Source organism: Rhabdaerophilum sp. (assembly GCF_046092605.1).
Classification (GTDB): Bacteria; Pseudomonadota; Alphaproteobacteria; order Rhizobiales; family Beijerinckiaceae; genus Rhabdaerophilum.
Genome location: NZ_JBJTDY010000010.1, coordinates 1 through 54,898, shown reverse-complemented (window position 1 = coordinate 54,898; position 54,898 = coordinate 1). Strand labels below are relative to the sequence as shown.

General features: G+C 63.6%; 54 protein-coding genes and 1 tRNA gene (1 of these 55 cut by a window edge). 27 read left to right on the top strand and 28 right to left on the bottom strand.

All coding sequences use genetic code 11. The features are described 5' to 3' along the window. Positions 1 to 471 carry the 5' portion of an SDR family NAD(P)-dependent oxidoreductase gene (locus ACKODO_RS01085; protein ID WP_408981612.1) on the bottom strand. 267 nt of this gene lie to the left of the window's left edge, so only the first 471 of its 738 coding nucleotides appear in the window; its start codon is at positions 469 to 471; its stop codon lies beyond the left edge, outside the window. Continuing rightward, positions 468 to 2,753, bottom strand: coding sequence for a bifunctional salicylyl-CoA 5-hydroxylase/oxidoreductase (locus ACKODO_RS01080; RefSeq protein ID WP_408981611.1), 2,286 nt, complete (start codon positions 2,751 to 2,753; stop codon positions 468 to 470). The genes ACKODO_RS01085 and ACKODO_RS01080 overlap by 4 nt, the downstream gene beginning before the upstream one ends. A 143-nt stretch (positions 2,754 to 2,896) precedes the next feature. Between ACKODO_RS01080 and ACKODO_RS01075 the strand changes: the two genes are divergently transcribed. Then, on the top strand, positions 2,897 to 3,718 hold the full coding sequence (locus ACKODO_RS01075; protein ID WP_408981610.1) for an alpha/beta hydrolase: 822 nt from the start codon (positions 2,897 to 2,899) through the stop codon (positions 3,716 to 3,718). Between the two features lie 74 nt (positions 3,719 to 3,792). On the opposite strand, the gene ACKODO_RS01070 is transcribed toward ACKODO_RS01075, so the two are convergent. Genes ACKODO_RS01070 through ACKODO_RS01060 form a run of 3 tightly spaced genes read right to left on the bottom strand, consistent with a single transcriptional unit; the run spans position 3,793 to position 6,518 of the window. Beyond that, entirely contained in the window at positions 3,793 to 4,656 is an 864-nt protein-coding gene (locus ACKODO_RS01070) for an urea carboxylase-associated family protein (protein ID WP_408981609.1), read from the bottom strand. Continuing rightward, positions 4,656 to 6,200, bottom strand: coding sequence for a malonate--CoA ligase (locus ACKODO_RS01065; RefSeq protein ID WP_408981608.1), 1,545 nt, complete (start codon positions 6,198 to 6,200; stop codon positions 4,656 to 4,658). The genes ACKODO_RS01070 and ACKODO_RS01065 overlap by 1 nt, the downstream gene beginning before the upstream one ends. A gap of 18 nt (positions 6,201 to 6,218) precedes the next feature. Beyond that, complete coding sequence (locus ACKODO_RS01060) at positions 6,219 to 6,518, bottom strand: hypothetical protein (protein ID WP_408981607.1); 300 nt, start codon at positions 6,516 to 6,518, stop codon at positions 6,219 to 6,221. Between the two features lie 136 nt (positions 6,519 to 6,654). On the opposite strand from ACKODO_RS01060, the gene ACKODO_RS01055 reads away from it, so the two are divergent. After that, positions 6,655 to 7,662, top strand: a complete 1,008-nt coding sequence (locus tag ACKODO_RS01055) for a Bug family tripartite tricarboxylate transporter substrate binding protein (protein ID WP_408981606.1) — start codon at positions 6,655 to 6,657, stop codon at positions 7,660 to 7,662. A 44-nt stretch (positions 7,663 to 7,706) separates the two neighbouring features. Here ACKODO_RS01055 and ACKODO_RS01050 read toward each other — a convergent pair whose 3' ends face one another. Next, positions 7,707 to 8,396, bottom strand: coding sequence for a GntR family transcriptional regulator (locus ACKODO_RS01050; RefSeq protein WP_408981605.1), 690 nt, complete (start codon positions 8,394 to 8,396; stop codon positions 7,707 to 7,709). Beyond that, positions 8,393 to 11,377, bottom strand: coding sequence for an FAD-binding and (Fe-S)-binding domain-containing protein (locus ACKODO_RS01045; protein ID WP_408981604.1), 2,985 nt, complete (start codon positions 11,375 to 11,377; stop codon positions 8,393 to 8,395). The genes ACKODO_RS01050 and ACKODO_RS01045 overlap by 4 nt, the downstream gene beginning before the upstream one ends. Before the next feature lie 199 nt (positions 11,378 to 11,576). Here ACKODO_RS01045 and ACKODO_RS01040 point away from each other — a divergent pair, with 199 nt between their 5' ends. Continuing rightward, positions 11,577 to 12,743, top strand: a complete 1,167-nt coding sequence (locus tag ACKODO_RS01040; protein ID WP_408981603.1) for a pyridoxal-phosphate-dependent aminotransferase family protein — start codon at positions 11,577 to 11,579, stop codon at positions 12,741 to 12,743. Positions 12,744 to 12,894: 151 nt separating this feature from the next. Here the strand turns inward: ACKODO_RS01040 and ACKODO_RS01035 are convergent, their stop codons facing one another. From ACKODO_RS01035 to ACKODO_RS01025, 3 genes are all read right to left on the bottom strand, one after another. Continuing rightward, positions 12,895 to 13,107: a cold-shock protein gene (locus tag ACKODO_RS01035; protein WP_408981602.1), complete on the bottom strand. Its 213-nt coding sequence runs from the start codon at positions 13,105 to 13,107 to the stop codon at positions 12,895 to 12,897. A 201-nt stretch (positions 13,108 to 13,308) separates the two neighbouring features. Beyond that, on the bottom strand, positions 13,309 to 14,043 hold the full coding sequence (locus ACKODO_RS01030; protein WP_408981601.1) for a hypothetical protein: 735 nt from the start codon (positions 14,041 to 14,043) through the stop codon (positions 13,309 to 13,311). Between the two features lie 50 nt (positions 14,044 to 14,093). Further along, a complete protein-coding gene (locus ACKODO_RS01025; RefSeq protein WP_408981600.1) occupies positions 14,094 to 14,741 on the bottom strand; it encodes a DUF1134 domain-containing protein in 648 nt (215 codons plus the stop codon). Positions 14,742 to 14,859: 118 nt separating this feature from the next. Here ACKODO_RS01025 and ACKODO_RS01020 point away from each other — a divergent pair, with 118 nt between their 5' ends. Continuing rightward, positions 14,860 to 15,315, top strand: coding sequence for a YHS domain-containing (seleno)protein (locus tag ACKODO_RS01020; protein ID WP_408981599.1), 456 nt, complete (start codon positions 14,860 to 14,862; stop codon positions 15,313 to 15,315). Here the strand turns inward: ACKODO_RS01020 and ACKODO_RS01015 are convergent. Further along, positions 15,307 to 16,095, bottom strand: coding sequence for a 3'(2'),5'-bisphosphate nucleotidase CysQ (locus ACKODO_RS01015; RefSeq protein WP_408981598.1), 789 nt, complete (start codon positions 16,093 to 16,095; stop codon positions 15,307 to 15,309). The two genes, ACKODO_RS01020 and ACKODO_RS01015, sit on opposite strands and share 9 nt — an antisense overlap. Before the next feature lie 176 nt (positions 16,096 to 16,271). Here ACKODO_RS01015 and chpT point away from each other — a divergent pair, with 176 nt between their 5' ends. From chpT to ACKODO_RS00985, 6 genes are all read left to right on the top strand, one after another. Then, positions 16,272 to 16,925, top strand: coding sequence for a histidine phosphotransferase ChpT (chpT, locus tag ACKODO_RS01010; protein ID WP_408981597.1), 654 nt, complete (start codon positions 16,272 to 16,274; stop codon positions 16,923 to 16,925). Between the two features lie 138 nt (positions 16,926 to 17,063). Then, the gene (locus ACKODO_RS01005; protein ID WP_408981596.1) at positions 17,064 to 19,811 is read left to right on the top strand and encodes a chemotaxis protein CheW; all 2,748 of its coding nucleotides are present in this window, start codon (positions 17,064 to 17,066) and stop codon (positions 19,809 to 19,811) included. 29 nt (positions 19,812 to 19,840) lie between these two features. After that, positions 19,841 to 20,296 (top strand): chemotaxis protein CheW, encoded by a 456-nt coding sequence (locus tag ACKODO_RS01000; RefSeq protein ID WP_408981595.1) that lies wholly within the window; start codon positions 19,841 to 19,843, stop codon positions 20,294 to 20,296. 14 nt (positions 20,297 to 20,310) lie between these two features. Continuing rightward, complete coding sequence (locus tag ACKODO_RS00995) at positions 20,311 to 20,682, top strand: PleD family two-component system response regulator (RefSeq protein ID WP_408981594.1); 372 nt, start codon at positions 20,311 to 20,313, stop codon at positions 20,680 to 20,682. A 51-nt stretch (positions 20,683 to 20,733) separates the two neighbouring features. Beyond that, positions 20,734 to 21,972 (top strand): chemotaxis-specific protein-glutamate methyltransferase CheB, encoded by a 1,239-nt coding sequence (gene cheB, locus ACKODO_RS00990; protein ID WP_408981593.1) that lies wholly within the window; start codon positions 20,734 to 20,736, stop codon positions 21,970 to 21,972. Continuing rightward, positions 21,969 to 22,811: a CheR family methyltransferase gene (locus tag ACKODO_RS00985; protein ID WP_408981592.1), complete on the top strand. Its 843-nt coding sequence runs from the start codon at positions 21,969 to 21,971 to the stop codon at positions 22,809 to 22,811. Before cheB ends, ACKODO_RS00985 begins: the two co-directional genes overlap by 4 nt. A gap of 146 nt (positions 22,812 to 22,957) precedes the next feature. Here the strand turns inward: ACKODO_RS00985 and ctrA are convergent, their stop codons facing one another. Beyond that, positions 22,958 to 23,659 (bottom strand): response regulator transcription factor, encoded by a 702-nt coding sequence (ctrA, locus tag ACKODO_RS00980; protein ID WP_408981591.1) that lies wholly within the window; start codon positions 23,657 to 23,659, stop codon positions 22,958 to 22,960. Positions 23,660 to 24,097: 438 nt separating this feature from the next. Between ctrA and fliI the strand changes: the two genes are divergently transcribed. Both fliI and fliJ read left to right on the top strand, forming a co-directional pair. Beyond that, the gene (gene fliI, locus ACKODO_RS00975) at positions 24,098 to 25,426 is read left to right on the top strand and encodes a flagellar protein export ATPase FliI (protein WP_408981590.1); all 1,329 of its coding nucleotides are present in this window, start codon (positions 24,098 to 24,100) and stop codon (positions 25,424 to 25,426) included. Between the two features lie 63 nt (positions 25,427 to 25,489). Continuing rightward, positions 25,490 to 25,909, top strand: a complete 420-nt coding sequence (fliJ, locus tag ACKODO_RS00970) for a flagellar export protein FliJ (protein ID WP_408981589.1) — start codon at positions 25,490 to 25,492, stop codon at positions 25,907 to 25,909. 3 nt (positions 25,910 to 25,912) lie between these two features. On the opposite strand, the gene ACKODO_RS00965 is transcribed toward fliJ, so the two are convergent. Then, complete coding sequence (locus ACKODO_RS00965) at positions 25,913 to 26,506, bottom strand: GNAT family N-acetyltransferase (protein ID WP_408981588.1); 594 nt, start codon at positions 26,504 to 26,506, stop codon at positions 25,913 to 25,915. A gap of 141 nt (positions 26,507 to 26,647) precedes the next feature. Here ACKODO_RS00965 and ACKODO_RS00960 point away from each other — a divergent pair, with 141 nt between their 5' ends. Next, positions 26,648 to 27,703 carry a YbhN family protein gene (locus ACKODO_RS00960; RefSeq protein ID WP_408981587.1) on the top strand — a complete coding sequence of 352 codons (1,056 nt, stop codon included), beginning with the start codon at positions 26,648 to 26,650 and terminating at the stop codon, positions 27,701 to 27,703. 6 nt (positions 27,704 to 27,709) lie between these two features. Here the strand turns inward: ACKODO_RS00960 and flhA are convergent, their stop codons facing one another. The 6 genes from flhA to fliF form a co-directional block, all read right to left on the bottom strand. Further along, the gene (flhA, locus tag ACKODO_RS00955; RefSeq protein ID WP_408981586.1) at positions 27,710 to 29,851 is read right to left on the bottom strand and encodes a flagellar biosynthesis protein FlhA; all 2,142 of its coding nucleotides are present in this window, start codon (positions 29,849 to 29,851) and stop codon (positions 27,710 to 27,712) included. Between the two features lie 182 nt (positions 29,852 to 30,033). Then, the gene (locus ACKODO_RS00950; protein WP_408981585.1) at positions 30,034 to 31,401 is read right to left on the bottom strand and encodes a sigma 54-interacting transcriptional regulator; all 1,368 of its coding nucleotides are present in this window, start codon (positions 31,399 to 31,401) and stop codon (positions 30,034 to 30,036) included. A gap of 55 nt (positions 31,402 to 31,456) precedes the next feature. Continuing rightward, on the bottom strand, positions 31,457 to 31,804 hold the full coding sequence (gene fliN / locus ACKODO_RS00945) for a flagellar motor switch protein FliN (RefSeq protein ID WP_408981584.1): 348 nt from the start codon (positions 31,802 to 31,804) through the stop codon (positions 31,457 to 31,459). Between the two features lie 31 nt (positions 31,805 to 31,835). Further along, the gene (locus ACKODO_RS00940) at positions 31,836 to 32,477 is read right to left on the bottom strand and encodes a flagellar assembly protein FliH (protein WP_408981583.1); all 642 of its coding nucleotides are present in this window, start codon (positions 32,475 to 32,477) and stop codon (positions 31,836 to 31,838) included. 13 nt (positions 32,478 to 32,490) lie between these two features. Continuing rightward, complete coding sequence (gene fliG / locus ACKODO_RS00935) at positions 32,491 to 33,543, bottom strand: flagellar motor switch protein FliG (RefSeq protein ID WP_408981582.1); 1,053 nt, start codon at positions 33,541 to 33,543, stop codon at positions 32,491 to 32,493. Positions 33,544 to 33,578: 35 nt separating this feature from the next. Then, entirely contained in the window at positions 33,579 to 35,255 is a 1,677-nt protein-coding gene (fliF, locus tag ACKODO_RS00930) for a flagellar basal-body MS-ring/collar protein FliF (protein ID WP_408981581.1), read from the bottom strand. Positions 35,256 to 35,430: 175 nt separating this feature from the next. Between fliF and pdxA the strand changes: the two genes are divergently transcribed. Then, positions 35,431 to 36,414 (top strand): 4-hydroxythreonine-4-phosphate dehydrogenase PdxA, encoded by a 984-nt coding sequence (gene pdxA, locus ACKODO_RS00925; RefSeq protein ID WP_408981580.1) that lies wholly within the window; start codon positions 35,431 to 35,433, stop codon positions 36,412 to 36,414. Positions 36,415 to 36,483: 69 nt separating this feature from the next. On the opposite strand, the gene ACKODO_RS00920 is transcribed toward pdxA, so the two are convergent. The 3 genes from ACKODO_RS00920 to ACKODO_RS00910 form a co-directional block, all read right to left on the bottom strand. Then, the gene (locus tag ACKODO_RS00920; protein ID WP_408981579.1) at positions 36,484 to 36,759 is read right to left on the bottom strand and encodes a DUF1153 domain-containing protein; all 276 of its coding nucleotides are present in this window, start codon (positions 36,757 to 36,759) and stop codon (positions 36,484 to 36,486) included. A 79-nt stretch (positions 36,760 to 36,838) separates the two neighbouring features. Further along, positions 36,839 to 37,525, bottom strand: coding sequence for a flagellar hook assembly protein FlgD (locus tag ACKODO_RS00915; RefSeq protein WP_408981578.1), 687 nt, complete (start codon positions 37,523 to 37,525; stop codon positions 36,839 to 36,841). Between the two features lie 17 nt (positions 37,526 to 37,542). Further along, entirely contained in the window at positions 37,543 to 38,973 is a 1,431-nt protein-coding gene (locus tag ACKODO_RS00910; RefSeq protein ID WP_408981577.1) for a flagellar hook-length control protein FliK, read from the bottom strand. Positions 38,974 to 39,150: 177 nt separating this feature from the next. Between ACKODO_RS00910 and mnmA the strand changes: the two genes are divergently transcribed. The 3 genes from mnmA (at position 39,151) to ACKODO_RS00895 (ending at position 41,169) form a co-directional block, all read left to right on the top strand. Further along, positions 39,151 to 40,320 (top strand): tRNA 2-thiouridine(34) synthase MnmA, encoded by a 1,170-nt coding sequence (gene mnmA, locus ACKODO_RS00905; protein WP_408981620.1) that lies wholly within the window; start codon positions 39,151 to 39,153, stop codon positions 40,318 to 40,320. Between the two features lie 21 nt (positions 40,321 to 40,341). Further along, positions 40,342 to 41,019 (top strand): class I SAM-dependent methyltransferase, encoded by a 678-nt coding sequence (locus tag ACKODO_RS00900; RefSeq protein WP_408981576.1) that lies wholly within the window; start codon positions 40,342 to 40,344, stop codon positions 41,017 to 41,019. 73 nt (positions 41,020 to 41,092) lie between these two features. Then, positions 41,093 to 41,169: transfer RNA gene (locus tag ACKODO_RS00895), tRNA-Met, on the top strand. A 37-nt stretch (positions 41,170 to 41,206) separates the two neighbouring features. On the opposite strand, the gene ACKODO_RS00890 is transcribed toward ACKODO_RS00895, so the two are convergent. The 3 genes from ACKODO_RS00890 to ACKODO_RS00880 form a co-directional block, all read right to left on the bottom strand. Beyond that, a complete protein-coding gene (locus ACKODO_RS00890) occupies positions 41,207 to 41,872 on the bottom strand; it encodes a hypothetical protein (RefSeq protein ID WP_408981575.1) in 666 nt (221 codons plus the stop codon). A 10-nt stretch (positions 41,873 to 41,882) separates the two neighbouring features. Beyond that, on the bottom strand, positions 41,883 to 42,449 hold the full coding sequence (locus ACKODO_RS00885) for a TadE/TadG family type IV pilus assembly protein (RefSeq protein ID WP_408981574.1): 567 nt from the start codon (positions 42,447 to 42,449) through the stop codon (positions 41,883 to 41,885). Positions 42,450 to 42,674: 225 nt separating this feature from the next. Continuing rightward, the gene (locus ACKODO_RS00880; RefSeq protein WP_408981573.1) at positions 42,675 to 43,157 is read right to left on the bottom strand and encodes a pilus assembly protein N-terminal domain-containing protein; all 483 of its coding nucleotides are present in this window, start codon (positions 43,155 to 43,157) and stop codon (positions 42,675 to 42,677) included. A 515-nt stretch (positions 43,158 to 43,672) separates the two neighbouring features. On the opposite strand from ACKODO_RS00880, the gene ACKODO_RS00875 reads away from it, so the two are divergent. The 4 genes from ACKODO_RS00875 (at position 43,673) to ACKODO_RS00860 (ending at position 47,227) form a co-directional block, all read left to right on the top strand. Continuing rightward, positions 43,673 to 43,849, top strand: coding sequence for a Flp family type IVb pilin (locus tag ACKODO_RS00875; protein ID WP_408981572.1), 177 nt, complete (start codon positions 43,673 to 43,675; stop codon positions 43,847 to 43,849). Between the two features lie 209 nt (positions 43,850 to 44,058). Continuing rightward, a complete protein-coding gene (gene aceB, locus ACKODO_RS00870; RefSeq protein ID WP_408981571.1) occupies positions 44,059 to 45,639 on the top strand; it encodes a malate synthase A in 1,581 nt (526 codons plus the stop codon). 261 nt (positions 45,640 to 45,900) lie between these two features. Further along, entirely contained in the window at positions 45,901 to 46,467 is a 567-nt protein-coding gene (locus tag ACKODO_RS00865; protein ID WP_408981570.1) for an NUDIX hydrolase, read from the top strand. A 106-nt stretch (positions 46,468 to 46,573) separates the two neighbouring features. After that, positions 46,574 to 47,227, top strand: coding sequence for a DUF2076 domain-containing protein (locus tag ACKODO_RS00860; protein ID WP_408981569.1), 654 nt, complete (start codon positions 46,574 to 46,576; stop codon positions 47,225 to 47,227). 94 nt (positions 47,228 to 47,321) lie between these two features. On the opposite strand, the gene ACKODO_RS00855 is transcribed toward ACKODO_RS00860, so the two are convergent. Further along, the gene (locus ACKODO_RS00855; protein WP_408981568.1) at positions 47,322 to 48,083 is read right to left on the bottom strand and encodes a L,D-transpeptidase; all 762 of its coding nucleotides are present in this window, start codon (positions 48,081 to 48,083) and stop codon (positions 47,322 to 47,324) included. A gap of 318 nt (positions 48,084 to 48,401) precedes the next feature. On the opposite strand from ACKODO_RS00855, the gene ACKODO_RS00850 reads away from it, so the two are divergent. Further along, positions 48,402 to 49,187: a protein phosphatase CheZ gene (locus ACKODO_RS00850; protein ID WP_408981567.1), complete on the top strand. Its 786-nt coding sequence runs from the start codon at positions 48,402 to 48,404 to the stop codon at positions 49,185 to 49,187. Positions 49,188 to 49,202: 15 nt separating this feature from the next. Here the strand turns inward: ACKODO_RS00850 and ACKODO_RS00845 are convergent, their stop codons facing one another. Further along, positions 49,203 to 49,406, bottom strand: a complete 204-nt coding sequence (locus ACKODO_RS00845) for a hypothetical protein (RefSeq protein ID WP_408981566.1) — start codon at positions 49,404 to 49,406, stop codon at positions 49,203 to 49,205. 208 nt (positions 49,407 to 49,614) lie between these two features. On the opposite strand from ACKODO_RS00845, the gene ACKODO_RS00840 reads away from it, so the two are divergent. From ACKODO_RS00840 to ACKODO_RS00820, 5 genes are all read left to right on the top strand, one after another. Then, positions 49,615 to 50,421 carry a sulfite exporter TauE/SafE family protein gene (locus tag ACKODO_RS00840; protein ID WP_408981565.1) on the top strand — a complete coding sequence of 269 codons (807 nt, stop codon included), beginning with the start codon at positions 49,615 to 49,617 and terminating at the stop codon, positions 50,419 to 50,421. Continuing rightward, positions 50,418 to 51,296 (top strand): DMT family transporter, encoded by an 879-nt coding sequence (locus ACKODO_RS00835; RefSeq protein WP_408981564.1) that lies wholly within the window; start codon positions 50,418 to 50,420, stop codon positions 51,294 to 51,296. The genes ACKODO_RS00840 and ACKODO_RS00835 overlap by 4 nt, the downstream gene beginning before the upstream one ends. 266 nt (positions 51,297 to 51,562) lie before the next feature. After that, positions 51,563 to 51,850: a co-chaperone GroES gene (gene groES, locus ACKODO_RS00830; RefSeq protein ID WP_408981563.1), complete on the top strand. Its 288-nt coding sequence runs from the start codon at positions 51,563 to 51,565 to the stop codon at positions 51,848 to 51,850. 39 nt (positions 51,851 to 51,889) lie between these two features. Then, positions 51,890 to 53,533 (top strand): chaperonin GroEL, encoded by a 1,644-nt coding sequence (groL, locus tag ACKODO_RS00825; protein WP_408981562.1) that lies wholly within the window; start codon positions 51,890 to 51,892, stop codon positions 53,531 to 53,533. Positions 53,534 to 53,879: 346 nt separating this feature from the next. Continuing rightward, positions 53,880 to 54,308: a DoxX family protein gene (locus ACKODO_RS00820; RefSeq protein WP_408981561.1), complete on the top strand. Its 429-nt coding sequence runs from the start codon at positions 53,880 to 53,882 to the stop codon at positions 54,306 to 54,308. 2 nt (positions 54,309 to 54,310) lie between these two features. On the opposite strand, the gene ACKODO_RS00815 is transcribed toward ACKODO_RS00820, so the two are convergent. Continuing rightward, positions 54,311 to 54,676 carry a hypothetical protein gene (locus ACKODO_RS00815; RefSeq protein ID WP_408981560.1) on the bottom strand — a complete coding sequence of 122 codons (366 nt, stop codon included), beginning with the start codon at positions 54,674 to 54,676 and terminating at the stop codon, positions 54,311 to 54,313. Positions 54,677 to 54,898: the final 222 nt, after the last annotated feature.

Genomic DNA, 54,898 nt, shown 5'->3' with positions numbered 1-54,898 from the left:
CACAGCCTTGGTGAGGCCGACCACGCCGTGCTTTGCCGCCACATAGGGCGCGACATAGGGGTAGCCGCGCACCCCGGCGATGGAGGCGATGGCAATGAGCCGCCCCCAGCCTGGCATCTGCTTCAACCCTTCGCGGAAGGTCAGGAAGGTGCCGGTCAGATTGACGCCCAGCATCGCATGCCATTGCGCGAGGCTGGTTCTGGCAAAGGGCGCGCTTTCCGCCGCTCCGGCATTAGCGATCACGATTGCGCAAGGCCCGGCTTCCATGAAGAGCCGCGAGACGCTTTCCTCGTCAGTCACATCCGCCTGAACGGCACGCGCGCCCGTCTTGCGAGCCACCGCCTCCAGCGCGTCCAGGCGCCGCCCGGCAATGACCACAGCGGCGCCCGCTTCGGCGAAGCCGCGCGCGAGATCGGCCCCGATGCCCGAGCCGCCGCCGGTGATGAGTGCGCTTTTGCCGGCGAGGTTCATGCGCGGATAGCCTCCTGCGCCTGTTCCCGAAGCCGCCGAGCCTGATCGCGCCCGGCGAGGTAGGGCAGCGGCCAATCCGTCTGCCGGTCGCCGAGCAGGATCGCCGCATGAAGCGTCCAGTAGGGGTCCGCGAGATGCGGCCGCGCGAGACAGACGAGATCGGCACGGCCCGCCATCAGGATGGAATTGACCTGATCGGCCTCGGTGATGTTGCCGACCGCCATGGTCGCGATGCCCGCCTCGTTGCGGATGCGATCCGAGAATGGTGTCTGGAACATGCGGCCATAAACCGGCTTCTGCTCCGGCACGGTCTGCCCGGCGGAAACGTCGATGATATCCGCGCCCGCTGCGCGGAAGGCCTGGGCGATCTTCACGGCCTCTGCCGGTGTCACACCCTCCTCGCCCATCCAGTCATGCGCGGAAATGCGCACCGACATGGGCTTCTCCGCTGGCCACGCGGCTCGCATCGCGTGGAACACTTCGAGGGGATAGCGCATGCGGTTTTCGAGGCTGCCGCCATATTCGTCCGAGCGGATGTTCGTCTTCGGCGAGAGGAACGAGGCAATGAGATAGCCATGCGCGGCGTGAAGCTCGATCATGTCGAAGCCCGCCCGCGCCGCGCGCTGCGTCGCCTCGGCGAATTGCGCCGTCACGCGGTCCATATCGGCGCGGTCCATCGCCCTGGGCACAGCGTTTCTCGCCGTCCAGGGAATGGCTGAAGCGGCCATGAGCGGCCAGTTGCCAGCCGGCAACGGGTGATCCGCATCCTCCCAGCCCAATTGCGTGGAGCCCTTTCGTCCCGAATGGCCGATCTGGCAGGCGATCTTCGCGGATGTCTCGGCATGCACGAAATCGACGAGGCGCCTCCATGCTGCCTCGTGTTCCGGCGCGTAGAGGCCGGGGCAGCCCGGCGTGATTCGCCCCTCGGCCGAAACGCAGGTCATCTCGGTGAAGATCAGCCCCGCGCCGCCCTTCGCACGCTCGGCGTAATGCACGAAATGCCAGTCGGTGGGGCAGCCAGCCACGGCCTTGTATTGCGCCATGGGCGAGACAACGATGCGGTTCTTCAGGCTTACGTCCTTCAGCCGGAAGGGCGCGAATATCGGCTTGCGGCCGGGCTCGCCACCAGCCTCACGCTGGAACCAATCCTCGGCCTCGCGGAGCCATTCGGGATCGCGCAGGCGCAGGTTCTCGTGGCTGATGCGCTGCGAGCGGGTGAGCAGCGAATAGGCGAATTGCAAAGGCGGCATGTCGAGATAACGCTCGACCTCCTCGAACCATTCGAGGCTGTTCCGCGCCGCCGATTGCAGGCGCAGCACTTCGAGCCGGCGCTCGGCCTGATAGCGCTCGAAAGCGGCGGTCATATCCGCCTCGGAATGCAGATATTCAGCGAGCGCGATGGCGCTGTCGAAAGCAAGCCGCGAGCCTGAACCAATCGAAAAATGCCCCGTGGCCGCAGCATCGCCCATCAGCACGACATTCTCATGATACCAGCGATCGCAGATGACGCGCGGGAAATTCATCCACACCGCCGAGCCCCGCAGATGCGCCGCGTTCGACATCAGATCATGTCCGCCGAGATGGCGCTCGAAGATCTTGCGGCAGGTCTCGACCGTCTCTTCCTTGGACATGCCCGCGAAGCCGGTAGCCTCCCAGGTCTGCTGGCTGCATTCCACGATGAAGGTCGCGGTGTTGGCGTCGAACTGGTAGACATGCGCCCATACCCAGCCATGCTTCGTCTTCTCGAAGATGAAGGTGAAGGCGTCGTCGAATTTCTGGTGCGTGCCGAGCCAGACGAACTTGCAGAGGCGGATGTCGATATCCGGCTTGAAAACCTCGGCATATTCCTTGCGCACCACCGAGTTGATGCCATCGCAAGCGATCACGAGATCATATTCGCGGCGATATTCCTCCGCCGTTCTGAACTCCGTCTCGAAGCGCAGTTCGACGCCCAGTTCGCGCGCCCGCTCCTGCAGCAGAATGAGCATCTGCTTGCGGCCGATGCCCGCGAAACCATGCCCGCCGGATACCGTGCGATGCCCGTCATGCACCACCGCGATATCGTCCCAATAGGCGAAATGATCGCGAATGGCCTCGGTGCTCTTAGGATCGTTCTTCTCCATGCGCGAGAGCGCGTCATCCGAGAGAACCACGCCCCAGCCGAAGGTGTCGTTCGCACGGTTGCGCTCCAGCACGACGACCTCATGCGCGGGGTCGCGCAGCTTCATCGAGATCGCAAAATAGAGGCCAGCCGGGCCTCCGCCGAGGCAGAGAATGCGCATGTCCGTCTCCCCGAGACAAAGCGTATCCGATCACGCTTTTGCAGTTCTTTCAAGTTTGAAATATCGCGTTTGAAGATTTGTCGCGCCGAGCCCTTGCGATCATGCCGGGCATCGCGCAACCATGCCCTCGGGGAGAAAAGGGGATGATCGACTGGACAGACGCCTATAACAATATGGGCCATATCCCCGGCGGGCCGGATTATCCGCCGCGCTGGATGGCCGAGGCTGCGGCGTTCCGTGCGGCGATGCTGGCCGCGGGACGCGCGGAACTCGACATCCCCTATGGCGAAAAGCCCCGCAACCGGTTCGATCTTTTCCGCCCGGAAGGCGAGCCGAACGGCCTGCTGGTTTTCGTGCATGGCGGCTGGTGGATCGCGTTTGAGAAATCCGTCTGGTCACATCTGGCCGAGGGTGCCGTGGCCGCGGGATGGGCGGTCGCCATGCCCTCCTACACACTGGCACCTGATATGCGCATCGCCGAGATCACCCGCGAGATCGGCCAAGCCATCGAGGCGGCGGCGAAGCATGGTGTCGGCCCGATCCGGCTCGCCGGGCATTCCGCCGGCGGTCATCTGGTGACGCGCATGGTCTGCCGCGATACGCCGCTTTCCGCAGCGGTTCTGGCGCGTCTCTCCCGCGTCACCTCGATCAGTGGCCTGCATGATCTGCGCCCGCTGATGAAGATCGCCGCGAACGAGAAACTCCGCATCGATGCCGCGGAAGCGCAAACCGAGAGCCCCGCCTTGCTCGCCCCCTTGCCCGGCACGCGCGTGGCTTGTGCGGTGGGCGCGGAGGAGCGACCGGAATTCCTGCGCCAGAACGATCTGCTCGCGAATATCTGGTTCGGGCTGGAGGCGAAAACCTCCAGCCTGCACATCGAGGGGTGCCACCATTTCAACGTGGTCGATGGGTTGAGGGATCGCGCTTCCGCGCTGACGCGCCTGATGCTGGGCGAAACGGATTAGGCCTTTCTCTTTTTTTCGTATTTTTCAAGCAATCCGGCGAGCACTTCGCTTGAAACCACTTCGCTTGAAAATGTTCAGCCCATGCCGTGCGTTCGGGAATAGGCCGGGCGCTCCGGCTGCTTCCACGCGGAAACGAACGCATCGGCCGGGCGGAACACCTCGACCTTGAGGGGATGACAGGGGGCGACATCGCTCGAATGCTCCGACCCGCAATCCCCGCCGGGGCAGGCCGAGAGCGCGCCAAGCAGGTCGATCTCCGCGAAGAACTCGATGAAATCGCCGGGCCGCACCGGGCTTGCCTTCATGAAATACTGCCCGGTGTCGCGCGTGAAGCCCGTGCACATGAAGACATTGAGCACGTCATGCACATGCATCTCGGCCTCGCGCACCGGCAGGCCGCTGGCCTTGGACACGGCGCGCGAAAGGTTCGAATGGCAACAATAATGGTAATCCCCGCCGCTCAGCAGCCGATGCGTGTAGGGGTCGCAGCGCGTGCCGATGACATCATGCACGCCGCCGCCATCCGCATCGAAACCATACCAGTCGAGCGTATCGCGGGTGATGGTCGCGAGCGGCCGGAGGTTCGGAAGATTGCTCCAGAGCCGCATCCCCGTGCTCACATGCGTGCCGTGCAGCGCACGGGTTTTGCCGGAGAAAAAGCGCTCGGTAAGGTCGTTGGCATTCCACAGGTTGAGATCGCCGACCTGCGGCCCCTCGATGCTGGTGATGCGGAAGAAATGGGCCGCCGGCACGGTGAAGCTCTTCGCGTCGCGCGGCGGCACGATCACCTCTTCCACCTGGGTGAGGCTCGCGCGGGCCTGTTCGAGCCAGGCCATGTCCGGCTCGGGCAAGGTCTCGACCGGATAGCAGATAACGGCCGGTTTCGCGCGTCGCGCGGCGGCATCGGCAGGGGCGGGAAAGGAGGGCGGGCGACGCATCATCCGGCCTTATACAGTTCGCGATAGGTATCGCGCAAAACGTTCTTCTGCACCTTGCCCATGGTGTTGCGCGGCAACTCCTCCACCACCAGAACCCGCTTGGGCTGCTTGAACTTCGCGAGCCGCCCTTCCAGCGCGGAAAGAATGGCCTTTTCGCTGAGTTCGGCACCCTTCACCGGCACCACCACGGCTGTCACGCCCTCGCCGAAATCCTTGTGCGGCAGGCCGATCACGGCGCTCTCGTTCACGCCCGGCATGGCATCGATCTCGCCCTCGATTTCCTTCGGGTAGACGTTGTAACCGCCGGTGATGATGAGATCCTTTCCGCGTCCGAGAATGTGCACATAGCCGCGCGCATCACGCTTGCCGAGATCGCCGGTGATGAAGAAGCCGTCCGCCCGGAATTCGGCGGCGGTCTTCTCCGGGTTTCGCCAATAGCCCTTGAACACGTTCGGGCCCTTCACCTCGATCATGCCGATTTCCCCGGCGGCGAGCGGCGAGCCCGTTTCGGGATCGGTGATGCGCAGCGCAACACCCGGCAGCGGGAAACCCACCGTGCCGGCAATTCTCGACCCGTTTTCCGCGCCTTCATAGGGGTTGGAGGTGTTCATGTTGGTCTCGGTCATGCCGTAGCGCTCGAGAATGGCATGTCCCGTCTTCGCCTCGAAGGCGCGATGCGTCTCGGCCAGCAGGGGCGCGGAACCGGAAATGAACAGCCGCATCTTCGCGGTTGCCTCCTTCGTGAGGCCGGGATGATCGACAAGGCGGACATAGAAGGTCGGCACGCCCATCATGGTCGTGGCCTTCTGCATCAGCGAAAGCGCCTGCGCGGGGTCGAATCTCGGCAGGAAATGCATGGAAGCGCCGGAGAACAGGATGACATTCGTGGCCACGAACAGCCCATGCGTGTGGAAGATCGGCAGAGCGTGGATCAGCACATCCCGGCTCGTGAAACGCCAGGTTTCCACCAATGCGCGGGCATTCGAAGCGAGATTCTCGTGAGAGAGCATCGCACCCTTGGAGCGGCCCGTGGTGCCGGAGGTGTAGAGGATCGCCGCGAGGTCATCCGCGCCGCAATCGACATCCGAGAAGGTCGCCGAAGCCGCCAACGCCTTGTCCATCAGCGACCCGGCGGATTTTTCGACGCTCTCCCGCTCGCCAAGGGTTTCGAGTTTTGCGCCGGCCTTCGCGGCGGCAGGCCGGAGGGCTTCCGCCTTCGAAGGATCGCAGACAAACAGGGCCGGCTCGGCATCGCCGAGGAAATACTCGATCTCCGCCGGCGTATAGGCCGTGTTGAGCGGCAGGAAGATCGCCCCGGCCCGCACGCAGGCGAGATAGAGCATCAGCGCTTCGATGCTCTTCTCCACCTGCACCGCCACGCGATCGCCTTTCACCACTCCAAGGCCGGTGATGGCATTCGCGAAGCGGGCGGAAACGGCCAGCACATCGGCATAGCTGAAGTTTCGCCCATCCGGCAGATGCGCGAAAGGCGCATTGGCGGCCGGCATCCGCTGGGTGATCTGGTCGAAAAGGTGGTTCGGCATGGTCTGATTCCGGTTCTGTCAGGAGGCCTGCTTGCGGCGGATGGCGGAAGGCGCTGCGCGTGCCGCCTCCTGCACCGAAGCGCAGGCCGTAACAAGCCCATGAATGGCGAATTTCTCATGGTTTTGCTCGATGGATGGCAGATCGTAAAGGTAGTTGACCATCTCGGCACGGGAATGCCGCCACCCCTTCTCGGAGAAATCCGCGAGCGGGTTCAATCGTTCGAGCCGCACGGCAGAAGCGCCTGCGTCCCTGTCGCCGCCGCCGGGAGGCGCGACCATGTGCGGGGTGCAGGGCGAACGGTTCTCGAAGCGGATCACAGCCCTTGCCGAGCTCAACGGAGCCTGAAACGATCTTGCGCGGCCCGAGGGCCGTAGAAAATCCGCGGCGGAAACGATCCGCCCTGGAACCATAACAAGAGCCGGCAAGCAAACAGCCGGCAAAGGGAGGACCACCATGACAGTTTCGCACAGCAAGACGACCCGTCGCGCCACACTTGCCGGCCTCGCGCTGGGTCTCGTGGGCGCCCTGGTGCCGCAGGGCGCGCTGGCGCAAGCCTGGCCCGCAGCCCGCCCCATTACCCTGCTCAATCCCTTCCCGGCCGGCGGCGGCACCGATGCCTTCGCCCGCCCGCTCGCGGCAGAGCTCGACAAGCAGTTGAACCAGCGCGTGATCATCGACAATCGCGGCGGCGCGGGCGGCACGCTGGGTGCCAGCCTGGCGGCCAGGATGACACCGGATGGCTACACCTTCTTCGTGGGTGCCGCGCATCACACCATCGCCCCGGCAATCTACCCGAAGCTTGAATATGACCTCGAGAAGGATTTCGTGCCGATCGCGGTGATCGCGATGCCGCCGCAGGTGGTCTCGCTGTCGCCCAAGGCGCTTCCGAACGTGAAATCGCTGAAGGATTTCATCGCCCATGCCAAGGCCAATCCGGGCAAGATCAATTTCGGCTCCTCCGGCAATGGCTCCACGCACCATATCGCGGGCGAGATGTTCAAGATGCTCGCCGGCGTGGATCTCGTGCATGTGCCCTATCGCGGCGCGGGGCCGGCCCTGCAGGATCTCGTTTCCGGCAAGATCGACGTGATGTTCGATGGCCTCGGTTCCTCCGCCCCACAGATCCAGGGCGGCAACCTGCTCGGCCTCGCAGTGGCGTCGGAAGTGCGGAATGCGGCGATCCCCGATGTGCCGACCGCAGAAGAGGCGGGCCTGAAGGGCTATGTGGTCTCCACATGGTATGGCGTCTGGGCCATCAAGGGCACCCCGCCGGATGTCATCGAGAAGATGACGGCCGAAATCCGCAAGGCGCTCGCGAGCGACGAGATCAAGACCATCTGGGCCAATAATGGTTCGGCCATTCCGAGCATCTATCGCGATGATTTCGCCAAGTTCATTTCCTCGGAAATCCAGAAATGGGGCAAGGTCGCGCGCGAAGCGAAAGTGACCGTCAGCAACTGAATTCCACAAGGCCGGGGCACAACGAATGCCCCGGCCCTGAGCCTTCAGGTGGCGCGTCCTGGACCCATTGCCCCGAACTGGGCGGCAATGGGTTCTTTTTTGCCGAGAATATGCCTTTCCATCAGCGCTGCGAGCTTCTCTCCATCGCGTTCGATCATCAGGCGGAGCATCTCCTCATGCTCGTCGATGGCGCGCTGCCATTGCTCCGGCGTCTTGTGCGCCGCGTAGCGGAAGCGCTGGATGCGGCTTGAGAGCCCGGCATAGAGCTGGGCGAGCGTGGCATTTTTCGCCGCGCGCATCATTGCCTCGTGGATCTGTCGGTTGAGGGTGAAATAGCGCGCTTCATCGCGCCTCTCGAAGGCCTCGAGCATGGCCTCATGCAATTCCGCGATATCCGCGATCTCACTGTCGGTGATGCGCTTTGCGAGGAGACGCGCCGCATTCGCCTCGAGCCCCGCGATCACCTCCAGCATCTCGTCGATTTCTGCCTCATTGACCGCCGGGACCCGCGCGCCCCGGTTGGGCAGAAGCTCCAGCAGGCCCTCGGTTGCGAGGATCTTGATCGCCTCGCGCAGAGGCGTGCGCGAAATTCCGAAACGCTCCGCGAGTTCCAGTTCATTCACCCGTGAGTTGGGTTCCAGCTCGCCCGCGCGGATGAGGTCGCGAATGCGCTCCGCCACCTCATCGTGGAGGTAGCGGCGATGGATACCATCGACGGCCGAAATCCGCGTCATGGGCTTCTCCGCTGCCGCGCGAAAACATTCCCGGGCAAAGTGATGGCCGGCTCGCTTGAAGACAATGCGTCGTCAACAACAAGAGCCTGATCAAGAACGCGCACGACGTGCAAGGCTTCGCGGCTCGCGCCGTCCGCGATCTGGTGGCGGCACGAGGTGCCATCGGCGACGATGATGTCTCCCACCCCTGCCGCTCGGATGGCCGGCAGCAGGCTCGCTTCCGCCATCGCGCGGGAGATTTCCAAGGTTTCCGCCTGATAGCCGAAGCTGCCGGCCATGCCGCAGCAACTCGATTCGATCAGCTTCACTTCCAGGCCCGGCACGGCCCTGAGGCAAGCCTCTACCGCACTCATGACATCCGCTGCCTTCTGGTGGCAATGGCCGTTGAGATGCGCCACGAGACCCTGCTGGTCGGCCAGCGGCAGCGTCACGCGACCGCTCGCGAGATCGGCCGCGAGAACCTCCTCGATCAGGAACGCCGCCCTGCCGATGGCCGCCGCATCCGCGCCCGGCCTCACCGCGCGCAACTCATCTCGCAGGGTCAGCAGGCAGGAAGGTTCAAGCCCGACGATCCGGGCGCCCTTCGCCACAAGGGGCGCATAGGTGGCAACGAGCCGATCCATCTCCGCCCGCGCCTCCGCCACCTGCCCCACGGAAAGGAAGGTGCGCCCGCAGCAGGGCGGACGCTTTCCCTCCGTCGGTTTCGCGTGATGCAGGCGATATCCCGCCGACCTGAGCACGCGCATGGCGGATGCGAGATTCTCCGGCTCGAAATTCCGGTTGAACGTGTCGACCAGGATCACGAGATCGAGCCCGTCGCCACGCACATCATCCGGTGTCGAGAAGGAGCCATCCTCGCGCCAGGGCTCACGCCATTCCGGAAGCGGGCGTTCAGCGGAGAAGCCGGTCATGCGTTCCATCAGATGCCGCAGCAGGGGCAGGCGGTTGCGCAGATTCGCAATGCCGCGAAAGCGCTGCGCAAGCGGCGCATAACGCGGCAGCCAGCCCACGAGGCGATCGCGCAAGCCGAGACCATGCCGCGCCGCGTAATGGTGCTGGAACTCGATCTTCATCTTCGCCATGTCGACGCCCGTCGGGCATTCGCGCTGGCAGGCCTTGCAGCCCACGCACAGGCTCATCGCCTCCTTCATCTCGGGTGAAGTGAAGGCATCGAATCCCAGTTGTCCGGAAATCGCGAGTCTCAGGACATTGGCGCGCCCGCGCGTCACATGCGCCTCATCCTCCGTCACGCGGAAGGAGGGGCACATCGCGCCGCCGCTGCGTTTGCGGCAGGCGCCGTTGTTGTTGCACATCTCCACCGCGCCAGCGAAGCCGCCCCATTCGCTCCAATCGAGCGCGGCTGCTGCGGGAAGCACGGTAGCGTATTCGGAATCGAACCGCATCAGCCGGCGATCATCCATCCGAAACGGCGCGACGATCTTGCCGGGATTAAGCCGGTTCGCGGGATCGAAGGCCGTCTTCACTTCCGAGAAGGCGAGGCTCAGCCGCTCGCCAAACATCGGCGCAATGAATTCCGAACGCGAAATGCCATCGCCATGCTCGCCCGAATAGGAGCCCTTGAAGCGCCGTACGAGTTCGGTCGTCTCCTCGGCGATCGCGCGCATGGCGCGCACGCCCGCTTCCGTCTTCATGTCGAGGATGGGCCGGACATGCAGGCAGCCGACGCTGGCATGGGCATACCAGGTGCCGCGCGTGCCATGTTTCTCGAACAACGCCGTCATGGCATCGGTATAATCCGCGAGATGCTCCAGCGGCACCGCGCAATCCTCGATGAAGGAAACGGGTTTCCCGTCGCCCTTCATGGACATCATGATGTTGAGGCAAGCCTCGCGCACCTCCCAGACCTGCTTCTGCAAGCCGGCATCGAGCACCTCGACCACCGCATCGGGGAAGCCGAGGTCGGCCATGGCTTCATCGAGCCGGCGGAGATTCACCCGCAGCGCATCCGGATCATCGCCGGCGAATTCGGTCAGCAGCAGGCAATCCGGCCGCCCCCGGGTGATGCGCGAAAGCGTGCGCACAAAAAGTGGAATATCCGCTCCGAGCGAGAGCACATTCTGATCCACCAGCTCCACGGCTGTAGGCGCCAACGCCACGAGTTGACGCGTCGTCTCCATGGCGGAGCGGAAGCTGGGGAACTGGCAGACGCCCATGACGCGATGCTTCGGCAAGGGCGTGAGCTGCAGCTCAATCGCCGTGAAGGCTGCCAGCGTGCCCTCGGACCCTACAAGCAGATGAGCGAGATTGGCATCGGGCAGGAGCAGGCTATCGAGATTGTAGCCGCCCACGCGACGCTGAACCTTCGGGTAGCGCATCTCGATTTCCGCGCGCTCGCGCTCGGCGAGATTCAGCATGGCATCCGCGAGCGGCTGGTTCGCCATCGCGGCGCGACGCTCGAAGCGCATCGCGGCACCGTCGGCGAGCAGCGCATCGACCATCGTCACATGATCGACCATCTTGCCAAAGACAAGGCTGCGCGCGCCGCAGGAATTGTTGCCCGTCATGCCGCCGATGGTGCAGCGCGAGGCGGTGGAGGGCTCCACGGGAAAGAACAGGCCATCGGCCCGCAGGCGCGCGTTGAGACGCTCCAGCACCATGCCCGGCTGCACGCGCACGCGTCGGCCTTCAGCATCATAATCGATGAATCCGTTGAAGTGGCGGGAGCAATCGACCACCAGACCCGGGCCAATGGGCTGGCCGTTCTGCGAGGTGCCGCCGCCGCGGAAGATCACCGGCATCTCATGTTCGCGCGCGACCTCGAGGGTCGCGGAAATATCCAGCGTCGAGCGCGGAAACACGACGCCCATCGGCATGATCTGGTAGATCGAGGCATCCGTGGCATAGCGGCCGCGCGTGAAGGCGTCGAAGGCGACCTCGCCCTGCAGCGCCTTGCCGAGGCGCCGCTCCAGCGCGATATTGCGGATGTCGGCCGCGCTCGATCGCCGATCGACAATACCCATGCCTGCCTCCCGATCCACGTCTCACGAAGCCATTGAAAGCGCGGTTGCAGCGCTGGACCCGCTTGACGATTTTTATAATACAAAATACAAAATGACAAACAGGGGCAGGCCTGCTCTGGTGAGGCCGGGCCGAGAACTGGCGCACCATCCAGCAAATTGCTCGCATCTTTGACGAAAAGAAGCCCGGAGACTTCCCGCCATGATCGCAACCGGTCGCCATTTCCTGCAGATTCCCGGCCCAACCAATACACCGTTACCTGTTCTCGCGGCCATGGCCAAGCCGACCATCGACCATCGTGGACCAGAATTCGGCAAGCTCGGGCTGGATGTGCTCTCTCGCATCCGGGGCGTCTTCGGCACGAAGAATCCGGTAGTGATTTATCCGGCCTCCGGCACCGGCGCCTGGGAAGCGGCGCTCGTCAACACGCTCTCTCCGGGCGACCGCGTGGTGATGTTCGAGACCGGCTGGTTCGCGACCCTCTGGACCCGCATGGCCAGGCGCCTCGGGATCGAGGCGGAATTCATTCCTTCGGACTGGCGAGCCGGCGCGGATGCTGCGGCCATCGAGGCGCGCCTGCGCGATGACAAGAACCACGAGATCAAGGCGGTCTGCGTCGTCCATAACGAGACCTCCACGGGCTGCGTCTCGGACATCGCTGCCATCCGGAGGGCGATCGACCATTCGAAGCACCCGGCCCTGCTGATGGTCGATACGATTTCATCGCTTGCCTCCATCGATTACCGGCATGACGAATGGGGCGTGGATGTCACGGTCGGCGGTTCACAGAAGGGCCTGATGCTGCCCCCCGGCCTGTCCTTCAACGCGGTTTCCGACAAGGCACTGAAGGCCTCGAAAGCCGCGCGCTTTGCCCGCTCCTTCTGGGATTGGGAGGAGATGATCGCGATCAATGCGAAAGGCTATTTCCCCTACACGCCGGCAACAAACCTGCTCCAGGGCCTGAAGGTTGCGCTGGACATGCTGGAGGAGGAAGGCCTGCCGCAGGTCTTCGCCCGCCATGATCGCGCCGCGGAAGCCACGCGCCGGGCCGTGCGCCACTGGGGCTTCGAGACGGTCTGCGCAAAAGCGTCGGATTGTTCGTCATCGCTGACGGCAGTCTTCCTGCCGGAGGGCCATTCGGCGGATAATCTGCGCAAGATCATTCTCGAACGCTCGAACATGAGCCTTGGCAACGGCCTCGGCCGTCTGGCGGACCGGGTGTTCCGGATCGGCCATCTCGGCGATTTCCATGATCTGATGGTGACTGGCACACTCTCGGGCGTGGAGATGGGCCTCGCCGTCGCCGGCATTCCGCACAAGCCCGGAGGCGTGCAGGCGGCCATGAACTTCCTGCAGGGCAATGCCTGATGCGAGCGGTCCGCAGATAGAAAAAACCGCAACTGCGGAAGGAAAATAAAGAAGACTTATGCCACCGGAGCGCGATTTGGTCCGGTGATCGAAGGCGCCGCAACGGGCGCTCCGGCATGGATCGGGGACCGGTCCAGCCCCCGAGCAGGACTTATTCGACCGGGCGCAGGCGATCTGCGGCGGTCTTGCCCGTGCGGCGGTCGGTCATCAGCTCGTAGGACAGCTTCTGGCCTTCGTTCAAAGTGGCGAGCCCGGAACGCTGAACCGCGGTGATATGCACGAAAACATCAGGCCCGCCGGCATCCGGCTGAATAAAGCCATAGCCCTTCTGGGTGTTGAACCATTTCACGGTTCCCGTCTGCATAGGCTGTCCTTCTCCAGTCAGTTCTCGGAAAAGCCTTCCGGCCAATCCGGGGAAATGAATTAAAGCATCCCCCATGTTCCGGAAAGCTGCAAGCCCCAAGAATCCTTTTGCTCGCCCCACAGAACGATGAAGTTTCAGGTGAGTTGAGCGAAAACAGGAGATTTTTCCTGCTTTTCACCAAGGCAGAGCCCGGCCCTGGCCTCAGCCTGCGCGAAGGCTTGCCTCGCGGCCGGCGATGGAGGCGTCCAAGCTCGCCTCTCCCCGCTTGATGCGGAGCAGCGTCGTCTCGTTCTCGAGGGTCGCCGCGTGCCGCTCGGTCTCGCGCAGTGCGATCTCGCGCGCCTGCAAGGCATTGCGAAGATCGGCGGCGCGACGGCTCTCTTCCGCCAGGGCCGCGCGCAGGTTCTCGGCCTCGCAGCCGCGTTCCTCAAGGTGCAGCCTACGCTCCTCGGCGAGGTTCAGAGCGGCATTGTGGCGGGCCGTGAGCGTGTCGCACTGCAATTGCAGCCCGATGATCGTCGTCTCGGCGAGCTGGCGTGCCTCGCGCAGGTCCGCGAGTTCGGTCTCGAATTTCCGGAGCTGGTCGCGCAAGGCGGCGAGTTCCACTTCGCGATCGGCAAGGAGGCGCTCGCGCGTGGAGAGATGGGCGAGATGCTCGGCTTCGGCGCGCAACCGATCCCCGGTTTCGGACCGCGCCGCAACCAGATCCGATCGCGCCTTCTCCTCGCGGCGGGCGCTCAGCGCCATTTCCACCGCGAAGCGCGCCCGCAGGCGGTCGCGCTCCGCAGCGATCTCATTGGGGGTGAGCGGGAGATGTTGTTCCAGGGCCCGACGCGCGAGCCGTGTCGCGCGGCGCCAGAATGCCGGCAGGAGCAGCAGCCAGATCAGGGCTGCGACCAGCATTCCGAGCATCAGGAACAGCAGAGGCTCGATCATGAACTGCGGCGCGCGCCTTCCTGTTCATCGGTTATCGCCGGCAAGGCGGCCTAGAATGGATTCCAGGTCGGCTCTTCGGTGAATTTCAGATAACCGACATTAACCCCAAGCCGGGCTCCGACGCCAGAGCGGATCGGAACGACCAGAATCTCCTGTGCGGTGAGCGCCGTCATGCCAAAGCCGCCAACGAAATAGGCCGAGCCATCCACGCCGACGAAGCGCGAAAAGATGTCATCCACGCGCCGGAGCTTGTAGACCAGCATCATGGTGCGCGCGCCCTCGCCACCCCAGTCGAAACCCACCGAGGGCCCCTGCCAGAACACCTTGCGGTCGCCCGCATTGCGCGTGTAGAGCACGCCCTCGCCATAGCGGAGGCCGCCAAAGAAGGCCCCGGAGGCCTCCTGGCCCAGGATGTAGCCGTTCGGCTCGCCCCAGCGGCGCGTGGCCTCCTCGACCGTGAGTGCCAGCCCGCGCGAGACCGTTCCGAAGAATTTGTGGCCGGCATTCGCCACTTCGCGCGGCGCAAAAGTGGGCCGCTCGCCCGACCGCGTCGATTGCGCAACGGCTTGATAAGGAAATAGCGCGACAAGAAGAGCAAGGATGGCGGCGAGGAGGCTTGCAGCGGACCGAGCGGTCCGGTGTCCCTTCGCCCCTTCGAGCCAAAGCAAAGAATTGCCGGAGCCGAGCATCATGATCATCCTCTCTGTGTCTTGCCGAAGCCTCGAACGGGCGGAACCGCACCTTCGGACCACAGGCATTCTGCCGCGTCTCGTGTTGATACAAGGTTTCCGAAGCGTTTGCGACGTTCTCAAGGCCGTGGCGATCGCCTTCACCATGGCCGGCCTTTCGAACCTGCCTCTCGCGGCCCAAGGTCTCCGGGTGCAGGAGAAGATCGTCACAGATCCGTGGAACGGGGCGGCCATCGGGGGCTTCGATCCGGTGGCGTATTTCGTCGATCAGAGGCCGATCCCCGGCTCGCCACAGCATCTCGCGATCCATGCCGGCATCGCCTGGCACTTCAACTCCGAGAGCAACCGCGTGGCTTTTCTCGAAAGCCCGGAAGCCTACCTGCCGGCCCTCGGAGGCCATGATCCGGTGATGGTCGCCAGTGGCGTTCCGGTGCCGGGCCACCCTCATCTCTTCGCGATTGTCGAGGGCCGGCTCTTCCTGTTTCGCCGGAGCGAGAACCGGGAGCTTTTCCTGGCGAATGCCAGTTTCCGGCGCGAAGCCGAGCGCCTCTGGCCAGATATCCAGCGCCAACTTTCACCCTGACCCCGAAGCCGGCAATACGCCGTAGGCCATGAAAGGCGGCGCCACCCAGCCTTCAGCGGTTCGACCATAGGTGAGCAGGCGACCCTGATCGTCGAGCAATCCGCCACCCGCCGCGCGCAGCAGGGCATCTCCGGCGGCGATATCCCATTGCATCGTGCGCGTGCGACGCGGGTAGAGATCGGCCTCACCCGTCAGCAGCTTCACGAATTTCAGCGCCGAGCTCATGCGGATGATCCGGGATGCCCCGCAGCGCGCGAGAATGTCGTCGGTCTCGGCATTGCCGTGGAAATGGCTGGCAAGCGCCACGGGCTTCTCGCCGGGCGGACGCACGGGCCGCGGAGGCAGCCTCCTGGCCTGGGACAGCGCCCCCCGCGCCGACCAGAGTTCAGAGGCCCCCCACCAGGTTTCATCCCCGAGCGGCGCGTGCAGAACCCCTGCCGCGGGAATGCCGCGCCGGATCAGGGCGATGCAGACGCAGAAATCCGCCGTGCCGGCAATGAAAGCCCTCGTCCCGTCGAGCGGGTCGACGAGCAGGAACTCATCGCCGCCCTGAACGCCATGGCTCCGGGGGTTCTCCTCCGAGATCACCGGCAGCGCCGGGAAGGCCCGCGCCACTTCCTCGAGGATCAGCGCCTCGGAGGCCCGATCCGATTCCGTGACCGGCGATTGATCCCCCTTCAGCACCGGCCGGGGCCGCAAGGGATGAAAACCGGCGAGAACACGCCCCGCCCTGCGGGCAATCTCGGCAAGCGCGGCCGCGAGCGCATCGGGCGAGTGCAAGGCGGTTCCTTCCTCGTTCCAACCCTTCCCGCAAGGCTCGCTTGCCCGTTGGCGAAGGCGCGTGCACCATGTATCACGCGGAAAGACTGGAATTAGAACGCGGGGGCAAAGCGATTCGCAAGGCCGTGCAGAACGGCCGGTCGCGCTTTTCCGCCGCCGGCCGAGGAAAGCAGAGCATGAACGAAGCGCTCAAGACCATCGATCTCACCCCGCTCGATCTCGCGGCCCTGCTCTGCAGTCGCGTGTGCCATGATGCGGTTGGCCCGGTGGGTGCCATCGTGAACGGCCTCGAACTGCTCGATGAAGATGACAGTGCCGAAACGCGCGAGATGGCCCTCGATTTGATCCGCAAGAGCGCGAGGCAGGCCTCCGCCCGCCTGCAATTCGCCCGCATCGCCTTCGGTGCGGCGGGTTCGGCCGGCTCGGCCGTCGATACGGGTTATGCCCAGCAGCTCACCGAGCAGTTCGTGGCGGATGAGAAGGTGAAGCTCTCCTGGAACACGCCGCGGCTTTACGTGGAAAAGAACCGCGTAAAGCTCCTGATGAACCTCGTGGTCATCGCGCTTTCTTCCATTCCGATCGGTGGCACCATCGAGGTGCGAATGGAAGGCGATGCCGAAAACCCCGTGTTTCATGTGGATGCGCGCGGGCCGAAGCCGCGGATCCCGCCGCACCTCATCGACCTGCTGCAGGGCAAGAGCGAGAGCGGTGCCGTGGATGCGCATGGCTTCCAGCTCTTCTACACCGGCGAAATCGCCCGGGCCTCGCGCATGAAGGTGGATGTCAGCCTCGAAGACGGGCTCGTGCGCCTTGTCGCCAGCCCGAAATAAGGGCGCAGAAACACAACCTGAAGTTTTTTTGTCCGCCCGGCGGGAAGAAAGCCTTGAGCACAACCAATCGGTAACCGTTCTCGGGCAGGGTCTGCGGAAGTATCAACGCCCCCAGGGGCTTTCCCGGACCTGCCCGCGATGGATGATCTTCTGCGCGACTTCGTTGTCGAAACGTCCGAACATCTCGAGACCGTCGACGCCGAGTTGGTGAAATTCGAACGCGATCCGAACAATGGGGCCACGTTGGCCCTGATTTTCCGGCTCGTTCACACGATCAAAGGCACATGCGGTTTTCTCGGCCTGCCGCGCCTGGAGCGTCTCGCCCACGCGGCGGAGGACGTGATCAGCCAGTTCCGCGACGGCAAGCCCGTCACGGCTCCGGCGGTCACGATGATCCTGAAGACGATCGACCGGGTCAAGGGCATCGTCTCCGAGCTGGAGCAATCCGGCAACGAGCCCGAGGGCGATGACGAGGATCTCATCGCCATTCTGAAGGCGCTGGCGAAGGAAGAGCCGGCAGCCAAGGTGCCCGCAGCGGCCGCGCCGGCCATCCAGCAGAAATCCTCTGCCCCGCCTCTCCCGGTCGACACCACCGGCACATTGGCCTTTCAGGTGCTGGAGCGCCCGCTGAAGGAAGACGAGGTCACCCTCGACGAGCTGGAGCGCGCCTTCCGGGAAGCGCCGGGCCCAACACCCTTCGAAAGCGTGGAAATCCCGCCCGTGGCGGAAGCAGCGTCTCAGCCAACCATGGCCTCGTCTCAGCCATCAAGTGCGGCGCCCGTCGCTTCGGCGGCACGCGCGGACAGCGAAGGCAGCGAGAACGAGGCCCATGCCAATTCGATCTCGAAACAGACCGTTCGCGTGGCCGTCGGCACGCTCGATCGCCTGATGACCATGGTTTCCGAGCTGGTGCTGACCCGCAACCAGCTGCTGGAAATCGCCCGCCAGCGTGACGATTCCGAATTCAAGTCGCCGCTCCAGCGCCTTTCGCACATCACCGCCGAATTGCAGGACGGGGTGATGCAGACCCGCATGCAGCCGATCGGAACGGCCTGGACCAAGCTCGCCCGGGTCGTTCGGGACATCTCCGGCGAACTGGGCAAGAAGATCGAACTCATCCAGTCCGGCGCGGAGACCGAAATCGACCGCCAGCTTCTGGAGATGATCCGCGATCCGCTGCTGCACATGGTGCGCAACGCGGCGGATCACGGCCTTGAAATGCCGGACGAGCGCGTGGCGCTCGGCAAGCCGGCCACCGGCACCATCCATCTGCGCGCGGCGCAGGAAAGCGGCTACATCATCTGCGAAGTCTCCGATGATGGTCGCGGCATCGATGTGAACCGCGTCAAGGCCAAGGCGATCGCCAACGGCCTCACGACCGAAGCCGACGTGGCCCGGATGACGGAAGAGCAGATCCTGCGCTTCGTGATGGAGCCGGGCTTCTCGACCGCCGCGAAGATCACCAACATCTCGGGCCGTGGCGTTGGCCTCGATGTGGTCCGCAGCCATGTGGAGCAGGTCGGCGGCTCGGTTGATCTGCGCTCGCGGCCTGGCAAGGGCCTCGCGGTCACCATTAAGCTGCCGCTCACCCTCGCCATTGCCTCCGCCCTCATCGTGGAAGCGGCCGGACAGCGTTTCGCCATCCCGCAGATCGCGGTGGCTGAACTGGTGCGCACGCAGAATGACGGCGATGTCCGCATCGAGAAGCTCAACGGCCAATCCACGCTTCGCCTGCGCCAGCGCCTGCTGCCGGTCGTCGATGTCGCGCAGGTTCTCGAACTTCCACTCGAGACGAACGCCGCCGGGCAGGACAATTGCCTCGTCGTCGTCTGCCACGTCGGTGGGTCACGCTTCGGCATCGTGGTGGATGCGATCCACCAGACCGAGGAAATCGTCGTCAAGCCGATCTCCTCGAAGCTCAGGCACATGTCGGTCTATTCGGGTGCGACCATCCTCGGCGACGGTTCGGTGATCCTGATCCTCGAACCGGCCGGCATTGCCCGCAGCATTCTCGATACCGGCTCGCGCGAGAACGTCGCGCAGAACGACAACGATCTTTCGGCCGACCAGCATGCCAATGGCGAGCGTTCGCTGCTGCTGCTCTTCAAGGCGGGCGGCGTTGGAGGCCTCAAGGCGATTCCGCTCTCCTTCATCGGCCGTCTGGAGGAATTCGAACGCTCGAAGATCGAGGATGCCGGCGGCAAGGCGGTCACGCAATATCGCGGCAAGCTGATGCCCATCCTCGGCTATGGCGGCATGGAAGGCCTCGAGCCGGAATCGCGCCAGCCGGTGCTGGTCTTCCACCAGGCAGATCGCGAGATCGGCATGGCCGTGGACGAGATCGTGGACGTCGTCGAAGTCGCCTTCACGATCGACACGACGCATGCGACGCCGGGCACGGTGGGTGCGGCGATCATCGAGGGCAACGCGGTCGACATCATCGATGTCTCCGAGCTCGTGGCACCTGAACATGGGCAGCAGCAGGTGGCAGGCCCGGCCGGTGGCCCGGATGTGCTGGTGGTGGAGAGTTCGGAATTCTTCCGCGCCCTCTTCGCGCCGCTGCTGCAGAATGCCGGCTACACCATCAACGTGGTTCCGAGCCTTGCGGCCGCGCGACATGCCATCGCCAAGGGCAAGCCGGGCGTGATCGTGCTCGATCTCGACCATCCCGGCGAGGAAGCCTTCACCTTCGTGAAGGAACTGTCGGACGAACTGGCCCGCCCGCCGGGCGTGGTCGGAGCGGTGACGCGGGGTGGTCCGCGCGTCATCCAGAAAGCCAAGGGTGCCGGGCTGCATGACCTTGTCGGCAAGTTCGACCGCCAGGGCCTGCTCGCCGCCATCGGCGAAGCCCGGACCGGCATGCAGGGTTGGGAGGTCGCGGCATGATTGGCGAAAACCGGATGCGGAACGACGTCATGATCGATAGCGAAACCCAGCTCATCAGCGTCACCATCGAAGGCCAGATGATCGGCCTGCCGATCACCGCCGTGCGCGATGTCTTTGCGATCACGCGGATGACGCCTGTGCCGCGCGGCGGCCGGGCCGTCGCCGGGCTTGTGAACCTGCGCGGGCACATCGTGACGATCCTCGATCTGGGCGCCCTGCTCGGATCGCGCACGGGCGATCGCCAAGCCAAGGGCGGCGATACCATGGCCGTGGGCGTGGAATGGAACGGCGAGGTCTTCGGCCTTGTCGTCGATGAAATCGGCGACGTTCTTTCTCTGACTTCCGATTCGTCGGAGCCGATGCCGGCGAATATGGGCCATACATGGGCGCGATACACCCGGCGTGTTCACAAACTCGAGCGGGACCTGCTGATCGAGGTCGATCTGCAGACGCTGCTCGATTCCATGACTCTGCAAGCCGCCTGAACGGGAGACCTGCAATGACCTATTGCCTCGTGGTGGACGACAGCTCCGTCATCCGAAAAGTCGCGCGACGGATTCTCGAAGGGCTCGATTTTGAAATCGCCGAGGCAGAAGACGGTCAGCAAGCCGTTCTCGCCTGCACCAACCGCATGCCGGATGCCATCCTGCTCGACTGGAACATGCCGAACATGGACGGCTACGAGTTCCTGGTGAAACTCCGCACGATGGAGGGCGGCGCGCACCCGAAAGTGGTGTTCTGCACCACCGAGAACGATGTGGCGCATATCGCCAAGGCCATGAATTCCGGCGCGGACGAATATGTCATGAAGCCCTTCGACAAGGACATCCTGACCTCGAAATTCACTGAAGTGGGCCTGCTCGCGGCCTGATTGCCGCCCGGCCAAATTCTCGCCTTCGCCTTTTTACCCGGAGCCTCACGCATGCTGGCCTTGCCGCAAAGACAGCCGATGGCCATGGCACCGCCACGCGTTCGCGTCGCGGTCGTGGACGATTCGGTTGTCGTGCGAGGCCTGCTCTCGCGCTGGCTCTCGGAGACGCCAGCCATCGAGGTCGCCGGAACCTTCCGCTCGGGTCGTGAGATCATCGAGGCGTTGCCGATGCTCCAGCCGCGGATCATCCTGCTCGATCTCGACATGCCGGATATGGACGGCCTTACCGCCCTGCCGCTGATCCTGTCGAAATCGCCGGGCACGCGCGTCATCGTGGTCTCCTCGCTCTCGGTACATGGCGCCGAGATGACGATGCGCTGCCTGATGAAGGGCGCGACCGATTACCTGCCGAAGCCCTCCAACCACCGCGAGGTTTCCACCTCGGCGGATTTCCGACAGGCGCTCATCGCCAAGGTGCTGGCCGTGGGCGGCATTCGTGCCGCAATGCGCCAGCAGCAGGTGCCTCCGACTCCACGCCCGACGCCCACGCCGGCACCCGCTTCCTCAAGCGCGCTTTTCGCCCGCACCTCCTCCGCCGGTCGTGTCGTTGCCCGGCCGGCCCCTTCACCCGCTTCGGTGGCGGCGCCGCCTGCGGCTCATCCGGGCCGCGTCTCCGCCGGCATCCGCCCGCTGGAGAAAACGCGGCCGAAGGTGATTGTCATCGGCGCATCCACCGGCGGCCCGCAGGCGCTGGTGAGCCTGCTGAGCCACATGCCGCGCGTGGCCAGCCGCATACCGATCGTCATCGCCCAGCACATGCCGCCGATTTTCGGCGCGATTTTTACGAGCCATCTCAAGCAGCATGTCGGGCTTCCGGCCTGTGAGGCCGCCGAGGGCAAGCCGCTGAAAGCCGGTGCGATCTACCTCGCGCCCGGCGGTTGCCACACGGTGATCCGCCGCCAGCCGGACGGACAGATGATCCTGACCATGCTGCCCTCGGAAGCGCGCGGGCCCTGGCGACCCTCGATCGACCTGCTCTTCACGAGCGCGGCTGATTGCTTCGGTGCCGATGCGCTGGCCATTGCGCTCACGGGCATGGGCAGGGACGGAACGAGTGGTGCGCGGGATCTCATCCAACGCGGCGCCAATGTCATCGTGCAGGACGAGCCATCGAGCGTGGTCTGGGGCATCCCCGGCAGCATCGCCGAGGCAGGTCTTGCCGCAGCCCAATTGCCGCCCGAGAAGCTCGGGGAACTCGCGCAGTCTCTGGTGGAAGGAAATGCAGCATGAGCATCCATGCGATCCAGAAGACGATCGAGTTCATCAAGCAGGCGGCCGGTATCGTGCTGACGCCGGAGAAGGCCTATTTCGTGGAGGCCCGCCTCGCGCCGGTTCTGCGCGAGGAGAATATCGCCAGCCTCGACGATCTCCTGCGCCGGGTCGAGACCGGGGACCGCCGTTTGCAGCAGCGCATCATCGATGCTCTGACGACCAACGAGACCTTCTTCTTCCGCGACCGCCAGCCCTTCGACCATTTCCGCGATGTCATCATGCCGGAGCTGCATCAGCGCCGCTCGCCGGAAAAGACGATCCGCATCTGGTGCGCTGCCTGCTCCTCGGGGCAGGAACCGTTTTCGCTCGTGATGCTGCTCGACGAGATGCGCGCGAGGATCGGCAGCCGCCAGGTCGAGATTGTTGCGACCGACATTTCGGAAGCGATCCTCTCGAAGGCCAAGGCCGGCCTTTTCAACCAGTTCGAAGTGCAGCGCGGCCTCCCCACCAAGCTGCTGCTGCAGTTTTTTCAGAAGCAGGGCGACAATTGGAAGATCTCCGACGATGTCGTGCGGCGCGTGAGCTTCCAGAAATTCAACCTGATGGATGATCCGCGTCCGCTCGGGACCTTCGATGCCATCTTCTGTCGAAATGTTCTGATCTATTTCGATCGCCTCACGCGCTCGAAGGTGTTCGACAAGCTCGCAAGCCGGCTTGCGCCGGATGGGTTCCTGCTGCTGGGCGGTGCGGAATCGACCTTCGGAGTCACCGAGCGCTTCGTGAGCCACGCGAGAGAGCGCATGCTGCTCGTGCCGGCGCCGGTTCAGAAGCCGGAGCTTCGCATCGCCGGCGCCTGACGCCGGCCATCCGCTCGCCATTCAGGGAGCCGGTCAGGGAGCCGGGCGGCAAAGCCCGGCTTTTTCATGTCGGCTGCCCCGGCCCGCCCAATAAAAAACCCGCCTCGGAGGAAGCGGGTTTCGAATTCCTGGAGGATCAGCCGGGATCAGGCGGGGATTTTTTCGTCCGCGTCGGTAGGCTCACGCAGAACATAGCCACGGCCCCAAACCGTTTCGATATAGTTGCGGCCGCCCGAGGCATTCGCGAGCTTCTTGCGCAGCTTGCAGATGAACACGTCGATGATCTTGAGTTCCGGCTCGTCCATGCCGCCATAGAGATGATTGAGGAACATCTCCTTGGTCAGCGTCGTGCCGCGGCGGAGCGAGAGCAGCTCCAGCATCTGGTATTCCTTGCCGGTGAGGTGCACGCGGTGCCCGCCGACTTCAACGGTCTTCTGGTCGAGATTGACGATGAGATCGCCCGTCGAGATCACCGATTGCGCATGGCCCTTGGAGCGTCGAACGATGGCGTGGATGCGCGCCACCAGTTCGTCCTTGTGGAACGGCTTGGTGAGGTAATCATCAGCACCGAAGCCGAGGCCCTTCACCTTGTCGTCGATGCCCGCCATGCCCGAGAGGATCAGGATCGGAGTCTTTACCTTCGCGACGCGGAGCGAGCGCAGAACCTCATAACCCGACATATCCGGGAGGTTCAGATCCAGAAGGATGATGTCGTAGTCGTAGAGCTTGCCAAGATCGATCCCTTCCTCGCCGAGATCCGTGAGGTAGACGTTGAAATTCTCGCTCTTGAGCATCAGCTCGATGCTCTTGGCCGTCGCGCTGTCGTCTTCGATGAGGAGCACGCGCATGTTTTCGAAACCCCAGCTTCCGTCACGGTTGGCATCCGCCACCGGCGCGCGGAACGATCCGCCACCCGGGAGCGATTAACTTCTCAACAAAGATAAGCCCGAAGAGTTAACAAATGGTAATTCGTTAAGGCAAGCTTGCCACACGGAGGAACCTATTAATCTAACCTCAGGAGCAATTTATAAAGTTTTGCGCAGCGGCTTATTCTTTTGATTCACCTTCTCAGAAATTCTACCCAAGCGATTCAACAGACTCGCGATTTCGCCTCGGCTGCACACCCATCCGTCAAAATCACCCCCGGGGCAGCGCATCGCCTCCTCCCCAGCCGTTCAAGGCTTCCGACTGTCGCATATTCCAAAATCATGCGAATCTTGGACGCGAATCACCCCATCAGCGCAACGGGATTGCGGGCCCAGGGGTCCGCGCGAAGCGGAGCGACAATGTCCGGACAGACCCTTCAAGGCCTGATCGACGAGCTGCCCGAACACATGGTCTATGGCCGCGTGGGCGCGGTGCGCGGGCTGACGATCGAAATCGTCGGCCCCCTTGGCCATATGGAACTGGGTGGCCTTGTCTCCATCGAGACCGACCGCTCCGAGCCTGTGCTCTGCGAAGTGGTTGGCTTCGATTCAGGCCGCGCCCTTGCGATGCCCTTCGCGAATGTGGAAGGCTTGCGCCGGGGCTGCCCCGCGCATGTCGTGAGCCGCCGCGCGGCGATCCGCCCCGATCATTCCTGGCGCGGCCGCGTGATGGATGCCTTCGGCCGCCCGATTGATGGCAAGGGCCCGCTGCGGCCCGGCCCACGCCCCTACAATTTCCGGAACGAGCCCCCGCCCGCGCACAAGCGCCAGCGCGTCGGCGCGCCGCTTGATCTGGGCGTGCGCGCGCTCCATGCCTTCCTGACCTGCTGTAGCGGTCAACGCTTGGGCATCTTCGCCGGCTCGGGCGTGGGCAAATCCGTGCTGCTCTCCATGCTCGCGCGCAATTCCTCGGCCGATGTCTCGGTGGTCGGCCTTGTGGGCGAGCGCGGCCGCGAGGTGCAGGAATTCCTGCAGGACGATCTCGGCGAGGAAGGCCTCGCGCGCTCGGTGGTCGTGGTCGCGACCTCGGATGAGCCGGCCCTGATGCGCCGGCAGGCGGCCTATCTCACCATGGCGATCGCCGAGTTCTTCCGCGATGAGCGGATGAACGTGCTCTGCATGATGGATTCCATTACCCGATTTGCCATGGCGCAGCGGGATATCGGCCTCAATGTCAACGAACCGCCGACGACCAAGGGCTACACACCAAGCGTTTTCGCCGAATTGCCGCGCCTGCTGGAGCGCGCGGGGCCGGGCGAGGAAGGGTCGGGCACCATCACCGGCATCTTCACGGTGCTGGTCGACGGCGATGACCACAACGAGCCGGTGGCCGATGCGGTGCGCGGCATTCTCGACGGGCATATCGTGATGGAGCGCCGGATCGCTGAACGCGGGCGCTACCCGGCCATCAACGTGCTGAAAAGCGTTTCCCGCACCATGCCGCGCGCGGCAGACCCGATTTACCTGCCGACCATCGTGAAGGCACGGAACCTCATGGCCACCTATGCGGATATGGAAGAACTCATCCGCCTCGGCGCCTACCGCAAGGGAACGACCCCGGAAGTGGACCGCGCGATCGACGCGAATCCGGAACTCGAAAGTTTTCTTTCCCAAGGTAAGGAAGAATCAACCTCCCTCGGCGAAAGCTATAGTCGTCTCGCGGATATCGTAAATCGGCTGGGGGAATAGCGGCAGGCTTTCTCCCGGCGAGCCCCGGCGTAACTCGGGGCCGGTCAAGGAGTAGTCAGGACCATGAAGTCGCGCGATACGTTGATCCGTCTGAAGCGGTTCCACGTCGATGAAAAGCGCCGGCGCGTTTCGCAGATCGAATCGATGATCGCGGATTTTCAGCGCATGGCAACCGATCTGGACCGGGAAATTGAAGGCGAGGAGCGCAAGGCCGGCTTGTCCGACCCCGCCCATTTCGCCTATCCCACCTATGCGAAAGCCGCGCGCACCAGGCGCGATAACCTTCTGCAATCGGCGGCCGATCTTCAGGGCCAGCTCGAGGACGCAAAGGCCGCGCTGAGCGAAGCCTTCGAGGAACTCAAGAAGGTCGAAATCCTCGAGGATCGCGAAAAGGCAACGGAGCGAGCCGAGATGGCGCTGCGTGACCAGATCGAGACCGATCGCATCGCGGCTCGCATGCGGTTTGCAGCCGGGCGGCTCTGAGCCTCAGCGTTCGATGAGCGGAACATGCGCAGCGGCCTCCCTCGGGAGGGTGCCGTCGAGCCGTGGGTCGGGAAAGAATTCCAGCGCGTTGGCAAAAGGGTCGAAGCCCATCTTGCGGTAGAAGCCCAGCGCGCCCGGTGCATCGAAGTTGCATGTATGGACCATGAGCGAGGGGGCTCCGCGCTCGGCGGCACGCGCAAGGGCCATTTCCGCCAGCGCGCGCCCCAAGCCATGGCCGATGAGCCGCTCCAGCAGCCCGAAATAGACCAGCTCCGGTTCATCTTCGCGGAAATCAAGTTCGACAAGGCCGCAATCACCTTGCCGGTCCACGAGGATCATGGCCTCATGGTCCGCATGCGACAGCAGGCTTGCCAGCGCGGCATCGTCGAGTTTCAGGCGGCCGAACCACAACCAGTCCTGCCCGATGGCCCGGAAGAGCTGGCGATAGCGGATGATCTGCTCGCCGGAAATCCGCTCCAGCCGGAAGCCGTCCGGCAACGAAGCGGGTTGCGGAACGTTTCGGAGGGGGTGGCGCAGGAACATCGTGAAGACCGCGAGCCGCCCCGGCGGCAGGAAGTGATAACCGTCGCTCAGCATGAGCTTGTCTGCCTCCAGTGATGTCAAGGCCCATCATCCGCCCGCGGGAGCGTGAGAATATGCGGGCAGAGCTTGCCTTCGCCAACCGGGTCGGGCAGTTGAGCAGCAGGGTTCGCGCCAGGGGCGCAGGATGGGGCAGTGATGAAGCGGGTCAAGGATTTCTTCTGGCCATTGATTGGCCTCGCGGCGGTCATCTGGTCGCTGGATCTGCTCTACAAGAAACTGCGGCTCGAAGCGGTGCAGGATGCCAAGGCCGCGGCGGATCCGGAACTGCTGGCCCGCATCGACCATGCCGGCTTTCTGGAAAGCCTGTCGATCATCGCAAGCCAGATCGGCCAGAAGCTCGCGGCGATTCCGCCGCAGGGCTATCTGCTGGCCGGGCTCTCGACGCTTTTCGCCTATTGGGCGCTCGCCTGGTATGACCGGATCGCGCTGATCCATCTCAACCGGCAGAAGGGCATTTCATGGCTTTTCATCACCACCTGCTCGTTCGTGACCTATGCGATCTCGCATAATATCGGCGGCTCGGTCTTCTCGGGCGGCATGGTGCGCTACCGCGCCTACACCTCGAAGGGGCTGAGCGCGCCGGAAGTCGCGGTGCTGGTGGCGCTCTGCTCCTTCACATTCGCCTTCGGCACCATCGTGCTCGGCGGACTGGTTCTGACCTTCGAGCCCCATATCGTGAGGCCGCTGGCCCCGCTCTCCGAGAGCATCATCCGGATCATAGGGCTCGGCATGCTGGCCTTCTGCGTGCTCTACACCATCGGCTCGTGGCTGAAATTCCAGCCTCTCGTGATCAGGGGCTTCAAGCTGGAATATCCCGGCCTGCACATCGTCTGGCGGCAGTGGGTGGCGGCGCCGATGGAACTGCTGGGTGCGGCCGGCATCATCTATTTCGCGCTGCCTGAGCAGGGAAATCCCGGCTTCTTTATCGTGCTCGGCGCCTTCCTGCTCTCGTTCTCGGCCGGCCTGCTCTTCCAGGTTCCGGGGGGTGTGGGCGTGATGGAAGTGGTGTTCCTCAAGGTGATGCCCGGCATCGGCGCCACCGAGGTCTTCGCCGCGCTGCTCGTGTGGCGGCTGTTCTATCTGCTGATTCCGCTGGCGATGTCCATTCCCGTGGTGCTGCTCTTTGAACGCGGACAACTCGCGAAACGGAAGGGGGAGGCGGAAAGCGCGGCAAGCCCGCCTCCCGCCTGATCCCGATCAAATCGAACCCACCGTGCGCAGCCGTGCGCTGGGGTGGATCTCGCCCTGCGCGATGACGGCTGTCTGCGGGCGGAAGCGCTCGACCACCATCCGCACGTAAGGCCGGATGGCGTTCGAGGTCACGAGCACCGGCATCTCACCGAGCTTGGCCGCCTCCTCGAAGCGGTCACGCAGCGCGATCACGAAATCATGCAGGCGCGAGGGCTGCATGGCGAGATGCTTGATCTCGCCATCGCCGATGAGCGAGGAGCCGAAGGCATCTTCCCAGGCCGGCGAGAGCGTGATGAGCGCGAGCTGGCCGGTTGGGCCCGTATGCTGCGCGCAGATCTGCCGGGCGAGGCGGGTGCGGATATGCTCGACGATCATGCGCGGATCGCGCAGCGCGCCCGCCACTTCCGCGGTCGCCTCCAGAATGGTGCCGAGATCGCGGATCGAAACGCGCTCCGCCAGCAGCAATTGCAGGATGCGCTGCACGCCGGTGGTGGAAAGCTGGCCCGGCACGAATTCCTTCAGCAGTTCCTGGTGCGGCTTGGGGAGTTCCTTCAGGAGCTTCTGCACCTCCACGAAGGAGAGCAGCTCGCTCATGTTGTTCTTGATGACCTCGGTGAGATGCGTCGCGATGACCGTGGCCGGGTCGACCACGGTGTAGCCGCGCAGTTGCGCCTCGTCGCGCAGGGCCTCGTCGATCCAGGTCGCCGGCAGGCCGAAGGTCGGCTCCAGCATATGCGCGCCCGGCAATTGTACCTGCCCGCCCGAAGGGTCCATCGCCATGTACTGGTTTGGGAAGACGACGCCGCCACCGGCCTCGATCTCCTTCAGCTTGATGACATACTGGTTCGATTCGAGCTGCACGTTGTCCACGAGGCGCACGGAAGGCAGCAGGAAGCCCATCTCGGCCGCGAGCGTGCGGCGAAGGGCCTTGATCTGGTCGGTGATCCTGTCCTCGCCGTTCTGCCCCTGCACCAGAGGCAGCAGCGCATAGCCGATCTCGATGCGCAGCTCGTCGAGGCGCAGCGCATCCTGCACGGGGTCCTCGGAGGGCTTCGCCTGGGCAGCGGCCTGCTCCATCACGGCCTGGGCCTGTTCCTTCAGGGTATCGAGCTGCTGCTGGCGCTGCAGGCGCAGGGCCATGTAGACCGCGCCGGCTGCAAGGCCGAGGAAGGGCAGCATTGGCATGTTCGGCAGCAACGAGATGATGACCATCACGAAGGCGGACATGCCCAGCGCCTTGGGCACGGAGGCGAGCTGCTTGGTGAGCGCCTTGTCGGCGGCACCGGTGACACCCGCCTTCGAAACGAGGAGGCCGGCGGCGGTGGAGACGATCAGCGCCGGGATCTGGGTCACGAGGCCGTCGCCGACCGTCAGAAGGGTGTAGGTGCGGGCGGCGGAGGAGAAATCCATGCCCATCTGCGCCACACCGATGATGATGCCGGCAATGACATTGACGAAGGTGATGAGAATGCCGGCGATGGCATCACCGCGCACGAATTTCGAGGCACCGTCCATCGCGCCGTAGAAGGAGCTTTCGTCCTCCAGCGCCTTGCGGCGGGCCTTCGCCTCGTCCTGATCGATGAGACCGGCGGAAAGGTCGGCGTCGATCGCCATCTGCTTGCCGGGCATCGCGTCAAGGCTGAAGCGCGCCGCGACTTCCGCGATTCGCCCCGAACCCTTGGTGATGACGACGAAGTTCACGATCACCAGGATGATGAAGACGATCAGCCCGATGACGAAATTGCCGCCCATCACGAAGGTGCCGAAGCTTTCGATGACGTGGCCGGCGGCCCCTGTGCCCGTATGCCCATGCGTGAGAATGAGGCGCGTCGTGGCGATGTTCAGCGCCAGTCTGAGCATCGTGGCAATGAGAAGGATCGTCGGGAAGGCCGAGAATTCCAGCGGTGCCGCAATGAAGAGAGCCGTCATCAGGATCAGCACCGAGAGGATGATCGAGAAGGCCAGGAACAGATCCAGCAGGAAAGCCGGCAAGGGCACGATCATCACGACGAGGATTGTCAGCACGCCCATCGCCATGACGATGTCGGAACGGCGCATGACCGCGCCGAATTCCTTGGCCGTGATGGTGGAGCCTAACCCGGCGAAGGGATTGGAAGATCCTGGCCCGCCTGCGGGAACGTCGCTCATGCCTGCCTCGCTTCTCGGTTGCGCAACCCGAATCGCGCCGCGTTCTCGCGCGCGTTCCCGTGCCGGGCAATTTTTGCCGGGTGGATGGTTAACGGGAGGTTACGATCGGGGGCGGTGACCCGAAATGCGAGGGGCCGGACAGCTTCCTGTCCGGCCCCTGAATGCCCTCCCGAATGGTCGCTTCACGCCATCGCCACACGCGCGGTGCCCGGATCGGGAACAGCGAGGCCGTCGGCTGAATATTCGTTGAGCTTGTTGCGCAGGGTGCGGATCGAAATGCCGAGGATCTTCGCCGCGTGGGTGCGGTTTCCAAGGCAATGGTCGAGGGTATCGAGAATCAACTCGCGCTCGACATCCGCCATGGTGCGGCCCACCAGCGCGCGCGTCGCGGCCTCGGCCAGTTCCGCTGCCTTGCGGGCGGTGGCATCGGATGTGGTCTGCGCGAGGCTTTCGCCTTCGGGCGTGAGGATCGCTTCCGGAGCGATTTCCGACCCCATCGAGAGCAGAACCGCGCGATGGATGGTGTTCTCGAGTTCGCGTACATTGCCACGCCAGGGATTGGAGAGAAGCAGGCGCTTCGCATCATGGCTGATGACGCGATTGGGCAGCCCGTTCATCTGCGCGTATTTCTTCGCGAAATGGCCGGCGAGCTCGATGATGTCCGCCGGGCGCTCGCGGAGCGCGGGAATCTTCAGGTTCACGACGTTCAGACGATAGAGCAGGTCCTCGCGGAAATGCCCAGCCTTCACATGTTCGAGGAGGTTGCGGTTCGAGGTCGCGATGATGCGGATATCGATCGGCACCGGGCGCTGTCCGCCCACGCGGTCGATCACCCGCTCCTGGATGGCGCGAAGCAACTTGGCCTGCAGGCGCACTTCCATTTCGGAAATTTCATCGAGCAGCAGCGTGCCGCCATCGGCCTCCTCGAACTTGCCGATGCGCCGGGCGATGGCTCCCGTGAAGGCTCCCTTCTCGTGGCCGAACAGCTCGCTTTCGAGCAGGTTATCGGGGATCGCCGCGCAGTTCACAGAGACAAAAGGCTTTGAGGCCCGCTTCGATTTCTCGTGGAGGAATCGCGCCATCACTTCCTTGCCGACACCCGACTCGCCCGTGACGAGCACGGAGGCATCCGAGCCCGCGATCTGCTTCGCGAGCTGGATGACGCGTGCCATGCTCTCGTCGCGGAAGATGATGGAGGTCTCGGTGCGGCTGACAGCTTCCAGCACGGCCGCGATGAGTTCGGGATCGGGTGGAAGGGGAATATATTCCTTGGCGCCTGCGTCGATCGCCATCACGGCGGCGCGCTTGTCGTTCGAAACGCCGCAGGCCACGATGGGCGCTGTCATGTGCTCGGCCGCCAGTCCCTCGCACAGTGCGCGGATGTCGATCTGCACATCGACCATCAGAAGATCGGCGCCCTTGCCCTGCCGGAGATGCGAAAGGGCCGCTTCCACGCCATCCACCTGCGCCACGGAGGCACCGCGTTCCCGCGCGATCTTGGCGGCGGTGATGAGTTCCCCGCGCAGGATTCCCACGATGAGAAGCCGCATGGCCGTTCTCCTTCATTCGGTCTTGCTGCGCGTGGATACGCGCAGCGGGGTTGCCTCAGCGGTCGCTCTTGATGATTTCAGTCATCGTCACGCCGAGCTTGTCGTCCACGAGCACGACTTCGCCGCGTGCCACCAGGCGGTCATTCACGAAGATGTCGATCGCCTCGCCCACCCGCCGGTCGAGTTCGAGGATGTGGCCGGGGGTCACGCGCAGGAGGTCGCCCACCCCCATCTTGGTGCGTCCGAGCACAGCCGAGACCTGGACCGGCACATCGAAGACATGTTCGAGATCAGCCGCGGTCTTCGCACTCGGGGGTTGCTCGCCATCCGCGCCATAGGTGGCCGCAACGAGTTCGGCGGTCGATTCCAGATCGCTCAGGGGAAGCATACTCTCGGTGGACATGGGGCGAACTCCTGTTCTTGATCTCGGATGGTCAGGGCGCACCGCGCTTCAGCACGATGTCGAGCGATTGCTCGATGAGATATTCCAGTTTCTCGCGCTCGCGCACGATCCCGCCTTCTGCCCATTCGATGCGGCAATCACCGGAGCGAACCGCGGGATCGGGAAAGACGAAGAGCTTGAGATTGATGCCGTTTTCCCGCAGCAGGAATACGAGGCGGGACTTGACGTCATCCACCAGCGAAGGCTCCACGCGCACCGCCACATGCGGGGCGCCGCGCAGATCGTTGAGGATCGCCCGCGCGGTCGCCTCGATGGGTGCTACCGGCATCTGCTCGACCAGTTTTCCGGCGAGCTTGCGCGCGAAGACCTGCGCGAAATACAGCGCCTCCTTGCGTGAATCGGCCTCGCTGGAGCGCAGTTGTTCATCAGCCGAACGCAGTTGGTTGGCGATCTGCGCCAGGGCTTCGGCGATGCGATTGGCCTCGTCGTCGCGCTGCTGCTGGCGACCATCCTGCAGGCCGCGCGCATAGGCTTCCTGATGGGCCTGCTCCAGCAGCCGGGTATGCTGGGCATGGGGCACCGGCAGATGGGTGCCCTTCTCCAGATACATCGAGGTTGCCGCCGCCTGGCTGAAGTCCCGCTGGAAGTTGAAGGCGTTGCGTGTTTCGGCCATCGCTTTTGCCTGCTCAGTAGATCAGTTCGTCTTCGGCGCGGTTCTTCGCGATCGTGATCTCGCCCTTCGAGGCGAGTTCCTTTGCGAGCGACACGATGCGCGTCTGCGCCTCGTCCACTTCCTTCAGACGCACCGGACCACGCGAGGCCATGGCCTCCTCGAGGTTCTTCACGGCGCGGCTTGACATCTGCTGGAAGAAGAACTTCTTCATTGACGGCGCCGCACCCTTGAGCGCGGTCGCGAGCAGGTCGCGATCCGAGAAGCGGATGAGGGTCTGGCACGAGCCCGGATCGAGCTTCGAGAGATCCTCGAAGGTGAACATCAGCGAGCGGACCTTCTGCGCCGCCTCACGATTGCGCTCGTCGAGCGCGGCAAGGAACCAGCTTTCGGTCTGCCGGTCGAACGAGTTGAAGATCTCGGCGATCATCTCGTGGCTGTCGCGGCGCTGTGTGATCGAGAGGTTCGAGATGAATTCCGTGCGCAGCGTTTCCTCGATGTGATCAAGCACTTCCTTCTGCACCGGCTCCATGTTGAGCATGCGCGTGACGACCTCGAGCGCGAATTCATGCGGCAGCAGCGCGAGAACGCGGGCCGCATGCTCCGAGCGCAGGCGGGACAGGATCACGGCGACGGTCTGCGGATATTCGCCCTTGAGGTAGTTGGCGAGCACCTGATCCTGGACGTTGCCGAGCTTCTGCCACATATTGCGTCCGGCCGGGCCGCGGATTTCGTCCATGAGGGCCGAGACCTTCTCCTGAGGAAGGATCTTCATGAGCAGGGCTTCGGTGCGGTCGTAGTCGCCCGTCACCGCGCCGGCAGTGGCCATCATTGACACGAATTCATGCACGAGCTGCTCGACCGCGTCCGCCGTCACCGAGCCGAGGCGGGACATGGCGCGGGAGACCTGCCTGATTTCGTCCTCGTCGAGCGCGCTCCAGATTGGGCCGCCATACTTGTCGCCCAGCACGAACAGGATGATCGCGGCCTTTTCCGGCCCGGAGAGGAAGCGCGTGAGGTCACCCTTCGATGCGGGTGCCGCGGTGACTTCTGTGGAGGGCTTGGCCATGGGTCAGCTCCTGTCCGTCTTCTCTCGTTCTGGGATCAGCGCGGTTGGGAAATCCATTGCCGGACGATGGCAACGGTCTCACCCGGATTTTCTTGGACGATTTTCCCCAGCTGGTCGATGACGCCCGGTCGCAGGTTCTGGGTCAGCTGGCTTATGTTGGACTGCTGCTGGTTGGAATTGGCGGCCGCGAGGGCGCCGGCGATGCTGTTGGCCGCGGCTTCCTGGCCAGGCGCCGGCAGCGCCAGCGTCTGGCCGCCTTCCGCCGAAGCGCCGTTCGCTATCATCGCGCCACCCGCCCCGGCGCGGCCCGGATTGACCCCGATTCCCATCTGGCGGAGCAGCGGCCGGATTACGAGCAGGGTGATGAGCAGGGTGAGGATGCCGAAGATCGCAAGTTCGACGAGGCGCAGAACATCCTCCTTGGAAAGAGCGATGAGCTGCTCCAGCAGGGTCGGCTGCTTGCCATCCACCATCGGGAAGCCTTCGGCGAAGCGCAGATTGATCACCTCGATCTGGTCGCCGCGATTGCGATCAAAGCCGATCGCCGAGCGCACGAGGGCCGCGATTCGCTCCAGTTCTTCGGAGGAGCGGGGCTGGTAGCTCGCCTCCGCGCCGCCCTGGCCAGGGACGTAGACGCCATCCACGAGCACCGCCACCGAGAGGCGCTTCACGCGGCCACCCTCGATGATCTCCGTCCGGGTGGTCTTGGAGATCTCGTAATTGATGATTTCCTCGGAGCGCGCGGTCTGTTCCCGCTGCTGCGGGTTGCCCTGCTGCTGTTGCTGCTGCGCCTGCGGCAATTCGTTCGCCACGGTGACCTGCCCGTCGCGCTGCTCGGTGCTCTGCTGGTTCTCGGTGCGGGTCTGCGTGGAGCGCACGACACGGCTCTCGGGATCGAAATTGTCCGTCACCTGCTGGATGCGGTTGAAATCCATCTCGGCGGCAACCTGCACGCGGGCCCGGCCACGGCCGACCACGCTCGCCACGATCTCCTCGACCTGCCCCTTCAGGCGACGCTCGTAGCTCGATTGCTTGTCGGCTGCGATCGCGGCCGTATCGGCATCGGCACCCGCGCCATCGGCGAGCAGGCGGCCCGATTCATCCACGATCGACACCTTCTCCGGCTTCAGCCCATGCACGGCCGTGGCCGCGAGGTGGCGGATGGCGCGGATCTGGCCGGCATCGAGTTCGCCGCGCAATTTCAGCACGATCGAGGCGCGCGGTTCCTGTGCATCCCGCTGGAACAGCTTCTTCTCGGGGATGGCGAGGTGCACGCGGGCATTCTGCACCCGGTCGATGGTGCGGATCGTGCGCGCCAGTTCACCTTCCAGCGCGCGGAGCTGGTTGATGCCCTGCACGAAGGTGGTCGAGGAGAAGCTGTCGCCCTTGTCGAAGATCTCGTAGCCGACCGTGCCGCCCATCGGCACGCCCTTTGAGGCGAATTCCATGCGCAGGCGGCTGATCGAATCGCGCGGCACCATCACTGTCTGCCCGTCGCCGCGCAGTTCGTATCTGACGCCCTTTGAATCGAGTTCCCGCGTGATGGTGTTCGCGTCCTGCATCGACAGCTCGGAGAAGAGCACGCCCATCGGGGGCTGCGACATGCGGATGAGGAGAAAGGCGAAGAAGCCGACAAGCGCGAGCGTCACCGCGCCCATCGCCACAAGACGCTGCGGTCCCAGCTTGTTCACGATATCGAGGATCGCGTTCACGGTTCTCACCTTCGAATGATCTTATCCTGCTCGATCGCAGGACCCGTTGCGCCGAGAGTTCTTCCCGCGCTAGGCAAGATTTGCCCGGTGGTTGGTTACCGCACGGTTAACTGCCGCTCTTTTTTTCGGAGAGTGGTTTCAGATTCCGGATCTCAACGCCCCGGAGAGAGGCTCCATGACCCGCATTCCTCCCCTCGCCATCACCATGGGCGATGCCGCCGGCATCGGACCCGAGATCATCGCGCGGCATTTCGCGGCCGAAAAGCCTCGGGATCTGATTGTGGTTGGCGATTTGGCGCAGATGGAACGCGCAATTCGAATGATCGGCGCCGAAATCCCGGTGGAGTGCGTCGAAGGCCCGATACCGGCCCCGGCCGGACGCATGACTGTGCTGCCGGTGGGGTCGCTCCCGGCCGATCTTCCCTATGGCAAGGTCGATGCGCGCGCCGGGAAGCTTGCCTATGCGGCGATTCTCGCGGCCATCCGCCTTGCGAAGGCCAATCAGGTGAGCGGAATCGTCACGGCTCCCATCCACAAGGAAGCCCTTCACGCAGCCGGGGTGCCGTTTCCCGGCCATACGGAAATTCTCGCGCATGAAACCGGCGCGCGCGATTTCGGGATGATGCTCGCGGATGAGAGGCTGCGCGTCATTCTCGTGTCCATCCATGTCTCGCTCGCGGAAGCTCTCCGCCGTGTGACCCACGAGACCGAGCTGCGCACCATCCGTCTCGCGGATCAGGCCTGCCGTGCCCTGGGCATCGCCAAGCCGCGCATCGCCGTGGCCGGCTTGAACCCGCATGCGGGCGAAGGTGGGCTCTTCGGGCGCGAGGAGATCGAGATCATCGCGCCGGCCATCGCGGAAGCGCGCAGCGCAGGCCTCGACGTGCATGGCCCCTTCCCACCCGATACGGTCTTCATGCAGGCCCGGCGCGGCGCCTATGACATCGTGGTCGCGCAATATCACGATCAGGGGCTGATCGCGGTGAAGCTCAACGGCATTGAAAAGGGCGTGAACGTGACGGTCGGCCTGCCGATCATCCGCACCAGCGTCGACCATGGCACCGCCTTCGACATTGCCGGCAGGGGCATTGCGGACCCGTCAAGCCTCGGCGAGGCGATCCGCGTCGCGCGGCAGATGGTGGCGGCGCGGGGCGGTTGAGAGACGCCCGCAAGATGCGAGAACGCCCGCCGGCGAGGCGGGGTAGAGGAAGCCGGCGGAAAAGACCGCTTACTGGCGATAATGCTGGATGCGCGTGGTGCGCAGGCCAGCCAGCCCGTGGCTGTCGATGGAATGTTGCCAGGAGAGGAATTCCTCCACTGTCAACGTATAGCGGCTGCACGCTTCCTCGAGCGAGAGCAGGCCGCCACGGACCGCCGCGACAACTTCCGCCTTGCGACGGATGACCCAACGACGGGTCTCGGGAGGCGGAAGATCGGCGATGGTCAGGGGGCTGCCATCGGGTCCGATCACATACTTCACACGCGGGCGAAGCGGCTCACTCATCGGGTACGCTCACAAAACGCTACAATTACTCCCGCCAACATACAGAGCCGCCTGTTAAAAAACGGCTAAATGGGGGCGATCAGTTGCGACGGATCGTTTTGACATCCGTCAGGGCCAGATCGAGGCTGCCGACCTTGATCCGCGGGCTGCTGCCGGAGACGTCGACGCTGTCCACGCGGGCCAGCATGAACGGCTTCACTTCCATCACCTTCAAGGCCGTATCCTGGGCCGAAACGGAGATGGTGTATTCGCCCTCCGCAGCCTGGGAGCCGCCGGGCAGCTTGCCGTCCCAGACGAATTCCTGCTCGCCGGCCGTGAGTGTCTTCGAGCCGACATGGACGGTCTTGCCGTCCTTGTCCTTGATGGTCACGGAGGCCGTGCCGGCGCGCGGGGCATTCATCAGCCACTTCACCTGGCTGTTCTGCATCGGGCTGCCCTTGCGGTCGACCGTGACGTTCGCCCCGACGAAGCCGAGCGCCGAGGTGGCGTTGTTGACCCTGTTGGCCGTCACCAGCGAGGCCAGCGTCTCGTTGGTGCGCAGCTGCTGCTCGACGCCTGCGAATTGCACGAGCTGCTGGGTGAACTGGTTCGTATCCAGCGGGTCGAGCGGCGACTGGTTCTTGAGCTGCGTGGTGAGCAGCTGCAGGAACTGGTCGAAATTATTCGCGATCCCGGTCCGGGAATTGGCGAGCGAACTGGATGCCGTGCTCGTTTTGCTTGCCGTGTTTGACGATGCAAGGCTCGGCAGGTTGGTGATCGAAGTCATGTTTTTCTCCTCCTCGTTCAGACGACGAGGTCGAGGCTGGAATTGGGGATCATCACGCGACGCATCACAAACTCGGCCGGGCGCTGCGCACCCGCCTCTTCACTGTCAGCGGCCCAGTCGGACTTGCCCTCGGCGCCATTCTCGCGCTGGCCATCTCGACCCTGCTGCTCCCCCCGGAGCTGGAAACTCAGGCCATCCGGCGATTGGCGCAGGCCCGCCTGTTCGAAGGCCTGCTGGAGGGTCGGCGCGTCACGCTTCAGCATGGCCAGCGTCTCGACACGGTCCACGACGAGGCTGGCCTTCACCTCGCCGTCTTCCTTGAACTCGAGTTTCACGTCCACGCGGCCGAGTTCCGCCGGATCGAGCCGGATCTGGAAGGTCTTGACCCCGCGCACGGCCTGCATGCCGATCTCGATCGGCAGCATCTGCAACGGTGTCGGCCGAAGCGCGTCCTGTCCCGCATGCGCGGTCGGGATTGCGGCCAGAGCCCGGTCGAGGCTGCCGACCAGATCGCCGGAACGATGCATCGCACCCTGGGCGAGGGCGAATTCGTTGATCCAATCGGCGAAATTGACCTTCGAGACCTCCGCGCGCGTTGCGGCCTGATCGGCCTGCATCGCGGCATTGGTGGCCGTTTCACCCGTCCGGGCCTGCATCAGCGCGATGAGATCAGCCGAGCCCTTGGAGCCCGCGGGGATTTCGGCGTCACCAGCCGGAATCTCGCCCTTCGCAAGTGTCGTCAGAACAGCGGCAGCCGGGGTCTCGGCCAACATGGCGGCAGAGCGCGCCACGCCTGCCGCGATGGCCGGATTCTCGCCTTCGGCTTCACCATTCGCGGCCGGCACACCGGGAACCGGAACGGCAAGGGCCGGCTCCGGTGCCTTTTCGATCGCCGGCGGGGCGAGAGCGGGATCGGGCGTCGCTTCCACCGCGACCGGAGCCGTTTGCGCCTCCACTTCGGCATCGGCCGGCTGGGCAGCCTTTTCCGCCGCCTTTTCGTCGTCAGCCGGCTCGGCAGCCTTTTCCGCCGCCTTTTCCGCCGCCTTTTCGGCATCAGCCGGCTGGGCAGCCTTTTCCACGCGGCCCTTTTCGGCTGGGGCCTCGGTCGCCGGGCCGGGCTTCTCGCGAGACTGCTGAACCCCCTCGCGAGCCTCGCGCCGCGCCGTCGCGCGTGCCTCCTCTTCGGCCGTCGGGGTGCGCGGCACGGGCGCTTCATCCTTCATCTGGGCGGGTCGCTGGCCGTTCTGCGCGGCTTGAGACACGAGCGAGCCGAAGGGCACGCCCGGAAACTGTTCCGAGCGCGGCTTGGTATCCCGCTGTCCTTGAGGAACAGGTTCGGCAACGGACGGGAACGAGGAAGGCGAAGCGATCTCGATCATGGCATCCTGCAACACGGGAAATGAACTCTGCGGCCAGCCATGCAAGGCCAGGGCCACCAGAGACAGCATTTCAAGCCATTGTTTTTACTGTATCTTTTTCACCCTGAGCGGAGAAGCTGCTTCCTGCATCACCGCAACCGGGCAAATTCTGCCGGTTCTTGCCCGCAAGACTGGAACATTCGTCCCAAAAGGCTTATGCAACGGATCGTTCCCGGACCCTTGAATTCCGGCGAGATGCCAATGACTCTGAACGGACTGGACATTGCCAAGCCTGCAGAGAAGACTCGCGTGGTTGTCGCGATGTCCGGCGGCATTGATTCGTCGGTCGTTGCGGCTCTGTTGGCGCGCGCCGGCTACGAGGTGATCGGCATCACCCTTCAGCTCTATGATCATGGCGCCGCGACGCATCGCGCCGGCTCCTGCTGCGCGGGGCGGGACATCCAGGATGCGCGCAATGTCGCCCAGCAGCTCGGCATCCCGCATTACGTGCTCGATTACGAAAGCCGCTTCCGCGAGGACGTGATCGAGAGTTTCGCCGACAGCTATGCACGCGGCGAAACGCCCATTCCTTGCGTCGAGTGCAATCGCACCGTGAAGTTCCGCGATCTTCTGGCCTTTGCCGGGGAACTCGATGCCGATTGCCTCGCGACGGGGCATTATGTGGAGAGCCGCGCGCTGGAGGGCGGTGGGCGCGGGCTGTTTCGGCCGATCGATCTCGATCGCGACCAGAGCTACTTCCTGTTCGCGACCACGAAGCCGCAGCTTGCCCGGCTCCGCTTTCCCCTCGCCGGAATGACCAAATCCGAGACGCGCGCCATTGCCCGCGAAATCGGCCTTTCCAATGCGGACAAGGCTGATAGCCAGGATATCTGCTTCGTGCCTTCCGGTAACTACGCGGAACTTGTGCGCAAGCTGAAGCCGGAGGCGGACCGGCCTGGCGCGATCCGCCATCTCGATGGCCGTGTGCTTGGCCAGCATGAGGGCACCTTCCGCTTCACCATCGGCCAGAGGCGCGGCCTCGGTATCGCCGCGCGCGAGCCGCTCTATGTCATCCGGGTCGATGCCGACCGTTCCGAAGTGATCGTTGGACCGCGTGAGGCGCTCGCCCTGCGCGAGATCCCGCTGCGTGATGTGAACTGGCTCGGCGATACGCCGATCCCATCCGAGGGCCTCGCCATCCATGCCCGCGTGCGTTCCACGCGAGCCCCGAAACCCGCCATGCTGCGGCAGGACGAGCGTGGCATCGTCGTCGAGATTTTCGATGGCGAGGAGGGCGTCGCGCCCGGACAGGCATGCGTTTTCTATGGCGGCGATGGCGCCGGCGCGCGCGTGCTCGGCGGCGGCACCATCATGCGGCAGCCCGAGGGGCGAATCCCCTTGGCGCCTGCCGGCGAAGCCGTTTCAGCCCTTTCCTAAATCGCTTTTCTGGAGCTCCGCATGCAAGATTCCAGCACCGTGAAGGATGTGTCGCTCTCGACCATCACCAAAGCCTACGAGAAATGGGCGCCCTTCTACGATCGGGTCTATCACAAGATGCTCCGGCCTTCGCAGCTCAAGGCCGTCAGCGCCGCGATGGAAAACGGCCCGCGCGTGCTGGAAGTTGGCGTGGGTTCCGGCCTGGCGCTCGGCTATTATCCGCCCGAGGCGCAGGTAACCGGGATCGACCTCTCGAAGCCCATGCTGCACAAGGCCGAGGAAAAGATCGCAGCGCAGGGCCTGAAGAACATCACCGGGCTCGCGGTGATGGATGCCTGCCGTCTCGGTTTCCGGGATGGCACCTTCGATGCGGTGGCCGGCATGTTCATGATCACGCTGGTGCCCGACGCGGAAGCCGCACTCGATGAATTCATGCGCGTGCTGCGGCCGGGGGGCGAGATTGTTCTGGTCAACCACATCGGCGCGGAAAAGGGCCCGATGGCGGCCTTCGAAACCGTGGTGGCGCCGATCGCCAAAAAACTCGGCTGGCGCGCAAATTTCCCGCTGCAACGCCTGCGCGACTGGGCGGCGAGCCGCGGATTCGAGGTTCATGACGTCGACCCGCATGGGCCGATCCACTATTTCACGCTCATCCGGTTGAAGGATCGGCGGGCGGATCGCGCGCCGCTGGCGGCGTGAGGCGCTTTTCGGGCCTGAAGGATTTGCCGGACTTGACATGGCAAGGCCGGCGCTTCTAAGGGTCCCGAAGGTTGGCAGTGTAGCTCAGCTGGTTAGAGCGCGGCACTCATAATGCTGAGGTCGGTGGTTCAAGTCCACTCACTGCTACCAACTCTCGCCCCGGAGCGAGCCGGGCGCGCTTTTCTTGTCAGTTCACGAAGCCAGGGCAGGGTCCGGCGGGAGCAGGGTTGAATTGCACCTTGTTGGCCTGGCGAGAGCGCATGAAGAGCCGATCGCCGAGCGGCATCTCGCCGCCCGAGGCCGCTCCCTTGAACAACTCATCCACGACCTGCGTCGCGACAGATGCCTGATAGCGCATATTCACTTCGGCATGGACGATCGAGGTGCGCGCCGTCCTGAGGCCGACCGGCACGAGATTCGAGGTCGAGCACCGCGCGAGCGCGGTGAAATCACCCCGCAGGGCCGAGTTGGTTGGAACCACCGACCAATCCACGAACACCTTGCCCGAACCATCAATGTCGAAGGAAGTCACGCGCATGCCGATCCGCTCGGCCGGTTGCGGCCACAGCACCGCCTCCGTGGCCTGGAAGATCGAATCCATGTCCGCCTGGCTCACGGCCTGCATCTGAGTCGTCATGTCCGCGAGGGTTCGGGTGAGCAGGGTCACCTTCTTGTCGGCGGTCAGCGCATCGGTGGCGACCACCATGCCGACCCAGACCATCACCATGGCCGGAACCATCAGCGCGAACTCGGTGGCCGCGACGCCGGAGCGGCTTTTTCCAAAGCGGCCCAGCAAACGTCCAGTGGCACGAGAGAAGCGGCGGAGAGGGCGGGAAAAGGATCTAATCATCATCTTGGACCCCTCAACACGCCCCAAAGGGCTCGTTCTTGAAGGCGGCAGAGCCCCCAAGCAGAACCCTGCCATTGTTGAGGCTCGCCACATCGTTGCGGATCATGGCTGTCAGCCCCTGTGCTTCATAATAGGCGCGAATGACCACGATCTGGCAGGGCTGTCCGGGGTTGAATTGCAGGCCACCGGGGTCAAAGGCCCCGTTCTTGACCGGGTTCGGCATGGCCGCAACGCCGAAGGTGTTGAACGCGCGGACATCAAACTGCACCTGTTCGCAGGGGATGATCCAGCCAACCTGATTGCAGAAGCCCGCCCGGAAGGCCGCCAGCTGCGCCGCGCCATTGCCGGAGCCGGCCACCTGGCCCGTCATCGTGAGGCGCTTGGCCTCCTCGACACCCGCCTCGATGGCCGTCGTGCGCAGAAACAGCGTTCCCGTTTCGAGAATGGCGAACAGGAAACCGAAGAACAGAGGTGAGATCATCGCAAATTCAACGGCCGTGGTGCCGGTGCGATTGCGCACGAACTTGCGCAAGCTCCGTCGGCCCTTGCTCGCGCGCCTGGATTCGGATCTTTCCGCCATGCCTTCGCTCCGTTCCTTCCAAGGTGTCACGGGAAGCACGTCGCCAGCTTCAACCGCCCTTGGGAATAGACATACCAAGAGCAACTTGACTTTCAGTTGCGGGGGACCACGAAAAGGCTGCGTGAACGTTTTACCGATTATTCACGCTTTTCTTGCCGGCCGCGATCATGGGCCTGTCGCACGCACGAAACGCGCTATCGTTTCTTCAGGGGCAGGGGAGTAACATCACCGCCTCGTGCCCGCGGCGCTGCTCTGGTTCGCGAGAGCATCCCGACGAAGGCTCTGGTCCGCAGCGCGACCAAAATGCTTTTCCTCGTCTCCGAGCGCGACAGTCGGCTGGCATTTCGGCGAGCAATGGTAATGCGCGGAATCAAGGCCGCGCATCACCAGCAGGCCATGATCCGGCGGAGCGGAAACCGACACGAAGGATTCCGAGATGATCGTGCCGTTCGTATCGAGCGCGATGAAATTCGTGCGGCCGGGCATGCGGCCGGTGATGATGAGCACGCCGTTGCGTTGAACCGTGACATCCGCGATGGCTGGATTGCCGACAATGATCGTTTCCGTGCCGGTCGGCAGTTTCAGGAGCTTCGCCTGATCGAGGAAAACGCCGATCTGGTCGGGGCCGGTCTCTTTGGCAGAGGCCGGCGCGCCGAGGGCCATCGCCGCCAGCATCACGCCAAGGGCAGGAAGACGGAGCCGGGACATCGCACACCTCTCGCAATGGGCAGGCCCATACAGGGGACCGCCGAGACCAAGCAATGGCAAATCAGGGTGAATTTTCGGTAAAGCGCCCGCTTTTTCAGCGCGGCAGGGAAGCATCGCCGGGTGGCGATCGGGCGTTTCGTTCGCCTGTCAGACAGATCGACCCTTGAACAAGCGACCTCCACTGCGAAACGACGTGAGATTTTCTAAATAAAATACTCATGTTAACGGTCTTTTAGCGGTTATTATCCGGCTCAATCACACCATAATTATAGTATCAATCATCAAAATTTGAAACAACAAACGAAATATTGCTTTTTGTAATTGCAGAGAAGTGATAATCGGTTTTTGATTGTTTTAACCAAGCTGCCTTCCTTCCCTGAATTATTTCCCGATTGTTGGTCGTGTTAACGGTCGTGCAACATCCCGGGGCTAAGTTCGCTTTGGTTCCGGCATAAGACTTTTTCCGAGAGGACAGGTCGCCGAAGACCTTTGGAGCAAATCAAAAGGAGCACACCATGTCGATTTTCAACCGTTTCGTGAAGGACGAGTCCGGCGCCACCGCGATCGAGTATTCGCTGATCGCCGCCCTGATGGCCGCCGCCGTCATTGCCGCGCTCTCGACCTTCTCGGGCAGCCTGCAGACGGCCTTCACCAATATCGGCACGACGCTGACCACCAAGACCGCTCCGTAACCGTAACCCGCGGGCGACCAGACGTCGATCGATCAAGGGCAGCCTGCGGGCTGCCCTTTTTTTGCGCTGTGGGCCTCGCAATTTTCGGAACCTTTCCATTCTTTCCGGAACGGAAGCAGTCCCGTCACAATAAGTCGTCTTGCGAAAAAAACATTTCTGCGGATGATGCGTCCGATTTTTCCGGGTCAGGTTCATGAAGGGGTCTTCTGGTGGCTACGATCGCAATCCGGGGCGCGATGGCTGCCCGCTATGAAGAGATTCTGACCAGGGACGCCCTCGATTTCGTGGCAAGCCTGCAGCGCGCCTTCAATAGTCGCCGCAAGGAATTGCTGGCCGCTCGCGCCGAGCGCCAGAAGCGCTTCGATGCCGGCGAGCTGCCGCGCTTCCTGCCGGAGACCGCCGCCATCCGCTCCGGCGAATGGCGCGTGGCTCCAATTCCGCATGACCTGCTTGATCGCCGCGTGGAAATCACCGGCCCGGTCGATCGGAAGATGGTGATCAACGCGCTGAATTGCGGCGCGAAGGTCTTCATGACCGATTTCGAGGATGCGAATTCCCCGACCTGGTCGAACAATATCGAGGGCCAGATCAACCTGAAGGATCGCTGGGACGGCAAGATCGACTTTACCGATCCCGCATCGGGCAAGGCCTACAAGCTTGGTCCGAACCCGGCCGTGCTGATCGTGCGGCCGCGTGGCTGGCACCTCGACGAGAGCCATCTCGAGATCGATGGCGAGCCCTGCTCCGGTTCGCTCTTCGATTTCGGCCTCTGTTTCTTCCACAACGCGAAGAAGCAGATTGCCGCGGGCTCAGGCCCCTATTTCTACCTGCCGAAGCTCGAAAGCCATCTCGAGGCGCGGCTGTGGAACGATGTCTTCGTGATGGCCCAGAAGGCGCTCGGCCTGCCGGTCGGCACCATCAAGGCGACCGTGCTGATCGAGACCTTGCCCGCGGCTTTCGAGATGGACGAGATCCTGTTCGAACTGAAGGATCATATCGTCGGCCTCAATTGCGGGCGCTGGGATTACATCTTCTCCTTCATCAAGAAGCTCGCCGCGCAGAAGGATTACGCGCTGCCGGATCGCAGCCAGGTGGTGATGGGCAAGGCCTTCCTGCGCGCCTATTCGCTGCTGCTGATCAAGACCTGCCACAAGCGCGGCGCCTTCGCGATGGGCGGCATGGCGGCGCAGATCCCGGTGAAGAACAACCCCGCGGCCAACGAGGCGGCCTTCGCCAAGGTGCGCGCCGACAAGGAGCGCGAGGCCGGCGACGGTCATGACGGCACCTGGGTCGCGCATCCCGATCTCGTTCCGGTGGCGATGGAGGTGTTCAACCGCCTGATGCCGCAGCCCAATCAGCTCGGCGTCGCGCGCAATGATGTGAACATTGCCGAGAAGGATCTGCTGGAAGTTCATGCCGGCACGCGTTCCATCGAGGGTTTCCGCGAGAATATCCGCGTGGGCGTGCAATATATCGAGGCCTGGCTGCGCGGCCGCGGCGCCGTGCCGATCTACAACATGATGGAAGATGCAGCGACCGCCGAGATCTCCCGCGCGCAGATCTGGCAGCAGGTGAAGTACGGCCTGGATTTCGTGGATGGCACGAAGGCCTCGCCCGGGCTGTTCGAAACCTGCCTCAAGGAAGAGATGGAGCGGGTGAAGGGCGAAGTGGGGGCGGAGGCCTTCGAAAAGGGCCGCTTCCCCGAGGCCATCGAGCTTTTCCGCAACCTTTCGCTCGCGTCGAGGTTCGAAGACTTCCTGACGGTTCCGGCCTACCAGAAGATCGTCTGATCCAACTGCCGGAAGAATCGACTGGAGCCGGTTCGGTGAATTCCCTTTCACCGCCCGGCTCTCATTTTTCTCGACGCATCGTCTTCATGCGAACGGGCCTCCGCTTCGCTTGAAAATGTTCCAGAGCATTTTCCGATCCATTGGATACCGGTTGGTCGAAGAAAATGCGCGACATAATCGGAAATGAGAGCGGACGGCCTCTTTCAATCAGGTCGGAGTTGGCTCTAGCGTTGCGGCTCTTCTGACCCGTGAGCCTCTTTCATGTCTGAATTCCTCTCCCGCCTGCGTGCGATTGTCGAAACTTATCTCGCCCATGAGGCGGAAAGCGATGAATGGCTGCCGGTGCTCACTTGGCAGATCGACCAGCAGCACGCGCTCGACAGTCGCGACACCTATCCCGGCCACGTGACGACCAGCGCGATCCTCCTGTCGCCGGATGGCACCGAGACCCTGCTGATCGACCACAAGACCCTGAAGCGCTGGCTGCAACCCGGCGGGCATTACGAACCGGCCGAAACCTTCTGGCTTTCGGCACGTCGAGAAGCGGAGGAGGAAACAGGCCTTTCCGCGCCGCCGCTTCACCCCTGGCACGGAAAGGCGGACCGGCCCTTCCTCATCGACAGCCATGCCGTGCCGGGCAAGGCGAGCCGGGGCGAGCGGCCGCATCTGCATCACGACCTGCAATTCCTGTTCGTGGCAGATCCGGCTTCCCCGCTTGTCGCACAGCTCGAGGAGGTTTCGGCCGTGCGGTGGCACGAAGTGGCGACGCTGGAAGAGGTGACGCCGCGCGGCCTCAAACGGCTGAAACGCCTCGGGCTGGCAAAATAAACCTTTCGGACGGGTCTGGTTGCCACTGAAAATGTCGCAATTCGCCTCTATCTGATGCGTCACGCCGTCCTCTTGGGAGCAACCGGGCGGCGAAATGGAGGAAGGGATGAACCCGCAAGAGCGTCAGGTGATTGACGGTATTTTCGACCGCCTGAAGAACGTTGCAAACCAGCCGCGCGACCCGGAAGCGGAGCGCTATATCGGGGACCTCGTTCAGAAACAGCCCTATGCGACCTATGCACTGGCCCAGTCGGTTTACGTGCAGGAACAGGCGCTGCTGAACCAGCAGCAACAGATCGAGCAGCTTCAGGCCGAAGTCGCGGAATTGCGCGCGCGACCGCAGCAGCCGGCTTCCGGCGGCGGTTTCCTGTCGGGCCTTTTCGGCGGTGGCGGCCAGCAACGTCCACCGGAAAACGTGCCGGCCTATGGCCAGCGTCGCGAGGCGCCGCTTCAGGCCCCGGCCGGTCCGTGGGGTGGGCAGCCTCGAGCCGCGGCACCCGGCCCATGGGGCCAGCCGCAGCGCCAGGGCATGGGCTTCCTCGGCACGGCCGCGGCAGCCGCCACTGGCGTGGCCGGCGGCATGGTGCTCGGCTCGATCCTGTCTTCAGCCTTGGGTGGCGGGGCTGCCAATGCAGCGGCCGTCCCGTCCGGGCATACGCCGCAGGAAAATGCCCCGCAGGAAGAGGAGCAGGGCCACGACCATGTGTCGGATGCCAACTGGGATGATGGCGGCTATGGCGACGACAGCTTCGAGGCATGATCGCCGCCGCTCCTTCAAATGAGATGATGAAGGCCCCGCAGCAAATCCGCGGGGCCTTTTTTCACTCCGGCGGGCCGGTAGAGTGTGATGGAATTCAGATGACCACGACCCGCGTGCCGACCTTCACCCGGTCATAGAGATCAATGACATCCTCGTTGTTCATGCGGATGCAGCCCGAGGAAACCGCGCGGCCGATCGTTTCCGGCTCGTTGGTGCCGTGAATGCGATAAAGCGACGAGCCAAGATAGAGCGCCCGCGCGCCGAGCGGATTATCGGGACCACCCGACATGAAGGGCGGGAGATCCGGGCGACGCTTCAGCATCTGCGCCGGCGGCCGCCAATCCGGCCATTCCGCCTTGCGGGTGATGGATTTAACGCCCGCCCATTCGAAGCCCGGACGACCCACGCCGATTCCATAGCGCAGCGCGCGGCCATCGCCCTGCACGAGATAGAGGAACCGGTTCGGCGTATCGATCACGATCGTGCCCGGGCCATGCGGGCCGTGATAGGTCACTTCCTGTCGCTCGAATTGCGGTTCAACCTCAGGATGGATGCGCGCATCATCGCGGCGCTGGATAAACTGGCTCTCATCGGGCAGCGCGGCGAGCTGGCGGGAGCCCTGCACCGGCAGGTCGATCGCACGGCCGCGCCCGGCATGACGCGGCAACGCATCCGGCACGGCCGGGCGGGCCATGACGGGAGCGCCTTGCCGATGCGAGGGCACAGCACCCGTCATCAGGAATTCGATGAAGCCGCCGCCCATCCGCGAGGTGCCGCGATAGGGGTCTGCCTGTGCCGGCAGGACGGCAACCGAGGCGAGCAGCAAGGCGGCAAAAGCGGAAGCGACGCGAGACATGAGACACCCTTTCCCACCCAGCCCAGAAAGGACTGGAGAACCGCCGCCACGCGGCGTTGGCGGCAAACGAGAATGAAAATATTTTTCAACGGTCGCTGGACGGCAAATATTCATGATTAACATATTCTTATGATCAGGTTTTTCATTTTCTTTTAAAAACAATACTAATGAATCATGAAAGGATTATGCGGAAACGCCTTGTTCATGATGACGGAACAGTGATGTTCGCGGGCCATCGGCGTGAACCACTGTTTAACTCGTGGCGCGCAACGGTAAAGGACACTTTTCGCAAATCCAGCAGCGGCGTTTCGAAGTCCCATGAGCATTCCCCAGCGCAAATTCCGCATTGAAGGCGGCTCCGGTCGCCCCACTCCGGAGGTCTCGCCTGTCGCGTTCGAGGCGGCTCCGGTCGCAATCCCCGAAATGCCGGTCATTCCCCGCATCGAAACGGCCGCATCTTCCACCGCCGTGCTCGACGAGGTCCGCGCCCTGCGCATGATGATCGAACCGCTCTACGGCGTGCTGGAAAACCTCAAGGAGAATTACCGCGAGGAATTGCGGTCCTTCGCGAGCCTCAAGGTGGACATGACCGAGATCGAGAGCGCCATTGCGGGCACCAAGAAGGAGCTTGCGGCCCTGAAGGTTGGCCACAATATCGGTGGTGTGGAGGTTGCTGCGCTCGAACTCGAGACGGTGGTCTCGCAGACCGAGGCTGCCGCGAACGACATCCTCGCTGCGGCCGAATCCATCGAGACCATGGCGGGTGCCATCCAGAGCGAGACAACGCTCGAGGCCTGCAAGGGGCTGGCAAACGACATCGCCGACAAGGTGACCATCATCTACATGGCTTGCAACTTCCAGGATCTTTCGGGCCAGCGGGTGCGCCGCGTGGTGGAAACGCTGAACTTCGTGGAGAGCCGCATCCACAAGATGATCGATGCCTGGGGTGGCCTGCAGGCGCTGCACGAACTTATCGAACAGGAAATCCAGACGCAGGAGGAAGAGCGCGAGACCGAAGGTTCGGCTGCCCTTCTCACCGGCCCGGTTCCGGTCAATGCCGAAGACCATGTCGATCAGGACGCGATCGACGCCCTGTTCCATTGAGCAGGACAGTTCGGATCAATTTTCGGAACGGGGCGGCAAGGCCCCGTTTTTCGTTCCCGCGCGCAGCTTGGCCATGAGCGCGCGCGATCCGGCGCGATCCAGGCGCGAGGCCAGGAGCAGGATGGCAGGTGCCAAGGAAATCACCGGAGTGAAGGTGGGAACGATCGAAGCGGGCAATCGAAACGCCAGCGCCCGGGTTCGCATCAGCAGCACCAGCACCAGCCCGAGCCCGGCCCGCGCGGAAACGAAAAAGGCTCAGGATTTCAGTATCTTGAAATTTTTAATTGCACTCGCGCGCAAGCTAAAGGCAGGATTTCGCAAAAGGTGGCCACAAAGCAGCCGCTGCTCGATTGCGAGGTCCCTCAGCCTCCACTAGTCTCGGATTCGTCGCCGGTTTCCTCCGGCCCTCCCCGACCGAGACCGGCCTTTGCCTTTCTTCGAACAGCTCTCCGCTGCCCTGAGCCAACAGGCTGCGAGCCCGGCCTTCTGGCTGATCGGCGGGGTGACGGTCTTTGTCATTGCGGCCTCGAAGGGAGCGTTCGGGGGTGGCGCGGCCTCGCTGGGCGTGCCGATGCTCTCGCTCATCACGGATCCCATCGGCGCGGCGATCATCGTGGCGCCGCTCATCTCGATGATGGACATGTTCACCCTGCGCACCTTCGGCCCCTCCTCCTGGTCGAAGCCGGATCTGCGCGTTCTGCTGCCGGGTCTTCTGCTGGGGCTGGGGGTCGGCTGGCTTGCCTTTGCGAGCGTCGATCCGCGGCTTGTGGCGCTGATGATCGGCACGATCAGCCTCGCCTTCGCGCTGCACTGGTTCTGGAAGCGGCGCGGCAAGCCGCGGGGGCAAGGCAAGCCTGCCAGCACCCCGCTGGGTTTCATCGCCGGGGCAGCCTCCGGCTTCACCACCTTCATCGCGCATTCCGGCGGTCCGCCGGTCACGATGTATCTGATGCGTCGAAACCTCGGGAAAACGCTGTTCGTGGGCACCACGGCGGCCGTCTTCACCATCGGCAACATCCTCAAGCTTGGACCCTATGGCATGCTGCTGATGGCGCGGCCCGAAACGCTGGCGGGGGCGCTGCTTTATGCGCCCATCGTGCCATTCGGCGTCTGGCTTGGCCTGCGCATCCATCATCGCCTCTCCTATGAGGGCATCATGCTGGCGACGAATGCGCTGCTGATCATCGGCGGGGCGCGGCTGATCTGGCAGGCGCTGGGATCGCTGCTGTCATGAAGCTGCGTCTTCCCTTGCCCTTCCTGCTGGCCCTCGCCGGCATCGCCGTGCTCTGCATCATGGATGCGGTCATCAAGGCGGTGGGCGCGCGCTATCCTACCTTCCAGCTGGCCTTCCTGCGGTTTCTGGCCGGCACGATCTGGACTGTCGCCGCATTGGCCATCCTTCGCCCGGCCTTTCCATCCAAGGAGACGATGCGCGTGAACAGCCTGCGCGGCGTGATCGGCCTCATCACCGCGACAAGCTTCTTCTATGCGCTGCAGACCCTGCCGCTGGCGGAAACCATCGCCTTCTCCTTCCTCTCGCCGCTTTTTCTCGCCCTTTTTGGCGCAGTGATCCTCGGCGAGGCGATCCGCCGCGAAACCTTCAGCGGCCTGGGGCTGGGTTTCGTCGGCATGCTGGTGATGACCTTCGGCCATGGGCTGACCACGGGCGGGCCGCTCATCAGCGCGGCCCTGCACCTTCCCGGCGTGCTCGCGGCGGTGGGTTCGGCCATCAGCTATGCTTTCGGCCTCGTGCTGCTGCGCCAGCGTGCCCAGCAGGATGCGCTGATCATCATCGTGCTGTTCCAGACCACCGTGCCGACCCTGTTGCTTGTCGGTCCCGCCTGGTGGGTTTGGCAACCGGTGCTCGGTAGCGACCTCTGGCTGTTCCTCGCCATCGGCGGGCTCGGCCTGTGCGGCCACATGCTGCTTGCCAATGCCTTCAAGCGGGCGGAGGCCTCGCGGCTGGCGCCAAGCGAATATTCCGCCCTCGTGATGGCGGCCATCCTCGGCTACGGGTTTTTCGGAGAGGTGCCGGGCATCGCGACGCTGGTTGGCGCGATGCTGGTGATCTCGGGGACGGTCATTGCCATGCGCGCGAAGGGCGGCTGAAGGGTCGATTTCCGGCCTTTCCCCCGTGCCGGTCAGGCACGGGTGAAAACCGCATTTGCCGCCTGCGACTTCAGCCACCATGCCATCTTGACACCCGCCAAGCTCATCGCCATATGCCGTTGGCACTCATCAATTATGAGTGCTAACTGGTTTCACGAAGGGGTGTCTCGCGTCGAGGATGAATTCGGTTCTGGCCCCATGGGTCCCGGAAATCCCCCGCGAACCGCGCCCCGCCTTCTTACGAAGCCTTCAAGAGGAAGTTCAAAATGAAGTTTCGTCCCCTGCATGACCGTGTGGTCGTGAAGCGCATCGACAGCGAAGAGAAGACCAAGGGCGGTATCATCATCCCGGATACGGCGAAGGAAAAGCCGCAAGAGGGTGAAGTCGTGGCCGTTGGCCCAGGCGCCCGTGACGAAAGCGGCAAGCTCGTGGCCCTTGACGTGAAGAAGGGCGACCGCGTGCTGTTCGGCAAGTGGTCGGGCACGGAAGTGAAGATCGACGGTGTCGACCTCCTCATCATGAAGGAGAGCGACATCATGGGCGTGATCGCCTGATTAACCCGGCACAATTCCTCAATTTCGGAGTAAGGTAACATGGCTGCGAAAGACGTTCGTTTTTCGTCCGATGCGCGCGACAAGATGCTGCGCGGCGTCGACCTCCTCGCCAATGCGGTGAAGGTCAACCTCGGCCCCCAGGGCCGTAACGTCGTCATCGAGAAGTCCTTCGGCGCCCCGCGCATCACCAAGGACGGCGTGACTGTCGCGAAGGAGATCGAGCTCGCCGACAAGTTCGAGAACATGGGCGCCCAGATGGTGCGCGAAGTGGCCTCGAAGCAGAACGACGCCGCCGGTGACGGCACCACCACCGCGACCGTTCTCGCCCAGTCGATCGTTCGCGAAGGCGCCAAGGCCGTTGCGGCCGGCATGAACCCGATGGACCTCAAGCGCGGCATCGACATGGCCGTGGAAGCGGTCGTCGCGGATCTGAAGAAGAACTCCAAGAAGGTGACCTCGAACGACGAAGTCGCTCAGGTCGGCACCATCTCGGCGAACGGCGACAGCTCGGTCGGCAAGATGATCGCGGAAGCGATGCAGAAGGTCGGCAACGAGGGCGTGATCACGGTCGAGGAAGCCAAGACCGCCGAGACCGAACTCGATGTCGTCGAAGGCATGCAGTTCGACCGCGGTTATTTCTCGCCGTATTTCATCACCAATGCCGAGAAGATGGTGGCGGAGCTCGAGGACCCCTACATCCTCATCTTCGAGAAGAAGCTCTCCTCGCTGCAGCCGATGCTGCCGATCCTCGAATCCGTGGTGCAGACCGGCAAGCCGCTGCTCATCATCGCGGAAGACGTGGAAGGCGAAGCGCTCGCCACGCTCGTGGTCAACAAGCTCCGTGGCGGCCTGAAGGTCGCGGCCGTGAAGGCGCCGGGCTTCGGTGTCCGCCGCAAGGCCATGCTCGAGGATATCGCGATCCTCACCTCCGGCACGATGATCTCTGAAGATCTGGGCATCAAGCTCGAGAACATCTCGCTGAAGGATCTCGGCCGCGCCAAGAAGGTGCGTATCGAGAAGGAAAACACCACGATCGTCGATGGCGCCGGCAAGAAGAAGGACATCGAGGGCCGCGTCGCGCAGATCAAGGCACAGATCGAGGAGACCACCTCGGACTATGACCGCGAGAAGCTCCAGGAGCGTCTGGCGAAGCTCGCGGGCGGCGTCGCGGTGATCCGCGTGGGCGGCTCGACCGAGATCGAGGTGAAGGAAAAGAAGGATCGCGTGGATGACGCGCTGAACGCCACCCGCGCTGCGGTGGAAGAAGGCGTTCTCCCGGGTGGCGGCATCGCCCTGCTCCGCGCTGCCGGTGCGATCGGCAAGCTGAAGCCGGCCAACGAAGACCAGAAGATCGGCATCGAGATCGTCAAGAAGGCGCTCACCACGCCGGCTCGCCAGATCATCGACAATGCCGGTGACGACGCGGCCGTTATCGTCGGCAAGCTGATTGAATCGAAGAACTACAATGACGGCTACAACGCCCAGGTCGGCGAATATGTCGACATGGTGAAGGCCGGCATCATCGATCCGACCAAGGTCGTGCGCACGGCGATCCAGGATGCGGCTTCGGTTGCGGGCCTGCTCATCACCACCGAAGCCATGATCGCGGAAGCCCCGAAGAAGGATGCGCCGGCTGGCGGCATGCCGGGCGGCCCGGGCATGGGCGGCGGGATGGATTTCTGATCCATCCCTAGCCCAAGCCGTCAACCAAGCTCATTCCGGGCAAGCCCGGAATGAGTGGCGGCGGGATGGATTTCTGATCCATCCCTAGCCCAAGCCGTCAACCATACTCATTCCGGGCAAGCTCGGAATGAGTGGCGGCGGGACGGATTTCCAAGAAAATCCTGCGCACGAAGCCGAAACAGAAGGCCCGGAGCAATTCGGGCCTTCTGCGTAAGCACGACTAAAACACGCTCAGCCCACGAATTCGTGTTTATGCAAAAATACAGAATTATATGGAGATAATTGATATTTATTGATCGTTGTTGCAAATATAGAGAGGGACGTTACCATCACGGAGTTTGTCCCAATGCTCAACACGCCTTTCATCCGCAATGCCTCGCTGCTCCTTGCCCGACTGCCCATCGGCTTCATGTTCGCCTCAGCCGGATTCCAGAAGATCGGCGGCTATGCTGGCGTTCAGAAATACATGGATGCCATGGGTGTTCCTGGCGCGCTGCTGCCGCTGGTCATCCTTGCAGAGCTGGGCTTTGGATTGATGCTCATCGTCGGCTTCCAGAGCCGCTATGCGGCGCTGGCTCTCGCCGGCTTCACGCTGCTGGCAACGTTCATCTTCCACTTCAACCTGGGCGACCAGACGCCGGCCCTGTTCTTCTTCAAGAACCTTGCCATCACCGGCGGTCTCATGGCGATCGTGGGTGCGGGCGCGGGCACCTGGTCGGTGGATGAGTGGAAGACTAAGAGCGATACGCGCCTCGCGCCCGGATTCGGAAGCTGATTTCAGCTCCGCACGGCGAAGCGGATGCCTGCACCTTTCCGCTTCGCCCCCGTGTCGTTTTGCATCGGGAAGCGCACGAAAAAGGAATCCTTCCCCTGGAAGCTCTGGCGCGGGGTGTAGATCAGGGCAGAACCCTGCACAGCGAGCGCCCCATGTTTCGGCGGCCGGACCACTTGGATGCCACTCATCGAGACGCGGCCCGACCCGCCGAGATAAACGGAGATCGTGCACGGTTCCCCTACCCGAACTCCGGTCACCAATCCGTCGCTGCGGGTACCGGCTTGCCCGTGAAAATGCGCGACACAATCGGCCTGTGCCGCCCCGAGGCTCCCCAAAAGCATCAACCCTGCCAAACTGATCAAACGCATTTCAATTCCTCCTTCGCGCCCTGAGCGCCGATGGCAAGTATGCGCTGAACCCTTGCTTTCATGCAAGTCGCCACACGCTGGTGCGTTTGATCAGTTTGGCAGGGTTGATGCTTTTGGGGAGCCTCGGGGCGGCACAGGCCGATTGTGTCGCGCGATATTCCACGAAATTCGGTGATCGCTCGGATGGCAGTATCGGTGGCGTGAAGGCGGGCCAGGCCTGCA

What these genes read in the sequence shown, in the direction of transcription:
- ACKODO_RS01030 (WP_408981601.1), bottom strand. Translation starts at nt 14,043, where the DNA reads ATGATCGAGCCTCTGCTGTTCCTGATGCTCGGAATGCTGGTCGCAGCC.
- cheB (WP_408981593.1), top strand. Translation starts at nt 20,734, where the DNA reads ATGCTGGCCTTGCCGCAAAGACAGCCGATGGCCATGGCACCGCCACGC.
- fliI (WP_408981590.1), top strand. Translation starts at nt 24,098, where the DNA reads ATGTCCGGACAGACCCTTCAAGGCCTGATCGACGAGCTGCCCGAACAC.
- ACKODO_RS00950 (WP_408981585.1), bottom strand. Translation starts at nt 31,401, where the DNA reads ATGCGGCTTCTCATCGTGGGAATCCTGCGCGGGGAACTCATCACCGCC.
- pdxA (WP_408981580.1), top strand. Translation starts at nt 35,431, where the DNA reads ATGACCCGCATTCCTCCCCTCGCCATCACCATGGGCGATGCCGCCGGC.
- ACKODO_RS01000 (WP_408981595.1), top strand. Translation starts at nt 19,841, where the DNA reads ATGATCGATAGCGAAACCCAGCTCATCAGCGTCACCATCGAAGGCCAG.
- groES (WP_408981563.1), top strand. Translation starts at nt 51,563, where the DNA reads ATGAAGTTTCGTCCCCTGCATGACCGTGTGGTCGTGAAGCGCATCGAC.
- ACKODO_RS00850 (WP_408981567.1), top strand. Translation starts at nt 48,402, where the DNA reads ATGAGCATTCCCCAGCGCAAATTCCGCATTGAAGGCGGCTCCGGTCGC.
- groL (WP_408981562.1), top strand. Translation starts at nt 51,890, where the DNA reads ATGGCTGCGAAAGACGTTCGTTTTTCGTCCGATGCGCGCGACAAGATG.
- ACKODO_RS01025 (WP_408981600.1), bottom strand. Translation starts at nt 14,741, where the DNA reads ATGATCATGATGCTCGGCTCCGGCAATTCTTTGCTTTGGCTCGAAGGG.
- ACKODO_RS01035 (WP_408981602.1), bottom strand. Translation starts at nt 13,107, where the DNA reads ATGCAGACGGGAACCGTGAAATGGTTCAACACCCAGAAGGGCTATGGC.
- fliG (WP_408981582.1), bottom strand. Translation starts at nt 33,543, where the DNA reads ATGGCCAAGCCCTCCACAGAAGTCACCGCGGCACCCGCATCGAAGGGT.
- ACKODO_RS00960 (WP_408981587.1), top strand. Translation starts at nt 26,648, where the DNA reads ATGAAGCGGGTCAAGGATTTCTTCTGGCCATTGATTGGCCTCGCGGCG.
- ACKODO_RS01065 (WP_408981608.1), bottom strand. Translation starts at nt 6,200, where the DNA reads ATGCCGAACCACCTTTTCGACCAGATCACCCAGCGGATGCCGGCCGCC.
- ACKODO_RS00865 (WP_408981570.1), top strand. Translation starts at nt 45,901, where the DNA reads ATGTCTGAATTCCTCTCCCGCCTGCGTGCGATTGTCGAAACTTATCTC.
- fliN (WP_408981584.1), bottom strand. Translation starts at nt 31,804, where the DNA reads ATGTCCACCGAGAGTATGCTTCCCCTGAGCGATCTGGAATCGACCGCC.
- ACKODO_RS00820 (WP_408981561.1), top strand. Translation starts at nt 53,880, where the DNA reads ATGCTCAACACGCCTTTCATCCGCAATGCCTCGCTGCTCCTTGCCCGA.
- fliJ (WP_408981589.1), top strand. Translation starts at nt 25,490, where the DNA reads ATGAAGTCGCGCGATACGTTGATCCGTCTGAAGCGGTTCCACGTCGAT.
- ACKODO_RS00995 (WP_408981594.1), top strand. Translation starts at nt 20,311, where the DNA reads ATGACCTATTGCCTCGTGGTGGACGACAGCTCCGTCATCCGAAAAGTC.
- ACKODO_RS00940 (WP_408981583.1), bottom strand. Translation starts at nt 32,477, where the DNA reads ATGGCCGAAACACGCAACGCCTTCAACTTCCAGCGGGACTTCAGCCAG.
- ACKODO_RS00965 (WP_408981588.1), bottom strand. Translation starts at nt 26,506, where the DNA reads ATGCTGAGCGACGGTTATCACTTCCTGCCGCCGGGGCGGCTCGCGGTC.
- ACKODO_RS01040 (WP_408981603.1), top strand. Translation starts at nt 11,577, where the DNA reads ATGATCGCAACCGGTCGCCATTTCCTGCAGATTCCCGGCCCAACCAAT.
- ctrA (WP_408981591.1), bottom strand. Translation starts at nt 23,659, where the DNA reads ATGCGCGTGCTCCTCATCGAAGACGACAGCGCGACGGCCAAGAGCATC.
- ACKODO_RS00875 (WP_408981572.1), top strand. Translation starts at nt 43,673, where the DNA reads ATGTCGATTTTCAACCGTTTCGTGAAGGACGAGTCCGGCGCCACCGCG.
- ACKODO_RS00910 (WP_408981577.1), bottom strand. Translation starts at nt 38,973, where the DNA reads ATGCTGTCTCTGGTGGCCCTGGCCTTGCATGGCTGGCCGCAGAGTTCA.
- ACKODO_RS00915 (WP_408981578.1), bottom strand. Translation starts at nt 37,525, where the DNA reads ATGACTTCGATCACCAACCTGCCGAGCCTTGCATCGTCAAACACGGCA.
- ACKODO_RS01050 (WP_408981605.1), bottom strand. Translation starts at nt 8,396, where the DNA reads ATGACGCGGATTTCGGCCGTCGATGGTATCCATCGCCGCTACCTCCAC.
- ACKODO_RS00835 (WP_408981564.1), top strand. Translation starts at nt 50,418, where the DNA reads ATGAAGCTGCGTCTTCCCTTGCCCTTCCTGCTGGCCCTCGCCGGCATC.
- chpT (WP_408981597.1), top strand. Translation starts at nt 16,272, where the DNA reads ATGAACGAAGCGCTCAAGACCATCGATCTCACCCCGCTCGATCTCGCG.
- flhA (WP_408981586.1), bottom strand. Translation starts at nt 29,851, where the DNA reads ATGAGCGACGTTCCCGCAGGCGGGCCAGGATCTTCCAATCCCTTCGCC.
- ACKODO_RS01070 (WP_408981609.1), bottom strand. Translation starts at nt 4,656, where the DNA reads ATGCGTCGCCCGCCCTCCTTTCCCGCCCCTGCCGATGCCGCCGCGCGA.
- ACKODO_RS01005 (WP_408981596.1), top strand. Translation starts at nt 17,064, where the DNA reads ATGGATGATCTTCTGCGCGACTTCGTTGTCGAAACGTCCGAACATCTC.
- ACKODO_RS00855 (WP_408981568.1), bottom strand. Translation starts at nt 48,083, where the DNA reads ATGTCTCGCGTCGCTTCCGCTTTTGCCGCCTTGCTGCTCGCCTCGGTT.
- ACKODO_RS00885 (WP_408981574.1), bottom strand. Translation starts at nt 42,449, where the DNA reads ATGGCGGAAAGATCCGAATCCAGGCGCGCGAGCAAGGGCCGACGGAGC.
- ACKODO_RS00890 (WP_408981575.1), bottom strand. Translation starts at nt 41,872, where the DNA reads ATGATGATTAGATCCTTTTCCCGCCCTCTCCGCCGCTTCTCTCGTGCC.
- ACKODO_RS00920 (WP_408981579.1), bottom strand. Translation starts at nt 36,759, where the DNA reads ATGAGTGAGCCGCTTCGCCCGCGTGTGAAGTATGTGATCGGACCCGAT.
- ACKODO_RS00880 (WP_408981573.1), bottom strand. Translation starts at nt 43,157, where the DNA reads ATGTCCCGGCTCCGTCTTCCTGCCCTTGGCGTGATGCTGGCGGCGATG.
- ACKODO_RS01075 (WP_408981610.1), top strand. Translation starts at nt 2,897, where the DNA reads ATGATCGACTGGACAGACGCCTATAACAATATGGGCCATATCCCCGGC.
- ACKODO_RS00900 (WP_408981576.1), top strand. Translation starts at nt 40,342, where the DNA reads ATGCAAGATTCCAGCACCGTGAAGGATGTGTCGCTCTCGACCATCACC.
- ACKODO_RS00815 (WP_408981560.1), bottom strand. Translation starts at nt 54,676, where the DNA reads ATGCGTTTGATCAGTTTGGCAGGGTTGATGCTTTTGGGGAGCCTCGGG.
- ACKODO_RS01080 (WP_408981611.1), bottom strand. Translation starts at nt 2,753, where the DNA reads ATGCGCATTCTCTGCCTCGGCGGAGGCCCGGCTGGCCTCTATTTTGCG.
- ACKODO_RS01055 (WP_408981606.1), top strand. Translation starts at nt 6,655, where the DNA reads ATGACAGTTTCGCACAGCAAGACGACCCGTCGCGCCACACTTGCCGGC.
- ACKODO_RS01045 (WP_408981604.1), bottom strand. Translation starts at nt 11,377, where the DNA reads ATGGGTATTGTCGATCGGCGATCGAGCGCGGCCGACATCCGCAATATC.
- ACKODO_RS00860 (WP_408981569.1), top strand. Translation starts at nt 46,574, where the DNA reads ATGAACCCGCAAGAGCGTCAGGTGATTGACGGTATTTTCGACCGCCTG.
- ACKODO_RS00985 (WP_408981592.1), top strand. Translation starts at nt 21,969, where the DNA reads ATGAGCATCCATGCGATCCAGAAGACGATCGAGTTCATCAAGCAGGCG.